Source organism: Niallia sp. CD-39, assembly GCF_059874745.1.
Genome location: NZ_JCBCPS010000003.1, coordinates 272093 through 329763, shown reverse-complemented (window position 1 = coordinate 329763; position 57671 = coordinate 272093). Strand labels below are relative to the sequence as shown.

Annotated in this window: 60 protein-coding genes and 3 pseudogenes; 26 read left to right on the top strand and 37 right to left on the bottom strand. The window is 35.6% G+C overall.

Annotation, left to right across the window (positions count from 1 at the left end):
- Positions 1–25: 25 nt before the first annotated feature.
- On the bottom strand, positions 26–733 hold the full coding sequence (locus AC6F34_RS10030) for a cytochrome c biogenesis CcdA family protein (protein ID WP_500771608.1): 708 nt from the start codon (positions 731–733) through the stop codon (positions 26–28).
- A 265-nt stretch (positions 734–998) separates the two neighbouring features.
- Here AC6F34_RS10030 and AC6F34_RS10025 point away from each other — a divergent pair, with 265 nt between their 5' ends.
- The gene (locus tag AC6F34_RS10025) at positions 999–1232 is read left to right on the top strand and encodes a Spo0E family sporulation regulatory protein-aspartic acid phosphatase (protein WP_500771606.1); all 234 of its coding nucleotides are present in this window, start codon (positions 999–1001) and stop codon (positions 1230–1232) included.
- A 251-nt stretch (positions 1233–1483) separates the two neighbouring features.
- On the opposite strand, the gene AC6F34_RS10020 is transcribed toward AC6F34_RS10025, so the two are convergent.
- Both AC6F34_RS10020 and AC6F34_RS10015 read right to left on the bottom strand, forming a co-directional pair.
- On the bottom strand, positions 1484–3283 hold the full coding sequence (locus tag AC6F34_RS10020) for an ABC transporter ATP-binding protein (RefSeq protein WP_500771604.1): 1800 nt from the start codon (positions 3281–3283) through the stop codon (positions 1484–1486).
- 3 nt (positions 3284–3286) lie between these two features.
- Positions 3287–5035 carry an ABC transporter ATP-binding protein gene (locus tag AC6F34_RS10015; protein ID WP_500771602.1) on the bottom strand — a complete coding sequence of 583 codons (1749 nt, stop codon included), beginning with the start codon at positions 5033–5035 and terminating at the stop codon, positions 3287–3289.
- 165 nt (positions 5036–5200) lie between these two features.
- Here AC6F34_RS10015 and AC6F34_RS10010 point away from each other — a divergent pair, with 165 nt between their 5' ends.
- Complete coding sequence (locus AC6F34_RS10010) at positions 5201–5350, top strand: hypothetical protein (RefSeq protein WP_500771600.1); 150 nt, start codon at positions 5201–5203, stop codon at positions 5348–5350.
- 228 nt (positions 5351–5578) lie between these two features.
- Here the strand turns inward: AC6F34_RS10010 and AC6F34_RS10005 are convergent, their stop codons facing one another.
- The 10 genes and pseudogenes from AC6F34_RS10005 to yneA form a co-directional block, all read right to left on the bottom strand.
- On the bottom strand, positions 5579–6091 hold the full coding sequence (locus AC6F34_RS10005; protein WP_500771598.1) for a YcxB family protein: 513 nt from the start codon (positions 6089–6091) through the stop codon (positions 5579–5581).
- Between the two features lie 164 nt (positions 6092–6255).
- Positions 6256–6474 (bottom strand): YneF family protein, encoded by a 219-nt coding sequence (locus AC6F34_RS10000; protein WP_500771748.1) that lies wholly within the window; start codon positions 6472–6474, stop codon positions 6256–6258.
- An 88-nt stretch (positions 6475–6562) separates the two neighbouring features.
- The gene (gene sirA / locus AC6F34_RS09995) at positions 6563–7000 is read right to left on the bottom strand and encodes a sporulation inhibitor of replication protein SirA (RefSeq protein WP_500771596.1); all 438 of its coding nucleotides are present in this window, start codon (positions 6998–7000) and stop codon (positions 6563–6565) included.
- Between the two features lie 269 nt (positions 7001–7269).
- Entirely contained in the window at positions 7270–7593 is a 324-nt protein-coding gene (locus AC6F34_RS09990; RefSeq protein WP_500771594.1) for a hypothetical protein, read from the bottom strand.
- A 105-nt stretch (positions 7594–7698) separates the two neighbouring features.
- Positions 7699–8703, bottom strand: a pseudogene (locus AC6F34_RS09985) (IS1595 family transposase).
- A gap of 173 nt (positions 8704–8876) precedes the next feature.
- Positions 8877–10883: a transketolase gene (gene tkt, locus AC6F34_RS09980; protein WP_500771592.1), complete on the bottom strand. Its 2007-nt coding sequence runs from the start codon at positions 10881–10883 to the stop codon at positions 8877–8879.
- A gap of 295 nt (positions 10884–11178) precedes the next feature.
- Positions 11179–11315, bottom strand: a pseudogene (locus AC6F34_RS09975) (transposase); the annotation flags it as partial.
- A 304-nt stretch (positions 11316–11619) separates the two neighbouring features.
- On the bottom strand, positions 11620–11853 hold the full coding sequence (locus AC6F34_RS09970) for a DUF896 domain-containing protein (protein WP_500771590.1): 234 nt from the start codon (positions 11851–11853) through the stop codon (positions 11620–11622).
- A gap of 299 nt (positions 11854–12152) precedes the next feature.
- Positions 12153–12806 carry a YneB family resolvase-like protein gene (locus AC6F34_RS09965; protein ID WP_500771588.1) on the bottom strand — a complete coding sequence of 218 codons (654 nt, stop codon included), beginning with the start codon at positions 12804–12806 and terminating at the stop codon, positions 12153–12155.
- Positions 12807–12817: 11 nt separating this feature from the next.
- A complete protein-coding gene (yneA, locus tag AC6F34_RS09960) occupies positions 12818–13147 on the bottom strand; it encodes a cell division suppressor protein YneA (protein WP_500771586.1) in 330 nt (109 codons plus the stop codon).
- Between the two features lie 156 nt (positions 13148–13303).
- Between yneA and lexA the strand changes: the two genes are divergently transcribed.
- Positions 13304–13918, top strand: a complete 615-nt coding sequence (lexA, locus tag AC6F34_RS09955) for a transcriptional repressor LexA (protein WP_500771584.1) — start codon at positions 13304–13306, stop codon at positions 13916–13918.
- A gap of 67 nt (positions 13919–13985) precedes the next feature.
- On the opposite strand, the gene AC6F34_RS09950 is transcribed toward lexA, so the two are convergent.
- On the bottom strand, positions 13986–14426 hold the full coding sequence (locus AC6F34_RS09950) for a hypothetical protein (protein WP_500771582.1): 441 nt from the start codon (positions 14424–14426) through the stop codon (positions 13986–13988).
- Between the two features lie 301 nt (positions 14427–14727).
- Between AC6F34_RS09950 and AC6F34_RS09945 the strand changes: the two genes are divergently transcribed.
- Positions 14728–15021, top strand: a complete 294-nt coding sequence (locus tag AC6F34_RS09945; protein ID WP_500771580.1) for a DUF4257 domain-containing protein — start codon at positions 14728–14730, stop codon at positions 15019–15021.
- A 512-nt stretch (positions 15022–15533) separates the two neighbouring features.
- Here the strand turns inward: AC6F34_RS09945 and AC6F34_RS09940 are convergent.
- On the bottom strand, positions 15534–15884 hold the full coding sequence (locus AC6F34_RS09940; protein WP_500771578.1) for a DUF4183 domain-containing protein: 351 nt from the start codon (positions 15882–15884) through the stop codon (positions 15534–15536).
- Positions 15885–16034: 150 nt separating this feature from the next.
- Here AC6F34_RS09940 and AC6F34_RS09935 point away from each other — a divergent pair, with 150 nt between their 5' ends.
- Together AC6F34_RS09935 and AC6F34_RS09930 are read left to right on the top strand one after the other, a co-directional pair.
- Positions 16035–16418, top strand: a complete 384-nt coding sequence (locus tag AC6F34_RS09935; RefSeq protein WP_500771576.1) for a DUF4183 domain-containing protein — start codon at positions 16035–16037, stop codon at positions 16416–16418.
- 263 nt (positions 16419–16681) lie between these two features.
- A complete protein-coding gene (locus AC6F34_RS09930) occupies positions 16682–17068 on the top strand; it encodes a thiol-disulfide oxidoreductase DCC family protein (RefSeq protein WP_500771574.1) in 387 nt (128 codons plus the stop codon).
- Between the two features lie 35 nt (positions 17069–17103).
- Here AC6F34_RS09930 and AC6F34_RS09925 read toward each other — a convergent pair whose 3' ends face one another.
- Complete coding sequence (locus AC6F34_RS09925; RefSeq protein ID WP_500771572.1) at positions 17104–17400, bottom strand: CotD family spore coat protein; 297 nt, start codon at positions 17398–17400, stop codon at positions 17104–17106.
- 197 nt (positions 17401–17597) lie between these two features.
- On the opposite strand from AC6F34_RS09925, the gene AC6F34_RS09920 reads away from it, so the two are divergent.
- Genes AC6F34_RS09920 through AC6F34_RS09910 form a run of 3 tightly spaced genes read left to right on the top strand, consistent with a single transcriptional unit; the run spans position 17598 to position 20702 of the window.
- Positions 17598–18149 carry a DUF4358 domain-containing protein gene (locus AC6F34_RS09920; protein WP_500771570.1) on the top strand — a complete coding sequence of 184 codons (552 nt, stop codon included), beginning with the start codon at positions 17598–17600 and terminating at the stop codon, positions 18147–18149.
- A gap of 18 nt (positions 18150–18167) precedes the next feature.
- On the top strand, positions 18168–19562 hold the full coding sequence (locus AC6F34_RS09915) for an MBOAT family O-acyltransferase (RefSeq protein WP_500771568.1): 1395 nt from the start codon (positions 18168–18170) through the stop codon (positions 19560–19562).
- 9 nt (positions 19563–19571) lie between these two features.
- Positions 19572–20702 carry a DHHW family protein gene (locus AC6F34_RS09910; protein WP_500771566.1) on the top strand — a complete coding sequence of 377 codons (1131 nt, stop codon included), beginning with the start codon at positions 19572–19574 and terminating at the stop codon, positions 20700–20702.
- A gap of 219 nt (positions 20703–20921) precedes the next feature.
- On the opposite strand, the gene AC6F34_RS09905 is transcribed toward AC6F34_RS09910, so the two are convergent.
- The 3 genes from AC6F34_RS09905 to AC6F34_RS09895 all read right to left on the bottom strand — a co-directional run bounded on the left by AC6F34_RS09905 (position 20922) and on the right by AC6F34_RS09895 (position 22768).
- Positions 20922–21479 carry a CBO0543 family protein gene (locus tag AC6F34_RS09905; RefSeq protein WP_500771564.1) on the bottom strand — a complete coding sequence of 186 codons (558 nt, stop codon included), beginning with the start codon at positions 21477–21479 and terminating at the stop codon, positions 20922–20924.
- A gap of 94 nt (positions 21480–21573) precedes the next feature.
- Positions 21574–22038 (bottom strand): GNAT family N-acetyltransferase, encoded by a 465-nt coding sequence (locus AC6F34_RS09900; protein ID WP_500771562.1) that lies wholly within the window; start codon positions 22036–22038, stop codon positions 21574–21576.
- A 13-nt stretch (positions 22039–22051) separates the two neighbouring features.
- Positions 22052–22768: a metallophosphoesterase family protein gene (locus AC6F34_RS09895; protein ID WP_500771560.1), complete on the bottom strand. Its 717-nt coding sequence runs from the start codon at positions 22766–22768 to the stop codon at positions 22052–22054.
- A 387-nt stretch (positions 22769–23155) separates the two neighbouring features.
- On the opposite strand from AC6F34_RS09895, the gene AC6F34_RS09890 reads away from it, so the two are divergent.
- Both AC6F34_RS09890 and AC6F34_RS09885 read left to right on the top strand, forming a co-directional pair.
- Positions 23156–23419, top strand: a complete 264-nt coding sequence (locus tag AC6F34_RS09890; RefSeq protein WP_500771558.1) for an autorepressor SdpR family transcription factor — start codon at positions 23156–23158, stop codon at positions 23417–23419.
- A 13-nt stretch (positions 23420–23432) separates the two neighbouring features.
- Positions 23433–24071 (top strand): SdpI family protein, encoded by a 639-nt coding sequence (locus tag AC6F34_RS09885; RefSeq protein ID WP_500771556.1) that lies wholly within the window; start codon positions 23433–23435, stop codon positions 24069–24071.
- Positions 24072–24408: 337 nt separating this feature from the next.
- Here the strand turns inward: AC6F34_RS09885 and AC6F34_RS09880 are convergent, their stop codons facing one another.
- Complete coding sequence (locus AC6F34_RS09880; protein ID WP_500771554.1) at positions 24409–25980, bottom strand: esterase/lipase family protein; 1572 nt, start codon at positions 25978–25980, stop codon at positions 24409–24411.
- Positions 25981–26117: 137 nt separating this feature from the next.
- Positions 26118–27095, bottom strand: a complete 978-nt coding sequence (locus AC6F34_RS09875; RefSeq protein ID WP_500771552.1) for a carbohydrate kinase family protein — start codon at positions 27093–27095, stop codon at positions 26118–26120.
- Between the two features lie 142 nt (positions 27096–27237).
- Here AC6F34_RS09875 and AC6F34_RS09870 point away from each other — a divergent pair, with 142 nt between their 5' ends.
- Genes AC6F34_RS09870 through AC6F34_RS09855 form a run of 4 tightly spaced genes read left to right on the top strand, consistent with a single transcriptional unit; the run spans position 27238 to position 29495 of the window.
- The gene (locus tag AC6F34_RS09870) at positions 27238–27699 is read left to right on the top strand and encodes a YrvL family regulatory protein (protein ID WP_500771550.1); all 462 of its coding nucleotides are present in this window, start codon (positions 27238–27240) and stop codon (positions 27697–27699) included.
- Between the two features lie 53 nt (positions 27700–27752).
- Positions 27753–28880 (top strand): stage II sporulation protein P, encoded by a 1128-nt coding sequence (spoIIP, locus tag AC6F34_RS09865; protein ID WP_500771548.1) that lies wholly within the window; start codon positions 27753–27755, stop codon positions 28878–28880.
- Positions 28877–29038 carry a hypothetical protein gene (locus AC6F34_RS09860; RefSeq protein WP_500771546.1) on the top strand — a complete coding sequence of 54 codons (162 nt, stop codon included), beginning with the start codon at positions 28877–28879 and terminating at the stop codon, positions 29036–29038. The genes spoIIP and AC6F34_RS09860 overlap by 4 nt, the downstream gene beginning before the upstream one ends.
- 55 nt (positions 29039–29093) lie before the next feature.
- Positions 29094–29495: a hypothetical protein gene (locus tag AC6F34_RS09855; RefSeq protein WP_500771544.1), complete on the top strand. Its 402-nt coding sequence runs from the start codon at positions 29094–29096 to the stop codon at positions 29493–29495.
- 32 nt (positions 29496–29527) lie between these two features.
- Here AC6F34_RS09855 and AC6F34_RS09850 read toward each other — a convergent pair whose 3' ends face one another.
- The 6 genes from AC6F34_RS09850 to AC6F34_RS09825 form a co-directional block, all read right to left on the bottom strand.
- On the bottom strand, positions 29528–30985 hold the full coding sequence (locus AC6F34_RS09850; protein WP_500771542.1) for a SulP family inorganic anion transporter: 1458 nt from the start codon (positions 30983–30985) through the stop codon (positions 29528–29530).
- A gap of 512 nt (positions 30986–31497) precedes the next feature.
- Positions 31498–32370 carry a proline iminopeptidase-family hydrolase gene (locus tag AC6F34_RS09845; protein WP_500771540.1) on the bottom strand — a complete coding sequence of 291 codons (873 nt, stop codon included), beginning with the start codon at positions 32368–32370 and terminating at the stop codon, positions 31498–31500.
- A gap of 116 nt (positions 32371–32486) precedes the next feature.
- Positions 32487–33752 (bottom strand): nucleotide sugar dehydrogenase, encoded by a 1266-nt coding sequence (locus tag AC6F34_RS09840; protein WP_500771538.1) that lies wholly within the window; start codon positions 33750–33752, stop codon positions 32487–32489.
- Between the two features lie 63 nt (positions 33753–33815).
- Complete coding sequence (locus AC6F34_RS09835; RefSeq protein WP_500771746.1) at positions 33816–34514, bottom strand: N-acetyltransferase; 699 nt, start codon at positions 34512–34514, stop codon at positions 33816–33818.
- Positions 34515–34528: 14 nt separating this feature from the next.
- Positions 34529–35599 carry a Gfo/Idh/MocA family protein gene (locus AC6F34_RS09830; protein WP_500771536.1) on the bottom strand — a complete coding sequence of 357 codons (1071 nt, stop codon included), beginning with the start codon at positions 35597–35599 and terminating at the stop codon, positions 34529–34531.
- Between the two features lie 3 nt (positions 35600–35602).
- Positions 35603–36706 carry a DegT/DnrJ/EryC1/StrS family aminotransferase gene (locus AC6F34_RS09825; protein ID WP_500771534.1) on the bottom strand — a complete coding sequence of 368 codons (1104 nt, stop codon included), beginning with the start codon at positions 36704–36706 and terminating at the stop codon, positions 35603–35605.
- Positions 36707–36873: 167 nt separating this feature from the next.
- Between AC6F34_RS09825 and AC6F34_RS09820 the strand changes: the two genes are divergently transcribed.
- The 3 genes from AC6F34_RS09820 to AC6F34_RS09810 are packed head-to-tail and all read left to right on the top strand — an operon-like array spanning position 36874 to position 39527.
- On the top strand, positions 36874–37452 hold the full coding sequence (locus AC6F34_RS09820; protein WP_500771532.1) for a class I SAM-dependent methyltransferase: 579 nt from the start codon (positions 36874–36876) through the stop codon (positions 37450–37452).
- A 37-nt stretch (positions 37453–37489) separates the two neighbouring features.
- Positions 37490–38581: a tetratricopeptide repeat-containing glycosyltransferase family 2 protein gene (locus AC6F34_RS09815; RefSeq protein ID WP_500771530.1), complete on the top strand. Its 1092-nt coding sequence runs from the start codon at positions 37490–37492 to the stop codon at positions 38579–38581.
- A 10-nt stretch (positions 38582–38591) separates the two neighbouring features.
- Complete coding sequence (locus tag AC6F34_RS09810) at positions 38592–39527, top strand: glycosyltransferase family protein (RefSeq protein ID WP_500771528.1); 936 nt, start codon at positions 38592–38594, stop codon at positions 39525–39527.
- Positions 39528–40321: 794 nt separating this feature from the next.
- On the opposite strand, the gene AC6F34_RS09805 is transcribed toward AC6F34_RS09810, so the two are convergent.
- Entirely contained in the window at positions 40322–40984 is a 663-nt protein-coding gene (locus AC6F34_RS09805) for an O-methyltransferase (RefSeq protein WP_500771744.1), read from the bottom strand.
- 124 nt (positions 40985–41108) lie between these two features.
- Here AC6F34_RS09805 and AC6F34_RS09800 point away from each other — a divergent pair, with 124 nt between their 5' ends.
- Entirely contained in the window at positions 41109–41996 is an 888-nt protein-coding gene (locus AC6F34_RS09800) for a LysR family transcriptional regulator (protein WP_500771526.1), read from the top strand.
- Positions 41997–42415: 419 nt separating this feature from the next.
- Positions 42416–42952: a CBO0543 family protein gene (locus AC6F34_RS09795; protein WP_500771524.1), complete on the top strand. Its 537-nt coding sequence runs from the start codon at positions 42416–42418 to the stop codon at positions 42950–42952.
- 287 nt (positions 42953–43239) lie between these two features.
- Here the strand turns inward: AC6F34_RS09795 and AC6F34_RS09790 are convergent, their stop codons facing one another.
- The 4 genes from AC6F34_RS09790 to AC6F34_RS09775 all read right to left on the bottom strand — a co-directional run bounded on the left by AC6F34_RS09790 (position 43240) and on the right by AC6F34_RS09775 (position 46604).
- Positions 43240–44160, bottom strand: coding sequence for an iron-hydroxamate ABC transporter substrate-binding protein (locus tag AC6F34_RS09790; RefSeq protein ID WP_500771522.1), 921 nt, complete (start codon positions 44158–44160; stop codon positions 43240–43242).
- 179 nt (positions 44161–44339) lie between these two features.
- The gene (locus tag AC6F34_RS09785) at positions 44340–45317 is read right to left on the bottom strand and encodes an AAA family ATPase (protein ID WP_500771520.1); all 978 of its coding nucleotides are present in this window, start codon (positions 45315–45317) and stop codon (positions 44340–44342) included.
- A gap of 8 nt (positions 45318–45325) precedes the next feature.
- Positions 45326–46390 carry an RNA ligase gene (locus AC6F34_RS09780; protein WP_500771518.1) on the bottom strand — a complete coding sequence of 355 codons (1065 nt, stop codon included), beginning with the start codon at positions 46388–46390 and terminating at the stop codon, positions 45326–45328.
- A gap of 34 nt (positions 46391–46424) precedes the next feature.
- Positions 46425–46604 carry a hypothetical protein gene (locus AC6F34_RS09775; protein WP_500771516.1) on the bottom strand — a complete coding sequence of 60 codons (180 nt, stop codon included), beginning with the start codon at positions 46602–46604 and terminating at the stop codon, positions 46425–46427.
- 343 nt (positions 46605–46947) lie between these two features.
- Here AC6F34_RS09775 and AC6F34_RS09770 point away from each other — a divergent pair.
- The 4 genes and pseudogenes from AC6F34_RS09770 (at position 46948) to AC6F34_RS09755 (ending at position 50907) form a co-directional block, all read left to right on the top strand.
- Positions 46948–47312: pseudogene (locus tag AC6F34_RS09770) on the top strand (carboxymuconolactone decarboxylase family protein).
- 991 nt (positions 47313–48303) lie between these two features.
- Positions 48304–48504: a hypothetical protein gene (locus AC6F34_RS09765; protein WP_500771514.1), complete on the top strand. Its 201-nt coding sequence runs from the start codon at positions 48304–48306 to the stop codon at positions 48502–48504.
- Positions 48505–48884: 380 nt separating this feature from the next.
- Entirely contained in the window at positions 48885–49562 is a 678-nt protein-coding gene (locus AC6F34_RS09760; protein WP_500771512.1) for an SOS response-associated peptidase, read from the top strand.
- An 835-nt stretch (positions 49563–50397) separates the two neighbouring features.
- Positions 50398–50907 (top strand): hypothetical protein, encoded by a 510-nt coding sequence (locus tag AC6F34_RS09755; RefSeq protein WP_500771510.1) that lies wholly within the window; start codon positions 50398–50400, stop codon positions 50905–50907.
- 38 nt (positions 50908–50945) lie between these two features.
- Here the strand turns inward: AC6F34_RS09755 and AC6F34_RS09750 are convergent, their stop codons facing one another.
- Positions 50946–51776 (bottom strand): N-acetylmuramoyl-L-alanine amidase family protein, encoded by an 831-nt coding sequence (locus AC6F34_RS09750; protein ID WP_500771508.1) that lies wholly within the window; start codon positions 51774–51776, stop codon positions 50946–50948.
- Between the two features lie 495 nt (positions 51777–52271).
- On the opposite strand from AC6F34_RS09750, the gene AC6F34_RS09745 reads away from it, so the two are divergent.
- Positions 52272–52667, top strand: coding sequence for a VOC family protein (locus AC6F34_RS09745; RefSeq protein WP_500771506.1), 396 nt, complete (start codon positions 52272–52274; stop codon positions 52665–52667).
- 100 nt (positions 52668–52767) lie between these two features.
- Here the strand turns inward: AC6F34_RS09745 and glnA are convergent, their stop codons facing one another.
- The gene (gene glnA / locus AC6F34_RS09740) at positions 52768–54102 is read right to left on the bottom strand and encodes a type I glutamate--ammonia ligase (RefSeq protein WP_500771504.1); all 1335 of its coding nucleotides are present in this window, start codon (positions 54100–54102) and stop codon (positions 52768–52770) included.
- 41 nt (positions 54103–54143) lie between these two features.
- Positions 54144–54551: a MerR family transcriptional regulator gene (locus tag AC6F34_RS09735; protein WP_500771502.1), complete on the bottom strand. Its 408-nt coding sequence runs from the start codon at positions 54549–54551 to the stop codon at positions 54144–54146.
- Positions 54552–54851: 300 nt separating this feature from the next.
- Between AC6F34_RS09735 and AC6F34_RS09730 the strand changes: the two genes are divergently transcribed.
- Positions 54852–55217 (top strand): hypothetical protein, encoded by a 366-nt coding sequence (locus AC6F34_RS09730; RefSeq protein ID WP_500771500.1) that lies wholly within the window; start codon positions 54852–54854, stop codon positions 55215–55217.
- Positions 55218–55406: 189 nt separating this feature from the next.
- Here the strand turns inward: AC6F34_RS09730 and AC6F34_RS09725 are convergent, their stop codons facing one another.
- Positions 55407–56669, bottom strand: a complete 1263-nt coding sequence (locus AC6F34_RS09725) for a methionine gamma-lyase family protein (protein WP_500771498.1) — start codon at positions 56667–56669, stop codon at positions 55407–55409.
- 11 nt (positions 56670–56680) lie between these two features.
- Positions 56681–57671, bottom strand: a 991-nt coding sequence (gene hflX / locus AC6F34_RS09720) for a GTPase HflX (RefSeq protein WP_500771496.1), incomplete at its 5' end; no start/stop codon positions are given.

The following is a 57671-nucleotide window of genomic DNA, read 5'->3' as shown; positions in this document are numbered from 1 at the left end:
ATTGTCATAGTTTTTATTTTTCATTCTAAAATCCAGTAAATCCACCAGTTAATACTGTCAAGTATGAAATAAGCATCGATAATAAATCAAAGAACAGAAGAATTCCCATCACAATCATAATATATCCACCAATTTTCATAATTTTTATATTATGTTTACGAATCCACTGCATTTTGCCGATAAAGAAGGAAAGGATTAAAAACGGTACAGCAAAGCCAATCACATAGGCAATCATATAAAAAATCCCAGAAGATGGATTGTAGGCAGCCAAGCTTAGAACAGCCATAAGTATAGGTCCAGTACACGGTGTCCACCCTGCAGCAAATGCAAAACCAATTAATATGGAACCTAAATAACCAGCAGGACGGTTTTTAAACTCAAAGCGCCTTTCTTTCATTAAGAACTCCGGAGTAAATACACCAACAATCATCAATCCAAAAACAACAATGAATATGGCTCCGATTTGACGTATTAGGTTGGAATAGTCTATAAAGAACTCCCCAATTAAGGAGGTGCTAAACCCTAATGCGATAAAAACGATAGAAAAGCCTAATAAAAAGGCTAAAGTATGGAAAAGGCTACGCTTTTGTAGCAAAGCGTTTTCTTCCTTCAATTCTCCAACTGACATACCTGTTATGTACGATAAAAACGCTGGGTAAAGTGGTAATGTACAAGGAGAAATAAAGCTTAGAAACCCTGCAGATAACGCTAAAAACAGATTGATATCCGTCATGAAAACAACCCCTTTGCTTCAATACAATCTTCATTCTAACAAAAACTATAGGTAAAGCATATTGGATAGTTGTGAAATCTTTGTGTCATAATCAGTAATACTTACTAAAACCGTTGATTTCACAGTATTTGTTCTATAAACGTCAAAAATAGGTTAAAAGGAATATGATTTTTTCTTTTGTATTCCTTACAATAATTAGATATACTAAACAAAAGATAACAATAAATACAAGTAATTATCAGGATTTTACATGGATGTGTTAAATATGCTATCAACAATTTTAATAAGAGAAAACGAACAGAGAGGACTTTACGCTTTGAATAAAAAAGAATTGCTTGATTTAATTGAAAAAAAGCGAAAAGAATTAATTCAAGTAGCTATGACAAGCGGCTTAAGCTCCTCAGCTGCCATTCGTTATAGCCAAGAATTAGACAAGCTCCTTAATGAATACAATCGAAACTTTATAAATAAAAACAATCCTTCTTACATAAAGAACTGAAGTTGATCGTATATATATGTCTACTTCAGTTCTTCTTTTTTGGCAAAAAAAGATCTCTAAGAGTAGAGATCTTAAAATGGAGATAACGTCGAATTTCGACTATTATAACTTGTTAATCGATATTTCCAGATTAGGAAGAATTTCTAGAATGCTTTTAATATACTTATCAGACTAGAAGTGCAGTAAAATGAATGCCCGACTAGAACAAGTGGTTTATAGGGACATATTAACCACATATATGTGTATAATTCTTACGATGTCACAGCATCCTCTAACTTCTCTGTTGATGCGCCATTTTGTAATAAATACATTTTATAATACAAACCTTTCAAAGCAAGGAGCTCTTGATGATTTCCTCTTTCTACTATCTCTCCTTGGTGCAGTACTAGTATTTGCTCAGCATCTTGAATCGTAGATAATCGATGCGCAATTGCAATCGTGGTACGACCTTTTCGCATTCTCTCCAGAGCGACTTGTATCGCTTCTTCAGTTTCCGTGTCTATATTAGCTGTTGCTTCATCTAACACAAGAATCTTAGGATCAGTAGCGATAGTTCTAGCAAAGGCCATTAATTGTCTTTGTCCGCTTGAAAAAGTAGACCCACGTTCTGTCACTTTATGAGCATAGCGATCTGATAGTTTTTCTATAAATGTATTCGCTTGGACAAAACTTGCTGCCTCTTCGATTTTTTCTTCTGTTATCGCATCATTATATAGCTTAATATTATCAGCAATTGTCCCATAGAATAGGAAAGGATCTTGGAGAACTAGGCCTGTTTTTCCTCGTAATTCATTCATTTCATACTCTTTGATTGACTTACCATCTAAGAGTATATCCCCTCGTTCGAATTCATAAAACCGCATCATTAAGTTGATGATGGAGCTCTTACCACTTCCAGTATGCCCAACTAAAGCAACTGTCTCCCCAGGTTTAGCTGTAAAGGAAATATTCTTTAAAACATCTCGTTTTCCATCATAGGAAAAAGAAACATTTTTAAATTCTATTTCTCCATCCTTGATTACATGTTTGCTTTCGTTACTCTGGGCTGGAGCGCTATCCTCTTCATCTAATAAAGTAAATGTTCTTGAAGCAGCAATAATCGCTTGCTGATACATTGACAATCTTTGCATAATTTGATTAATCGGCTCAAAAAAACGATCGATATAATTTACAAATGCATAGAGTACGCCAATCTCCACTGGACTATTCATAGATGAAATACCAAAAAAGTTTAAGACGATTAGAAGTGCCAATAAATAGACGAGGTCTGTAGCTGGTCTCAGCAACAACCCATCAACCTTAATGTTACGCATTCCTGCGTTATAATGCTCATCATTGATTTTTGCAAACTCTTCCTTCATTCTACGCTCTTGACGAAAAACCTGAATGATCGCCATACCTTGAAGTGATTCACTAATTCTAGCATTTAATTGGCTTAGCCTTTCTCTTAAAGCCTGATAAAAAACAGAACTATACTTCCTGTAAAGCATCATAATCATAAAAATGAGTGGAAGTATAACTAAACAAAATAACGCCAATCTTGCATTTAATACAAACATTGTAATAAAAATACCTACTAATAAAAATGCTCCCTGTACAAAAGTTACGAGCACACTTACAAACATTTCCTTAATTGCTTCGGTATCATTTGTCACCCTTGAAACAATGCTCCCAGCTGGGGTTCGGTCAAAATACCTTAGTCCAAGGCTATGCATTTTCGTAAACAAGTCCACACGCAGCTGCTGAATGATCTTTAATGCAATCTCTTGGAATTTAAGCAATTGAAAATAGGAAACAATAAAATTGAGCACGTAGATTCCTAGAAAGCTAGCCCCAAGAATAACTAGTGGCTGTGCATCAAAAATCCTCGGTGTCAAATAATCATCAATAAATATTTTAATAAGAATCGGACCTAAAATGTCTCCAATTGTTGTTAAGGCTAGCAATGCAAATGCGAATAAAATCATTTTTTTATGCGGTTTCGTATATGAAAGCAAACGATAAAATACCTTTCGCTGCTCTTTTCCCTTTAAAGCACGAATTTGCTCCATTTTCTACCCTCCATGCCCTACGAGTTCTTCTAGCTGCTGATGTAAATACATCTTCTTGTACCAACCATCTTCCTTCATTAACTCTTCATGTGATCCTCTTTGAATAATTTTCCCCTCATCCATTACAATGATGATATTCGCATGTTGGATTGCACTTAATCGATGTGCTGTTATAATGGTTGTTTTTCCGTCTCTCTCTTGTTTCAGTGATGTTAAAATGGCTTCCTCTGTTTTCGCATCAACTGCGGACAAGGAATCGTCCAAAATCAAGACTTCTTGATTTTTAAGCAGTGCTCTTGCAATAGAGATTCTTTGCTTCTGCCCACCTGATAAAGATACACCACGTTCACCAACTACTGTTTCATACCCGTCTGTTAATTGCAAAATATCATTATGAATATGCGCAGTTTTTGTAGCATGATAGATGTCTGTCTCACTTGTCTGTGGATCACTAAAAGCAATATTCTCTTTAATAGAGGTAGAGAACAAGAAATGTTCTTGCGGCACATAGCCAATTGCCTTTCTTAACGAATGAAGCTTATATTCTTGTAGTGAATGATCGCCAAAGTAAACCTCCCCTTCAGTTCGGTCAAACTCTCTTATAATCAGCTTTAACAATGTTGTTTTTCCTGAACCAGTCTTTCCAACAATCCCCAAAGTTTCTCCTTGCTTCAACCTGAAATGAATATCTTCTAATACAGGTTTAGTTTCTCCAGGGTATGTAAACCGATCTAGTGAATATTCAATATCTCCACTTGGGATCTTCTCTATTGCTCGCTCATCATCGCGAATATCTACTTTTTCAGCTAAAAGTGAGGACACACGTTCATATGAAGCACGGCCACGTTCGATAATGTTAAAAAACAAGCCAAAAGCAAGCATCGGCCAAATAAGCAAACCTAAATATGTAGTAAATGCTACGAGCTGACCTATAGACATTTCTCCATCGATTACAAATTTAGCACCAAATGCGATCGATAAAAAATATGATAAGCCAATTACAACAGAGATTGTCGGGTCAAATAACGCATCAATCTTTGCCACTCGAACATTTTTCTTTACAACATCATCAGATAATGCTCTAAAATCTTCTGTATCTTCCCTTTCTTGACCGAAAGTCTTAATGACTTTTACACCAGACACACTTTCCTGTGTCTTATCATTCAAATCAGAAAATGCTTCCTGCGCAGTTCTAAACCGTTTGTGAAGCATATTTCCATACCAGCTTGTTAAGATTGCCATTAATGGCATAGGAATTAATGCAATCAGTGTTAACTTCCAACTGATTGTCGTAGCCATTGCGATGATTGTAAATCCTCCTGTTGCAAGTGAATCAATTGCCGTTAGAACTCCTTGACCAGCGGTTTGCTGAATGGCTTGAACATCATTCGTCGCATGTGCCATCATGTCCCCTACTCGCTTCCTCTGATAAAACGCCTGTGACATTTTAGTAAAATGATCGTATAGTCTAGCTCTTAATAACCTTGCGAGCTTAACTGCAGATCCAAAAATCATCACACGCCAAAAATAGCGAAACACGTACATTGATAGTCCTACAACTACTAATAAAAGTGACCATTGTATTGTATTTTCTCTCGACAATGTCCCTTCTGCTATCGCATCAACGAAAAAACCGACTACCCTAGGTGGTACTAATTGAAGTACAGCTACTAAGAGAAGCATGAGTATACCAATGATATATGCACGCTTTTCTTTTTTAAAAAACCACATTAAATCAACAAAAACCTTCATCTTTCTGTCCCCCAATGAAGCAACTTCTTTTTCTATAGCGTTTTAATTTTACCAAAAATTGAAACTTTAAGGAATGAAATTATTTCGTAAACAGTAATTTATTATGTTTAACATAAGTGATTTAGTGTAAAACAAAGGGAAAATAGAATGGGAGGAATTACAGCCATGATTGATTTAAATTATGAAGGCCATTTAACGATTATTGAAAATGGAGAAGGAAAGATATTCATTGAAGTTGGTGGAGATGATCTAACGGAAAAGCTAAAAGCTATCCATGGTGAGAAGGTACGAATTACTATTGAAGAGCTCAAATAAATGAAAACCGAAGTTCTTTGTGATTCTAACATAACTAAAAGAGGCTTTGAGAATGTAGATAAAGTCAACTTACGGCTTTATCTATATTTTTTAAATAAAATAAAAAACTCAGACTGTCTTGAAAATACTTGTCAGACTAGGTGTGTAATCCAGAGAAGACTGGATTAGAACAACCTATGTGCTAACACAATGTATTCCAAAGATTATCAACAGCCTAAAGCATCCTTTTTAGGATGCTCGATTTGTTTCGATATAGTTTTTGAATTGATTGATGTTAGAGATTGAGCGCTTCGGTATTATATAAGCACTTATTGAACTATTGTATATGTAAAAATACTCATTATCTTCTTTTACTTCTTCAATTCCATCCCAATTTGATTTTGTTTCTCCAGCTATTGTCTCATCTATAATACCTAATTGAGACAACTTCATTGTATGTTTACCTAAAATACTCTTATTGTTACCTTCTTTAAGCATTTTCTTCACTTGCTTCAAAATTGATTTTTCATAATGTTTCGGTAAATATACAAACCAAAACACTGCCAATAATCCAAAAATAGTAAAGCTTATAACGTATGAACCGTCTGTAAAATAAGCAAAAAAATAGGCAATGATGAAATAAAAAATTGGAGCCGTATATCGTTGAATCATTAACACCCTTCTTGCAGAAGCTGAGTTTCTTATATGAAACAAATTGAAATGAAGGTAATCTTCTTCAGTAATTGTATAATCTAACTGCATTTTCACTCCCCCTTATCATGATTATACGATATGTAAGTTGGAAATGAATAGGGATATTTTGATAAATAGACTAGATCAACAGGTTAAGGAAAGTATTCATTTCTATCCATATAAAAAACCACTTCATTTGAAGTGGTTTTGAACGTTATTATAGAGCTTCTCTATTATTTACCGTCCATTTTATTCATTGCGTTCATCATTTGATTGATTTTCTTCTGCGATGGCTTCATACCCATTTGCATCATCATCATTTTTAACATTTGTTCGTTAATTGGTGGATTTTTCTTTAAGTAGCTCATCATATATTTACGAGCAATGAAAAATCCTAGCGCTACGCCAGCAAGAAGAGCTATTGTACCGACCAGAATAAATTGCCAGACCATATTCAATACTTCCTCCTTCAAGTTGTCTATCATCAAGTGTACTAGACCAAAGAGTATTATACAATATTTGCTCTCTTTTTTCTTTAGTTTAGATGAATTTTCTTTCTTTAATTGGCTTTAACCAACCATAAAGCTCCTTATCTAGATCAATTGCTAGAAAGGCTGGCTCCATTTTCCTTAATATTTCGAAGAATACTGTTTCCGCATCACACGCCCCAGTAGCTTGTACATGTACTCTACGGTCATCTAATTCAAGAGTTGCATATCCATTGTCCGCAGAATGTATGTAATAGATTTGATGATTTTTTTTGATTCTTTGGTTAAGTTTCATTTCTTGCTTTAGTTGTTTTTGGATTTCCAAAAGTGGAATTGATTTAGTAATAAAATGAATCTGTTTTTCTAAGATGCCCGTTAATTCGCCAAATGATGCCTGATAGTCTTGAAACAATTGATAAATCATTGATTCTTTGCCAACATAGTCTCTTGCAATTTCATTCTCCATTAAGTAAATATCATAGGCTCTCATTCGCTTCCTCCTTCTACCGAATCATCTTGTTTACTCTATTATATAAAATGAAATGAAAGGATAATGTCTGAAATTGCCGAGAAAATGACACTTTTTTTGTCGAATATCTTGACAATAATCATTATTAGAATTAGACAGCAAAAAGAACATTTTAAATAAAGGCTCTGTTTTATTTTAATGTTGATAAAAGTATAAAAAGATGAGGAAACTCTATTTAATAGAATTTCCTCATCTTTAATCAACTAACGCAATTCTTTCACTTACCATAATTAGTGTGGTATTGAATTAGATGTAAGATAAAAAGCCATAAATATACTAATACAACCTAAAAGAATAAGAATTATAAAAACAATCTTTCTCCACATCTGTCCTAAGAAATAGATATTCACTAAAAAGTGATAGATAATAGCACTTCCAACAATAAAAAGGAAAAATTCTCTGGTGTCTTCACTTGAAGGAAGTGGATTTGTGACATTAGATAATGCTATTCCAGCAAAAATGAATATACCTATAATATTTAATAACTTTCTCATACTTACTTCCTTTTTGGTTACAATTTCAACAGCTTGAGACGTTTGAACATAAGTTTCCAAAATCCCCCTTAATTAGACTTTAATAACTATACGGATTTATAGTATAAATGTTTCATAAATTATATATGTTGCATAACATAATCGTACTCCACTAATTGAAAAGGATTAGACATTGAATTTTGATAGTCTCAGACTGTAAAATGTATCAGTATTTCAAATACAAATGATGATAATAGAAACTCTTTGATGCTGTGTTTAGTGCCTTCATTACTACAACTATCCACAAAAAGGAACCAAGCAAGGTAGATATCGAGATACTTTGTAGCGACACCTTTAAAACGGTCTATTCACTGTTTCATACGGGAATGCAGACCATTAACCTTTAATAACGTGTTTCCAGTCATGATTTAATACGATAATGTTCCAATCCTTTTTATTTTGCATAGGTTTTATAGGCTCTCCAAGCATCAGTAACGAGTACATTATGGGACGACAGCTTAGAACCAATCATATTATCAACTTTAGTCTTCACGACTCGCCCCATACAAGCGAATTTAGAGACAATTACTTTTACACGGTCTCTTGCAACAAGAACACAAACCTGTTCGTGACTAATTCCTCTGTGTTTAGACTTTCCTCCACGCTTTCGTGGTTTGCGGTCAGAAATACCATGATTACCCTTTTGAGTGTATAGGAAATACGTCTCGTCAACTTCAACGATACCTTCAAATTGCTCAAAATCCATTTGTTTTAATGCACTTAAAAGTTTGTGTCTCTAATAAAAAAGAGTAACCCAAGTAACCTCTACGATTTTAGCAGATTTTCGCAGAGAATAATCTTTGAACATACAGTCAACAAAAGTAATCCATTCGTCCCCTTACTAGTGCGATATAAGACAGTATTTGTTGTATCTGTAAACGTCTTATTACAACATTTACAGCGATAGCGTTTACGACCATTATACTTTCCAAATCGAACAACGTGTTCCCATGCACAATGAGGGCATTAAAAGCCTTCTTTGAAGCAAGTTTCTCGCATTTCACTGATTAGACGACCATCGACAGTGGAAGAAGGTTCAACATAGCGCTTTACCCATTGAAATACTCGCTCTTTTACTGTGTGAGATAAATTGCCGATATGTCTAAATAAATTATTGAACGCTTTGCTCAACCTTTCCACCTCCCCGAATGTATGTTCTTAGTTTAATAATACAAAGATTTCGTGGAGGTTTCAAATATCAAAATTCACCTTTAACAGAGCCTAAATAAAAAACCTCGTAAATGTTAGTGCTACCTTACCTAACATTTACGAGGCTATTTAAATTCGATCAGTTTTTTTGGATATTAATCTTCGAGTAATTGCTTAACTTTTGCAACAACATTTTCAACAGTAAAGCCATATTCAGCCATTACTTTTGCACCTGGTGCAGAAGCTCCGAACTGATCAATTGCTAGTACCTCACCTTCATCACCAGCGTAACGATGCCATCCAAGTGAAGATCCCATTTCAATAGCTAGACGTTTCTTAACTGTTTTCGGAATAACAGATTGCTTATATTCTTTTGATTGTTGTTCAAAACGATCCCAATCAGGCATGCTAACAACTGCAGCGGAAATGCCTTCTGTCTGTAGCGCTTTCTGAGCTTCGACAGCTAGACTTACTTCTGATCCTGCAGCTAGTAACAATACATCAGCTTGATCCTTAGATGCTTTAGAAATTACATAAGCACCTTTTTTGACACCTTCGCTAGCTAATTCAGAAGTCGTTTCCATTGTAGGAATTCCTTGACGAGTTAACACTAATGCTGTTGGTTTAGAAGTAGATTCAAGTGCTAACTTCCATGCAGCTTTCACTTCATTCGCATCTGCTGGGCGAATGACGGAAAGATTAGGCATTGCACGTAACCCTGCTAATTGCTCAATTGGTTCATGTGTTGGACCATCTTCACCAACCGCAATACTATCATGTGTAAACACATACGTTACTGGTAAGTTCATTAATGCTGATAGACGGATTGCTGGCTTTAAGTAGTCTGAGAATACGAAGAATGTTCCACCGAAAACTTTTAGACCACCGTGTAAAGCCATACCATTCAATGCAGCTCCCATCGCAAACTCACGTACACCGAACCATATATTACGACCATCGTATTGATCGCTTGAGAAATCCGCAGCACCTTTAATCATGGTATTGTTTGAACCAGCTAAGTCTGCTGATCCTCCAAAGAATGATGGAACTGCTTTTGCAATCGCATTGATCATTTGGCCAGAGGACGCACGAGTTGCAATTGCCTTCCCTATTTCGAACTCTGGGAAATCATGATCCCAACTTTCAGGAAGCTCACCTTTAATTGCTTGCTCCAACTGTAAGCCTAATTGTGGATACTCTTTTTTATAAGAAGCAAACAGTTCATTCCATTGCTTTTCTTTTTCAGAACCAGCAACTTGCACATCTGCTTTAAATTGGTCGTATACCTCAGTTGGAACATGGAAGTCTTCTTCAAATGCCCACTCGTAATGACCTTTAGTTAATACTACCTCGTCTGTTCCTAGCGGAGCACCATGAGATGCTGATTTACCAGATTTATTCGGTGATCCATAACCAATTACAGTCTTCACTTCAACTAATGTTGGCTTTGTTTCATCGCTTTTCGCTTCTTCAATAGCTTTTGCGATTTCCGTTAGGTTATTTCCATCATCAACTCGTACATATTGCCAACCGTATGATTCAAATCGTTGCTTTACACTTTCAGAGAATGATTTATCTAAGTCACCGTCTAATGAAATATCATTTGAATCATATAACACGACTAATTTTCCTAATTTCAAATGACCAGCAAGTGAAGCTGCTTCAGCTGATACACCTTCCATTAAGTCGCCATCACCGCAGATGCCGTATGTAAAATGATCAACAACCTTATGGCTATCTTTATTATAAACAGCTGATAAATGACGTTCAGCCATTGCCATTCCTACCGCCATTGCAATTCCCTGTCCAAGTGGACCTGTTGTTGCATCAACACCCGCTGTATGACCGAATTCTGGGTGCCCAGGAGTTTTGCTTCCCCATTGTCTAAAATTTTTAATATCATCCATCGTCACATCATAGCCAGAAAGGTGTAAAAGACTATATAGCAACATGGAACCATGACCTGCAGAGAGTACAAAGCGATCGCGGTTAAACCAATTCGGATTTTGTGGATTGTGGTTCATGAATTTTGACCATAGCGTGTAAGCCATCGGTGCAGCACCCATTGGCATTCCCGGGTGGCCAGAGTTAGCTTTTTCGATCGCATCAATTGATAACGTACGAATGGCATTAATTGATAGTGCATCAGTTTGATTAAACATGAGATACATCCTTTCGAAATAAATAACTACCTATTAAATATAATAGAGATGTGGTTGCTTTTACAACCTAAAGCAGTCTTTATCTAATTATTTTAAAGTTCCCTCACCATTTTGACATACATTCAATGCAAAGTAAAAGGAGTATGTATAAAATTATGAGGTTACATTTGAAACTATTAATAATGTTACGGGAGTTAGTAAGTAGTCTAAGGTCATCTTTGAATTATTCTAAGAGACACAATTCACTTGTCAACTTCAGCATACAAACATAATCACCTTGTACAGTCCCGAAAAGCATACCAAACACATATTGAATAAACGTCCACTTAAATAAATCAACGGGATCGATACTTGGTCTCCCAACATTAGAATAGAGTTGTTCCAATGAAGGATAAATGAAAGGAAATCAATCGCAGCGTCAAGTTTCTTCACCCAAGAGTAAGTACAAATTAGATGAATTAGAGCGAAAGGCGGTGCATCCTTGAAAATGCTCAGCATTTTCTACGTGCGATGCATTGCTACCGACGTATTCCTTGTCCCCCGGAAGAAGCGTGACAAGTGAGACTGAAGCAGTCACGATAACGACGACTCACGCCATGCCCGCTAAAAAGCTTTCGCCTAAAGCGATAATCGACATCTTCCCGTCAATTTCAAACAAAAAAAGACCGTAGACAAACTAATTTCATAGTTTGTCTACAGCCTAAATCGGCCTTTCAAAAAGTCGCTTAACTCAACATTAATGCAAGTACTTATCATCTTTCGCTCCTTTGAGCTTTTCTGGTGTCACGTCGTTTCCTTCTGGATCAATGATCGTAGTATGCTTTAATGTATCAAGCATTGATGCACGAAATGTCTGTAAGTACTCTTTACGAAGTGCTGTTTGTTCTTTCGCTTCGTGTTCAGTTAAACCAGTCTTTTTAGCTTTATTTGCAAGTTCATTGATACGATCTAATTTATCTTTTGGTAGCATATCATTAGCTCCTTTGTTCAAGTCTTAAAAATACTTATGTCATCTTACTAAAAATTAAAGTAAATGACAAGAAAAGAGCTTCAGAATGTTGACAAACGCTCGCATTCGTTCTTGTTTGGCATCAAAGTCCCCTCCAACGGTTTGTTTCTACTCTGGTTTTCATACGACTGCATGTCTAGACTGACAATTGTCTTCAAACATACTTAGGCTATCCTTTATTATTAAAAAATCGACAGAAAAAAATGTAGACAAAGTGAGAAAACAACTTTGTCTACAATCCTAAATAGAGCTTGATTCTACTAATCCTCAACTTGTTCATCAATGAAATTTTGATAACGGCGGTGAACTGTCGCCTTCGAAACATTATATCCGAAACCTCTCAAAGTTGCTGCAATTTCAGCAAATGTGAGTCCGTTTCTCCTTAAGCGGATGATTTCCTGAAGGGGTACTTCTATTTTTTCACGTCCGCCGGCAACTCCCTGATTAGAGAGGTTTTTCTGGGGTTTGTAGCCCTTTTCTACCGCTCTTTTCATCCCTCTTCTTATTTTTACATTATGTAACTTTCTTTGATATTCCTCGACCATTCCAACGATGTTCAATACCATTGAGTCCGATTCAGATAGTTGCAACTCACCATTATGGGAAATACTATATAACTTCACGCCTTCTTTTAATATACAATGAAGAATCGCAATCTTGGCATTCCCTCTTCCTAATCTAGTCTCATCCTGTATTAGAACAAGATCAATCTTTTCCTCTTTAATGATTGCTAGCAATTCAATCATTCCATCTCGATCTAATTCAAACCCACTCGCCTGTTCTGTAATGATCGAGTGCACTTCAAATCGGTTCTGTCTGGCTAATTGAACTAGTTCTTCTTCCTGTCTTTTTAAAGAAGTTTCTTGAGAATCTTTTTTTGTACTGACTCGACAATAGATGACTGCTTTTTTCATAAAAACTCCTTCTATTTCAATGATTCTGAACTTGCAAGCTCAGTTCCATTCACTTCATGCATACGCCCTTGTACAGGAATCATAATCTGTTCACCAGGATAAATTAATCCCCCAATAATTCCATTTCTCTTTTCTACCCACTCTACAAATTCAACCTTTGAAAAGGCATAGCTTTCCTCATAACGCTCAGCAATTTTCCAAAGAGAGTCCTGTTCATTAATTTGAATATAAATATATGATTCTTCATTTTCAGTTGGTTGGTGTAAAAGTATAGTAGCTGTAACAACCGATAAAACGAATAGAATAATAGCATAATTATAAGAGTTCCACAATTTTTTCATCTTCATCACCTCATACAGAATATACGTTCGTTTCCTTGTTTTTATTTTAATACGAACATTTGTTTTGTGTCAACTAAAAATTCGAACTTATGTTTGTATCTATTCTGAAAGAATGCTATAATCAAACAAAAGAACGACAAAAGGTGCGTGAATGATATGAAAATGTCAAAAAGACAAAAAGACATACTTGATTTTATTAAAGAAGAAGTGAAATTAAAGGGTTACCCACCGTCAGTGAGAGAAATCGGTGAAGCTGTTGGGTTAGCATCTAGTTCGACTGTACATGGCCATTTAGCTCGATTAGAAACTAAAGGGCTCATTCGGCGAGATCCTACTAAACCACGCGCAATTGAAATTTTAAGCATAGAAGAATCCATACCTAAAGTTCCGACAAGAAATGTACCTATCGTAGGTAAAGTTACTGCCGGACAACCTATAACTGCTGTTGAAAACGTTGAGGATTACTTCCCGCTTCCTGAATCAATGGCTGCAATGGATGAAAATGTATTTATGTTAGAAATTATGGGTGACAGTATGATTGAAGCTGGTATATTAGATGGAGATTACGTTATCGTAAAACAGCAAAGCACTGCTAATAATGGTGATATCGTTGTAGCAATGACAGATGAAGATGAGGCGACAGTAAAACGCTTTTTTAAAGAGCAAGGATACTTCCGACTTCAACCGGAAAACGCTACATTACAACCTATCATACTTAATCACGTAAGTATTCTAGGAAAAGTCATTGGAGTTTATCGAAATCTTCATTAACCTACTTAATAGATTAAGGCTGTCCAAAAAGTCCGGAAAGATGACTTTTTAGACAGCCTTTTTATTCTTATGAAATTTGATATGCTTGAGCACTAAAGCTCTCTGGACCAACACGGTTTATAACAAGTGATAGCCCTGATGGAACACTAATATATGCTTGGTACTCAACAAAACCTGTAGCAGGAACGTTAAAATCAGCACCTGAAAGCGATATAACGTTTTCAGAAACAACACCTAATCCGGCAATTTGCAGCGTTGGACTAGCTGAAAACACTGGTGTACTAATGCCATTTATAACACGTACAACCGTAATGTTAACAGTGCTCAATAATGTCAATGCCGCCGCAAATGCTGCTGAGAATTGAAACTGTGCAATAATTTGTCCAGTAGCAGCAGAAGTATTTAAACCTACCGTTGCAAATAAAGCAGGTGTCGTTGTCAACGGTATGGAAATTGAGTTTCCATAACTCGCATTCTGAGAAATCTTAGCATCTAACAAAGTCGTCAAATCTTCTCACCTCCATATAGTAAATAATATATTTTATGAGAAGAACGGATAATTGTTTGGACAAGTTCCTTAGCGTTTTAAAATCAAACGCTTACTACATATTTAGTTCGTAATGACGTAGCGTTATAGAAAAAGACATTTCCTTTTACAACCAAAATTAGGATTTAGTCCCTACTTTTAATGCTACAAAATCAATATATTTATCTATAGTAAAGTTTAAAATATTTAATATAATGATAATACACCATGTATCAACCTAGAGTCGCACCAAAAATCTCGGCTTTAGGAGTGTGAGGATGAATTGTATATTCAATTGTCTTTCGCTTTTTTGATTGGTGGTTTTGTAGGCGTTTGTGGACACTTACAAAAAAAGGGGAAATTGATTAAGCCTCGTAAAACGAAAAGATTTATCTACCTTGGATTTATTGAGGATATGATGATGGGAGCGTTAACTGCCATTATTCTAGTCATGTCAATGAACCCCTCAACTATGATGACAACCGTTCTAACTTCTATTATCGCTGGCCTTGGTGGAGAAGCGTTACTTTCTGGCCTTCACCAATTGAAGGTTCGCGGTAAAGATCATACTGAGTAAAAAGGGAGCGAAAGAAAGCGTAGTATACCGCTCACCTCCTCAGGCTGTTCTACATTGCAGCCTGAGGAATACTCTTTCTATTTTCGGGGACCCTCATTTTGTTTTTTTGATTAAATGACCACTCTCTTCGCCAGATATCCACTGTATATCCTCCTTGCATAGCATGATTATTGTCGCTTGCAGGAAGCTGTTTCCTTATATAATCTCTTAATAAGGTTGCCCATACTTCTTCTTGAATCTGTACCCCTTACTTTCATCGGACGTAAATTTAATAACCTCTATATAACTATTCATTACCTTTTTTAACGTAAATTTCTACATATGAAATCGAATATATCGTCTCTGAATGTCTTGTTCGTTCAATTGTTCTAATTGGAGACTGCAATTGTTGTTTTCATCACCATATGATCCTCTTCACATTTAGCTCGACTCTACAGTGTTTTGAATTTACAACATTCTTGCAAAATTGTATTTTGTACACAACAAAAAACTGGTTTTTTTGAAACCAGCTTTTAGAAAAGTACACTTTGCAATATGACCGGGGACCCTTTTAAAGGTGAGTCGCTTGTAAGCAATTGAATAAACCCTTTTCTAACTACATAGTTCTCCTTCGGCTGGAGTACCCCATTAATAAAAAGGTTCATATAGGAAACCGTTTTAGGATCAGGGATTGTATTTCCGACTGAATCCCCAACCGTGTCAATATCAGTGAAACAATATTGATTTCCTTTTGCAATTGCAAAAAACTCAATGACCGTAACTTGCTTCGGAATTCGGTAATATGAAGGTGGGGTTTTTACAGATGGGAGGGCTAAATAAGGTTTTGATCCCCCTGAACTCTTTAATTTTTTTGAGAATTTCAATGAAATCACCTAAACAATCGTATTCAATCTACTCTAACGTATGTTTTATAAGTCAAAATTGTGTTTGTCTATATGGCCCGTATACGATGTGCGTCTATACGGGCTATTTGCATGCTGAATAGGATAATTATAAAGAAAGGAGATAAAAAAATGCCATTACAGATTATGAAACTAGCGATCGTAGGAGCAGCTACATTAGAACTTTCTCCTACCGTTAGCCGCTTCTTTTATGAAGTAGCAACAGATGTCGTTGGTGCAGTGACATTAACAATTCCTGTTGTTGATTTCTGGGATGATACAGGAGCAGCAGCTACCGAGCTTCCGCCATTATCAGTAGAAAATAGTTATTACAATGTATTTATAAACGGAGTTCTGCAAATGGAAGACCTTCCAATTACGTACACGCCTGGAACTGCAGGAACTGGGCAATTAGAAATTAGCGTTCCTGCAGGAGACACTATTCTTGCAAGCTCCCCTCTTGTTTTAGTCGTAACAAACTTTGCTCCATCTGGTGATTTCACTTTAGAAACTTAGTTTAGTGCTGGAGTAAGCATGCTCAATTCTGAGATTGTAGACAAAGTCGATTTCACTTTGTCTACATGTTTTTTAAGAGGACTTATTAATAGTAAGTGAAACCTGCAGACTAACTTGAAAATGCTTGTCACGCTAGGCGTGCAGGAAGACAAATGAGGGGACTTTGATGCAAAACAACGATGTATGCTGGCGTTTGTCAAAAGTCTGCAAGTGAACCTGCTCACTACTTTTTTGTTATACTTAAAAAGAAGGAGTGATTCACGTTGAACATTATCCTATTTGACGGAGAATGCCACATTTGCAATAGCAGTGTACAGTTTATTTTGCAAAGAGATACGAAGGCAGTGTTTAAATTTGCCTCATTGGATAGTGAAATCGGTCAAAAACTCCTTAAAGACTACAACATTCCATCTGAAGTAGATAGTTTGATTGTACTTGAAGAAGATCACTATTACTTAAAATCAACGGCTGCACTTCGAATATGTAAACAGTTGGACGGTAGCTGGAAGCTATTTTATGGACTTGTTTTACTACCTGCAACCATTCGTGACTTTTTCTATGACATCTTTGCAAAAAACAGATATAAACTGTTTAGAAAAAAAGCAGCATGTCGAATTCCAACACCGGAAGAAAGAAAAAGATTCCTTTAGAATCGAAAAAAACTGCCCCTTGGGCAGTTTTTTCATTAGAATAAGCGGAATGGACGGCAGTTAGAGTTATCGTTTACGTTTGATCCACAATTGAAGTTTTCTTCAACTACTTCGTTCACATTGCGAACCTCAACCGGAAAGAAGTGCTCATTTCGAACGATTGTACGGTTTACATTAATGATCTCTTTAGGGTGAATATGGCGAACTGTCTTAACTTTTGTATGTGTTCTCACTTCTGTTTCAGTTGGGCTAACCACTGTTCTTACATCATCACGTTTTCGCTTATGATGACCTCCGCCACAGCCACGGCAGCCTTGACCCATGAATCCCATGAAAATTTCCTCCTTTATAAGTTTCACTACACTACATCCTATGTACAAACAAGTAAACTTGTCCTAGACATAAGAACATTTATATGAGATTAGGCGATTTATAGTCATATATATAAGTTTGTTTAAAAGCTTGTAACATTTATCAATTTGTGCCGTCTTATTATATGCAACGTACATAAAATTTGGAGGCAGAAAAAATGAAAAAATTAAAAGTTGTTCTTATTCTTTCTTTATTCAGCATGCTCTTAGTTGCATGTAGCAATTCTACAAATGATGTAGCAAATGATGTCGCCGTTAGTGACATTGTTGAAAAAATGAAGGAAGAAATCATTGTGCTTTTAAAAGAAGAAGGTATTGAAGAAGCGGAATTCGATGGAATGCCAATGGGTTATTATGAAGCAAACTTATTATCTGAGTCAGAAGAAGAGCAAATGTTTAATGGGCTATTAATTGAAAACATGGAGTTAGACCTTGAATTACTAGAAGAGGGTATGGTCTTAGCAGCTGCGATGAATATTAATTCAGATCAAATCATTGTATTAAAAGCAAAGGATGAAGAAGGGATAGATCCTTTAAAAAAGAGCCTTGAAAAAGCATTAGCAGCTCAAGAACAAATTTGGTCTCAATATTTGCCTGGCCAGTACGATAAAGTTCAAGAAAATAAAATTGTCGTTAAAGGAAACTACTTATTATATGTAACATATGAAGACCCACAAGCAATGGTCGACATATTTGAAGAATCCTTATAATCATTTGGACGTGACAATATGTTATTTAGCTCACTAGTCTTTTTACTTTTGTTTCTCCCCTTTACATTGTTCATCTATTATATAGGTCCAAGAAAATGGAGAAATGGTATACTGCTCGCCGCAAGCCTTGTTTTTTATGCTTGGGGCGAGCCTGTTTATATTCTTTTAATGATCTTCTCAAGCTTAACTGATTATATTCATGGAATCGTAATTGGTAAAAATAAGAAAACGAACCCTTTTAAAGCAAAACTTGCATTGATTTCTTCTGTTATTATTAATCTTTTAATTCTATCTTTTTTTAAATACGCAGATTTTTTAATTGAAACGGTTAATCAACTATTCAATCAAAATGTAGCAACTTTAGAATTACCACTACCAATTGGGATTTCCTTTTATACGTTTCAGACGATGTCCTATATCTTTGACGTATACAGAGGACATGTTGAACCACAAAAAAATCCTGTCGCTTTAGCTACATATGTCTGTCTATTCCCACAGCTAGTAGCTGGACCGATCGTACGATATGAAAAAATAGCGCATCAACTATTGAATCGAAAATGGAATATGGAACAATTCACTGAAGGAATTTCCCTTTTTTGTATCGGACTCGGAAAGAAAGTTCTCCTTGCAAATAATATTGGTTTTGTGGCAGATACTTTTACACAACAATCCGCAAGTGATTCGACAACACTTGGTGCATGGATTGGGATAATCGCCTTCTCTTTTCAGATTTACTTTGACTTTAGTGGCTATAGTGATATGGCAATCGGTCTTGGAAAAATGTTCGGTTTTGATTTCCCTAAAAATTTTCATTATCCTTATATCGCTCGAAGCGCAACAGAGTTTTGGCGCCGCTGGCATATGACGCTTGGGGCTTGGTTCCGTGATTATGTGTACATTCCGCTCGGTGGCAATCAAACTGGCTTCTGGAAATGGATTCGAAATTTAATTATCGTTTGGTTTTTAACTGGACTTTGGCATGGAGCTAGTTGGAATTTTGTCATATGGGGGTTGTATTTTGGTCTATTAGTTGCCGTCGAAAAAAAATTCTTACTAGGACTATTGAACAAACTTCCTTCATTTTTCAGTCATTTGTATTTAATAATCGCAGTCTTGTTTAGCTTTGTAATCTTTTATTTTGAGGATTTACATGAGATGGCTTCATACTTTGCGGTAATGCTCGGGCAAGGTGAATTCTCTAACGATATTGTGCTTTATTTTGCTTATACCAATATAATATTACTGCTCACATGTACTATTTGTTCTCTGCCATTATACGAATGGATTAAGAAAAACATAGATGAAAAACAGTCACAACTAATGATGAAATTTTTTTCCTTGCTGCTTTTACTAATGTCAATCGCATATTTAGTAGATGCATCTTATAACCCATTTCTATATTTTCGATTTTAGGAGGAGCCGATGTTTATGAAGATCATTCAAAAACTTTATATCTTCTGTTTCATCGCAATTCTTCTTACAATAGGAGGATTCACACTGTTAACAGAGGATACTGTTTTTTCTGATAATGAAAACCGTTACTTAGCTCAAGCTCCATCCGTTTCATTTGCGAACATACTAAGCGGAACCTATATGAAAGATTTTGAGACTTATATACAAGATCAGACGTTTGGAAAAGACTATTGGTTGAAGAGTAAAACATTTGCAGAACAACTACGTGGTCAGAGAGAAAACAATGGGGTTTTTTTTGGAAAGGAAGATTTTTTGCTTCAATCCTTTACATTAAATGAAGAACAATTAAGGAAGAACATTACTGCTCTTAACAAGTTTAATCAAAATCATCCTAAAGTTTCTACCTACCTCTTATTAGCACCAACGAGTAGCACAATTTATCAGGATTATTTGCCAAAGTATGCTCCATCCATGTCAGAGGAAGACGTTCATTCTTATATTCAATCAAAAGTAGACTCTAACATCCAGTTGTTCTTCCCTTATGAACCATTAAAAATGAAAAAAGATGAAGCACTTTACTTTCGAACGGATCATCATTGGACGATGCGTGGAGCGTACTATGCATATATAGATTTTGTCGAACAGTTATCTATTGAGCCCTTCCCGATTGAAGCATTTGACATCGAAACAGTATCAACTTCTTTTTTAGGGACACTTCACTCAAAGGCAAATCCTGTTCATTCCATTCCAGATGCTATTGAAGTGTTCCATCCGCATTTTCAAGTCCAATATGAGGTGGAATATCCTGATTTACAACAGCAGAGCAACTCACTTTATGAATGGGGTTTTTTGGAGCATAAAGATCAATATCAGCTATTTCTAAATGGAAATCAGAGAATAGTACGCATAAAGTCTAATGTTCCTAATGAACGAAAGTTGTTAGTGATTAAAGATTCATATGCCCATGCCTTTGTTCCTTTTTTAGCAAATCACTTCTCAGAAATTGATATGATTGACTTGCGTTATTTTAGAGAAAACGTGAATACGTATATTCATGAAAACGAGTTTAGTGAAGTGTTGTTCTTATACAATCTTCCGAACTTTACGGAAGACCGTAGCATTGTAAGCATACAATTTTAGTTTTTCACCGATGTAGCTGCATGAGATAAAATGTATACAAAACCTATATCCGCTTTTGTCTATATTTTTCTTTATCTACCGGGAAAAACTCCTCAAAATCAGAAACCGCTTGTCACGTTTTCTTCGGAAGACTCGAATAGGGCAATGTGAGGGAACGAATTGAGACAATTTACTTCATCTACGAGCATTTCAATAGTCTAGGTGAAATAAACTGCTCGCCTATTCTTTTCGACCCTTTAACCAAATAAAGAAGTTGGTTAAAATGATTGAAAATAAGAAAAAACCAACATGAGATAGAAATAAATGAAAATAATTTGACCCATCATGCAGTTTCAAAAAATCAAAGTAAACTATAATTGGTTTAAAAATAAACCCTAATAACAAAGCCAATAGTATTCCGTATGGCCAAAATCGCTTCTTTCGAAACAATGTCCATTGATACGTTAACATGTACAATACAGGAACTAAAGAAGCATCTAAAGTAACACTAGGTAAATAAGGCGTAAGATCGTGGGGATATTCCCATAACCCATTGCGAAGTCCAATAATATTCACATATGCGAACCATAAATGATAATTAAGCCCAAAGAATAACACTTGAAACATATATTCTTTTTTCAAATATAGGACTAATAAAAGCAAAGGTAAAAAAAAGGCAATAAATTGCACCCAAAACTGCCATGTATGAAAACTAGAATATTCAGTCCAATATTCTAGCTGTAATTTTGTGATTTCTTTGAATAGATCTCGAATTTGTTCAAGCTTCTCTTCATTCATCGTCTAACAACCTTTACAATAGAAAATCTTTGCATAGCTCTCTTACCTTGCCCACAAGCAAAAAAAATATTCATGAGAAAAGCCGTCTTATTATTTAAGACGGCAGTGTCATTTTAAAAACAATCATATCGAGTGCTTGGATATCATTTTCAAAGATTGGATCTGGATATTGCAGGAAGAAGTCGTGAATTATCGTTGAAAAGCGAAAGCCTACCTTCTGATAAAAAGCAATATTTTCTATGCTAGAGTTTGCTGTACCAACAATCATACTTCGATACGCGTTCTTGTAATTATTTATTGCATTTTGAATGATGGCTTTTCCATATCCATTCCCTCTCATTTCTGGGATGAGTGCTATATTCTTTAACTCAATGGTTTGTTGTTCTTTTTCGATGAATAATGCAACACCAATCAATTCTGACCCTTTATATACTATAAAAAGATCCCCTTGATTTATGTAGCTTCTTACGATTTCTTCACTTTCGTCTGCTAACAACAATAGCCGTAAGAAAGGTTTTCTTTCATTTGTAGAAATTTTCTTAAAAGTTAATTTAATCATATTTTTTACCACTCTATACTTTATAGGTTTGGATGATGTCTCCATTCCGGTCAATGACTAAGCCATTTAATTGTCCACCATATACAGATCCACCATCAATATTGACAAAGGTTTTACATGGGCTTACCCAAACATCACACCTCTTGTCCTCATGTAATCCCATTGTTGGAGTATGTCCATATACAATTATCTTACCGGTTTTGTTTGGGTGATTCCAAGTCCCACGAATCCAGACCATATCAAAAAGGTCCGTTTCCTTCCATTGATCCAATTCTGGATTGAAGCCAGCGTGTACAAATACAACTTCCCCAAACTCTTCAAAATAAGGGAGCTCGTTTAAGAAAATGTATTCTGCTTCACTTCTTTTCATTACCTTTTGTGCACGTTTTATGTAATCATCCCCCGACCCATGTTCTCCTCTTAAAAAGGCAAGTGTCGTTTGATCTCCACCATTTTTATAATACCGGTTCCCATAATGATCGTTCGGTTCGCGAAGAAAGTCTAGGAGCATTTGTTCATGGTTCCCGCGAATAATCGTTACTTGTTCACCATATTCCTCTTTTAATGCCATTGCTTTTTGGACAACCTCTAGCGAATGCGGGCCACGATCGATCATATCTCCCAAAAGAATTAACTTCATCGTTTCACGATCCCAGAATTCAAGTAATTGTAGCAATTGTTCGTATTGTCCATGGATATCACTTATGACGAACGCTTTGTTGTATGCCATGTCTCCAACTCCATTAGTTTTAATATTCACTCATTTTATCAAAATTACATAGGTTTTACCATGTATATGTATCCTCTCCATTACTCTTTCAACATACAGAGTTTGCTGTAAGAAAATTCCCATTTTTTTAACTTGTTCATTCTTGATCAGGAGATACTCTTTGGGGAATTGAATAAAGACTTGGGATAGCTAGATTTACTTTACAGCGATAAAACCAAATGTCGATGCAAGTCAACTGCAAGTTGGACAGTATAAGTCCGACTAACCACCTTGAATTTATGAGAAAAATATATTTTTAACTTTACAACTTTACATTTAAACCATATAATGTAATTAAGTAATTACTTAATTAACTAAATAATAAAACAGGGGGTGCCCATCATTTCCATGAACCAAGTATTTAAAGCTCTTTCTGACCCGACTAGACGAGAGATTCTCGAAATTCTAAAAGACAAAGATTTAACTGCTGGTGAAATATCAGATCACTTTCAAATGTCTAAGCCTAGTGTATCGCAACATCTATCTGTCTTAAAAACAGCTGAACTTGTACAATCTGAAAAAAAGGGTCAGTATGTGATCTATTCTCTAAACACTACCGTATTCCAGGAATTTTTAGGATGGACGATGGGCTTTATTAAAAATGAAAAATAGGAGGAAACAGACGATGAAAAAACATATTTTTCCACTAATCATCATTGCACTTTCCATTCTCTTATGGAGTATGACATTTAATCAATTGCCATCTGAAATCCCAATTCATTGGGATATTAATGGAGTACCAGATCGTTATACGAGCAAAGCTGCTGCTGCAATCTTATTAAATGGACTTTTAATAGGGATGTACCTATTCTTTCTTATTCTTCCAAAGATTGATCCTAAAGGGGAGAATTACGAAAAATTCCAACGAACTTATACAATTTTGATTCCTGGTATGCTTTTGCTCTTCCTGTTCATTAGTGGTTTAACAATCGCTTATTCACTTGGATTTGAATTAAATATGACTTTCGTTATATCTATATTAATTGGCTTTTTATTTCTGTTTTTTGGAAATTATATGCCTACAATCAAACATAATTGGTTTATCGGCATAAGAACTCCTTGGACAATAAGCAATGAAACAGTCTGGAAAAAAACACATCGACTTGGTGGCAAGATTTTTATCCTAGCAGGCGTATTGTTTATTCTATCAGCATTCTTGTCTAATACACTGCACCTAGTTCTCTTTATTACCATAATTGTTTTGTTAGTTTTAGTTCCATCCGTTTATTCATTTATACTATTTAAAAAATTAGGTGGTAACTAAAAGCAACAAATACCTTGTCTACGTAATTCTTACTCAACATCCTACTTTGTTAGCGCAACTTAAAGTATTAGTAAAAAGGTGTGGTTGCCCACACCTTTGAGGTTGTAGACAAAGTCGATTCCCGACTTTGTCTACATATTTTATAAGAGGACTTATTAATAATAGATGAACCGTCAGACTGTCTTGAAAACGCTTGTCAGACTAGGAATGCAGTCAAGTGAAGACCCGAATAGAACACACGGTTCATGAGGGGACGAACTTGACAAACAACGACGTATGCATGCGTTTGTCAACAGTCTGAAAGGTGTGGTTGCCCACACCTTTTTGTATTTAAAATTTAATCAATATAAACCGAACGGATAATCGTCCTCTTAACTACTTCACCTACCTGTGTCTTCCCTTCAATCTGAATCGAGATGTTATAGACTCCTGAAGTTGACACCTTTGGAAGCTTTGCAATAACTTGATCGTTCGATAGCTTTTGTATAGAAACTGGAGTGGTCAAGGATTGACCCTTCTGATTGATCATATCAATCTTATAGGTAATTCCTTGAACATGTGAAGGCTCCTTAATTGAAAACATTCCAGCCCCTTGCTGCACTACACCTTTCATTGCAAACACAAACGGTCGTGTATCTTCATATTGAACCGTGAATAAATAAGCATCCTTGCTGTTCGCTGTAAATGCGATTGTCCATTCTCCTTCTTCATAAGGAAGATTTGTAAACGAAGTACCAATCGCTCCACCAAAGAAAGAATCTTGTTCATTTAACAATTGACCTTTCGATGTAAAAACAGCTCCACTTGGAGATATCAGTTCTACTTTTGTTTCACTTGAAGCTGTATAAACAGTTAATGCATTTACCGCTTCATCACTAACTGTAAATGTTTGTTTAACTGCTTTTTGTGGGGCCAGCTCCCCACCATGTATATAAAACGAATCATTCGTTACAATCTCACTATTTCTACTAATTGAATCTGATGACGCTGCTGTCGAGCCAACTGATGCTGTTCGTAAATGCGGTTCAATGCGAGAAAAAACAGCTGATCCTACACGAATACGGTCATGATCCAATGCAGAATCAGTAAATAGATGCGTTCCATTCGGCAGCCTTGTGCTCCAATCATTGACTAAACCATCATTGGCTCCATGAGTACCTAAGTATTGACCACCTAGCCATAGCGCTGAAAATGTTGGTCCGCGGTTCGTCCCAGAAACAGTATAATATTTATTCCGACTTGCATTGCTATGAACATCAGTCACTTGCCTGAAACGAGCCATTTCACCCACTTGTAAGGAATAAGTGCCATCATCCTTTTGACCAAGAAGTGAGCCTAGCCAGCCTGCCCATGAGCTATAAGCTAAATCGGCTAGATGTGAGCCATGATGCGGAGAACCAAGTGTAATTACCCTGCCAACATATTGATGGGCACCATAATGAATCAATGCTGCTTGTGTATCTGGCCCCCCTTTACTATGCGCAACTATATTCAGTTTCTGTCCTCCAAAATGAAGACTAATATCACGAAGCAAAGATGCAAGCATTTCACCATTGGCGTATTGGTGTGCAGATCCATTCCCTGCAGCATCATGTAACTGGACAAAAACAGTCTGATATCCAGCTTCATATGCTTTCGTGTACATATCATTTACACCGTGATACTCTGTTTCACCATACCAGCTTGTTGAGCTACCATTTTTCCCTTGAACAAATACAATCGGCGGCCTTGACGACTGATAGTTTGGTGGACGCTCGCCAAGAAACCAAACTCCTGGGGTGAAGCGCTCACCTGGTGGTTTAAGCTTACCTTGTGTTTCAGATTGAGCAAGGGACGTACTTGGAATCAATAAAGATAAAATGAATAAGACAGCTAAACTAATCATCGATACCTTCTTCAACGCTATCATCTCCTCCTTAATGGAACCGTTTTCACTACCCCTATATGTTTTATGCTCATGAAACGCACTTTTTCACCAGTAAATAAAAACACGTAAAAACAACTACGGTTCGTTGGCTTTACGTGAGTCTTATGGTTTGATTAACACTAATTTCTATGCGGATTTTCCCACATATTTACTTGTGCTCTCGTTGGCAATGAATCAATCGCCCCTTGTCCTGTCGTTGTTATTGCCCCACATTCATTGGCAAACTTGATCATCTCTTCTCCATACACATCGATAATTTCAGTTAGCGTTTCAACCGTAGTCTTCTTTTCCATTAATGCAAAGAGCAAGCCTCCTATAAAAGCATCTCCTGCCCCAGTGGTGTCAACAACATCCACTTCATGTCCTTGAAGAGAGACTTTTTTGCCATTCCAATAAAGTGTTGCTCCTCTATCTCCTCTTGTTAAAGCAATTGCCTGAACGTTACCTTTGAATAGAGATTGAATCGCCTCCTCTTCTTCCATCGAAGGACAAATCAGTGGAAGTTCATCATCTGCCACTTTTAATAGATTCGCTTTAGGAATAAACGTCCTAATGGTCTCAACGCATTGTTTGGGGTCATTCCATAACGGCAAACGAATATTTGGATCAAAGCTAATCATGACACCTTGTTCCTTGGCATATTGAATCGCTCTTTCATGAGCATCTTTCATTGGACTTTCAACTAAATCCACTGAGCAAAAGTGAAGGATGTCTCCTGATTGAAACCATTCTTTTTCTATATGTTTTGCCTCATATAATAAATCCGCAGATGGTTTTCGATAAAAAGAGAAATCACGTTCACCTGTCTTTGTTAATGACACAAAAGCTAAACTCGTATTTGCATGTGTTGTTCTACGAATTTTATCCGTATGTACTCCTACTTTTACTAGTTCATCGATTATGTAATCTCCAAAAGCATCCATACCAAGCTGAGTGATCAATGATGCCACGCCACCAAGCTTTGCAACAGCAGCTGCTACATTGGCCGGGGCTCCACCTGCCACTCTTTTAAATTGCTCCACTTCCTTTAATGCACATCCCTTATTAAGCGGAACGAAATCAATTAAAGCTTCTCCGATTGAAAAAACAGTTCCCATATTCTATGCATCTCCCCATCTCCCTTTTGTGCTCTCATTATATAACCTCACGAATGATAAGTCATCGCAATAAAAAATTCTATATTTTTCTAATCAATTCCTTTACTATTAAACTATACATAATTAGATGAGGTGAGCATTGTTGGACAACAACAAGAACTTCAAAGAAGAATCAACAAGTACAAAAATCGTTGTCATTGTATCAATGACATTGCTGATGATTTTTGCAATAGGCTTTACATTTGGCTTATTTTATTTTGGTTTTGCCGGCATATTTAAACTTTTAGGAGTCCAATATGATTCATTCTGGTCCCTTTTTATGTTTGTCATCGGCTATTTCATTTTGGGTTTAGTCGGTGATTTATTAATAAAGGCATTTCGCATGATTATGAAACTTCGTGCTGTCTATTCCATTCGTAAACAGCAACTCTATTTTTTCCTTTTTTCTTTCCTCGTAAACTGGGGAATATTATCACTTCTAAATGCAAATATGAACTCTGTTTCACTCCACTTATATACGATGGTGATTATAGCCTTAATTCTAGCCACTTTGGATCTCGTATTTGATGATAAGAAGGACAAATCTGACGAGAAAGAAGAATAATCAGGTCTATCAAATCTCTTCCTTTCATAGCTTTTAATAGGAGGAGATTTTTCATGGAAAAATCATTAAGACAATCGATCATTGTATATATCAATTCAACGATCTTAAGTGTGTTCTTTATCATTATTCTTGCAGCTGTGATTACGTCTACCTTCACTACGAACTTTAACTCAAACACGATTTCCTCTGTCACTAGGGATACAAAAACAAATGAACTTTTTCTCATGCTACTAAAGAGTGGAAATCAAGCGTTTATCCCTGAAGATGCTGTCCAAGATTTTACAACAAGCGGATTTTTATTTAAGGTTGCAGCTAGTATTCAACCTGAAGACCCACGGACCTTTTTAGGTCGAGAAATGCCAGGTTTTTCATTTTTCGATAGCAAACTTCATATCGCTGGTGAAGGAACAGATTATACGAATATGCCAATTGAAACGATACCTGATTTAGAAGATCTCATGAAGGAAGAAGAGCCCGCTGAGCCATTACCGCCAATTGTGGATGAAGTACCAATAGATGAAAGCACACCATCTTCGGTTTATATTTATCATACACATTCGTGGGAGTCTTACTTACCATTATTGCCTGGTGTAGAGGAACCAGATGCCGCGACAAGCAATAACAATCAATTGAACATCGTATCTGTAGGTGCAAAGCTAAAGCAAGAGCTAGCAACAAAAGGAGTTCGAGCTGAGCATAACGATATGAATATGACAGAAAGCCTTCATCAGAACGGCTTAAATGCAAACCATGCATACCAGCATGTACGGCAATTCGTACAAGAGACCATTGCCAATTTAAATGAGCTAAATTATGTGATAGATATTCATCGAGATAGTTTCCGCAAAGAGGAAACAACCACAACAATTAATGGTCAAAACTATGCTAGATTCTTTTTCGTTGTTGGAAAAGAAAATGGGAATTATGGTGAAAACTTAATTCTTGCTGAGCAACTGCACCATGCACTGGAGGCGAACTACCCTGGCATTAGCCGTGGAATCTCGATTAAAGACAAAAGTATGGGCAATGGGGTTTATAACCAAGATTTACATGAGCGCTCCATTTTACTAGAGGTTGGTGGAGTAGATAATAATCGTGATGAAATCAATAGGGCAATACAAGCGTTTAGTGAGGTGTTCAGTGAGTATTATTGGAAACAGAAAGATGCAGAAGAACAATGATCTCAAAAAAATTAGAACCGATCATTTGGTTGATGGTTACTACAATTACAACAGCCCTCTCCTTCTATATTTTCCACTGGGCAATGACATGCTCATTCTTTATTGCTGGGCTTATAATCGCGACTTATACATTTATACAAGAAGAGATTCGTTCATAACGGGTTTCTTTTTTTTTACTTTTCAGTATAATAGAATAAGTGTAGGAGGAGAATTATGGGACGACAAGAAAAAAGACATACTCCAGCCATTTTTGCAAAACTAACTGTTTTCGTAACAGTTGTCTCGACATTGTATGCAATTGGTACACTAATGACATTTAGCAATCCCCATATAATGATCGAAGAAATCTATTATGAAGATAGAGCATTGAATATGATAGGAACTTCATCAAAAAATTACGGAGCATATAGTCATATCAATCAACACTTTGGTGAGGACGATACCTTATATCTTGATTTCAAGTATAGTTACATAGGTAGGAATGATGCGAATATTGATTTTGAATCAACCATTCACTTTGGTTATCATAAAGTTGACAAAGTCTTTATTAAAGGAAAAGGAAAATCTTCAGACCGACTTATATGGGAAGCATCTTCAGTTGTAAAAAAAGAGTAAGTCGAGATTACCTCAACTTACTCTTTATCGTATTATTGACTAGATCCGCTATTCATCTCGTTCATCGATTCTAGTAATTTAGAACTCTCCTTGTTTAAACCGATAAATGACACAGAAATACCTTTTAATGCAAATTTTGATTCTAGCTTTTCAATCGCTCCTAAAGCTGAATCATCCCAAATTTGACTTTGAGTAAGATCAATCACTACCTGTTCGATCACTTCTTCAGTGTTAATTCGTGCCAAGAATTCAGATGTTGAAGCAAAAAACAATGGGCCACGTACTTGATACATTCTTACTTCTTCATCTTCACTTCTAGTTGAAGATACTTGTACCTTCGAAAGCTTTGCTGCAAAAAAGATCATACTTAGCAATACTCCAGCAAGCACACCGTATGCTAGATTATGAGTAATGACAACTGTTCCAACCGTTACAATCATGACAAATGCATCTGTTCTTGGCAGTCGATGAATGTAACGAACTGAGCGCCAATCAAGCGTACTAAACGCAATCATGATCATGACTCCAGCTAACGCTGCCATTGGAATTTGCACGACAATGTTTCCTAAGACAAGAATTAAAAACATAAGGAAAATTCCAGCAACGAGCGAAGATAGGCGTCCTCTTCCACCTGACTTCACATTCACAACAGATTGTCCAATTAACGCACAGCCTGCCATCCCACCAAAGCAACCAGCAACAATGTTCGCGATTCCTTGTCCACGGCTCTCCTTGTTCTTGTTACTCTCAGTATTTGTCATATCATCAAGAATACTAGCCGTTAACAATGATTCTAATAGCCCAACAATCGCTAGCGCTAAAGAATATGGTAGGATAATCATGAATGTTTCAAATGTGAGTGGAATATTCGGTAATGCAAACATTGGTAGCGTTTGAGTAAACTGGCCCATATCCCCGACAGTCCGTACACCAACATTAAAAATCATAACAATTCCAGTAACAACTACAATCGCTACTAAAGCTGATGGAACTGCCTTCGTAATTTTTGGAAACACATAAATAATCAATAAAGTTAAAGCAACAAGTCCGTACATCACTGATGCTTCACCTACAAAATGTTGAAGCTGTGAAGTGAAAATCAAAATTGCTAACGCATTCACAAATCCTGCCATGACAGACCTCGGAATAAAATTCATATAACGCGCAAGCTTAAACACTCCAAATAATATTTGAAGTACCCCTGTTAAAATTGTTGCAGATAATAAGTACTCTAGACCATGCTGTGAAACTAAAGTAATCATAAGTAGCGCCATCGCCCCAGTTGCACCAGATATCATTCCTGATCTACCTCCGACAAACGCTGTGACAATCGCAATACAAAACGAAGCATACAATCCAACCATAGGATCTACGCCAGCAATTACCGAGAAAGCAATAGCCTCTGGAATCATGGCCAAAGCAACTACTATTCCTGAAAGGATATCTCCCCTAACATTTCCAAACCACTGACCTTTTACACTTTCTATCATTCTTCCAAACCTTCCTTTAAGTATATTTCTTGATGACCTTCGACTCTCACAAAAGTCACTATTGGAAGGAAAAACAAACGAATTACATCTGGCATTTATAGGAGATACTTAAATTTATTATAATAATTAAGATTACCCACAAGTTGATCAGATGCTTTCGTTTAATCTATGTAATCAATAATATATAAATTTCAAGAAACTACTATAATAATTTATAACAAATGAACATTTGATACAAGATAAAAAAGAAGCACTCATGAAGAGTGCGACGCGTTGATGTAATATTCTTCGTCTGCTTTGGTTGTATTTCAATCCACGCACTCATGAAGAGTGCGACAGCACTTAATTTAAAGCCTTTCATATCAATGCTTTAAATAGCCTAAAGTGCGAATATATTTCAATAGTACTAATAAATTGATAATTTTTCCACCCGAAACCGTATAACCACTCTAATATTAAAAGGTGCGAACCCTCTAGTCATTTTATGTGAGCTTAGGGTTCGCACCTTTTAATTAATGATCATTATTAATTAAGAAGTCACGCATTGTTTTTTCATATTCTGCTGGTTCTTCAATGTAAGGCATATGAGCACTGTTTTCGAATACATGATACTCAGCATTTGGTGTGAGAGAAGCAAAATATTTTGTAGATTTTGGTGTTGCTTCATCGTAGTGACCACAAGTATACAATGAAGGAATGTGAATTCTATGTAAGTCTTTCGTGCAATCAAACTCTTTCAAGTTCCCCGTTACATGAAATTCAGAGGGCCCCCACATTGTGTTGTACACTTCTGTTCCTCGATATTTTCTCCCCTCTTTTAAATAGGCAGGCATTGGATCTAATCTACAAACAAATCGCTTATTAAATTCAGCTGTAGCGGCCGCATATTGTTCAGAATCCGTTTGACCGTTTTCTTCACATTCTTTTAATACTCTTTGAACTTCAATTGGAAGGAGCTTTCTATTTTCCTCTTGATCATCTGCCCACAGTGGAGCACTTAAGCAAGGGCTCGAAAAAATCACGCTTTTAACTCCTGTTTGATTGTTTAATAAATAGGCAGCTGCCAAAGTCGTTCCCCAAGAATGTCCGAGAATATGTACTTCATCTAGTCCAAGACCGTCCCTTACCTGTTGAAGCTCCTCAACAAATCGATCCAGCTTCCATAAAGATGTGTCAGATGGTCGATCTGACTTCCCACACCCTAATTGATCATAAAATATAACCGGGCGATCTTTTGCCAGTACATCTAGTACTTGCATTGACCAATGGGAAGAACCTGGTCCACCATGTAATACAAGGACAGGAACCCCTTCTTTTCCCTCATCTACTTTCTTATACCATACCTTTCCACCTGTTACTTCAATATATCCTTCTTTTACTGTCATCATGATTACCTCCAGTTCAACTTCCAGTTTATCATGAGAAGATTTGATTATCGACTGCTTCATTCATTGATTACACAAAAAAAGAAGGTTGAATTCTCCTTCATCAGTTAATCACCTTATAATCGATAAACATGTGGATAGGTCTCTTTGAAACAATTTCTCGTATCAAAGATAACAGAAGCATTCTCTAGTAGAAGTTGATAGTTCAAACGATCATGATTCGTTCCAATAACAGCGCAATCATATTGCGATAAATTCATTTCATTTATTTCTCTACTTATATATATAACACCATCTATGCATATCTCATTAATCAACGGGTCATGGAAATCCACCTGATAACCGATTTCAACTAGATGTTTGATCAATGAGATCGATTTAGATTCCCTGACATCATTCACATTCTTTTTATAAGCAACTCCTATAATTAGGATGTGTGGTTGAAATATATTCATATTTTTCATTAACTCTTGTATTCTAGTGGAAATGTACATCGGTTGTTCATCATCAATTTTTTTTGCAAGATTGATAAAAGATAAGACGATACCTTCTTTTTCCGCCTTCCACTTCAGATAGATCGGATCTACGGGTATACAATGACCACCAATACCTGGACCCGGTGAATAGGGTGTGAATCCAAATGGTTTTGTACTAGCAGCTTCAATTACTTCCCATACATCTATTCCAATGCTGTGACAGAGACGTGCAATTTCATTCATAAAAGAAATATTGATAAATCGTTGAGTATTTTCGAGTAACTTTGCCATCTCTGCAATATTTGGAGCTTTCACAGGAACTAAAGTATCAAATACTTTACTATAGACATTCTTCACCTTTTCTAGACATTCTTCAGTGATCCCACTAATGATTTTAGGAATTGATTGTATTGTATAGGAATTTCCTGGATCAATCCTTTCTGGTGAAAAACCTAAATATATGTCTTTCCCAACCACTAATCCGCTACTTTCTACGTAAGGCTGTAGCAATTCCTCCGTTGTCCCAGGGTACGTTGAACTCTCTAAAATAATCACTTGCCCATTGGTCAAAATAGGTAGAATTGAATCCATTGCATTCTGAATAAATTCGAGATTTGGTTCACTATCTTGTTTTAAAGGTGTTGGTACACAGATAATTATGACCTCAACATTTTTTAAAGACCAATGAACATTTGTTGCGCAAAAACGTTGTGATTTCTTCATTTCGAGGATCTCAACATCTTTTATCATAGGTAAATAAGAACGATTCTCCTCTAAATCATGAAGTTTATTTTTATCAACATCAACTCCTATTACACGAAAGTGATGCTGAACAAACAATTGAGCTAAGGGTAGTCCAACATAACCTAAACCGATAATCCCGATTGTACCATTCAAAGTGTCCACCTCTGTTTCTCTTGTTGCTCTTTTAACATATGAAGGTTGAAACAGCTAAGTGATAATAGCCAATTATTTAATTAATTTTTTTGCAGGGTTTCCAATATGCGTTTCGTTAGCAGGAATATCTTTTGTTACGACGGATCCAGCGCCAATAACTGCATAAGCTCCAATGATGAGATTAGGTAATAGAGTAGCATTATTGCCAATTTTCGCACCTCTTCTAATGGTTGGACCAGTATAGCGCCCATTCCCACTCCCCATAAATTTGTCATTGGACATAGAGCAACATGGACCAATAAACACTTCATTCTCAATTACCGTATCTGCCGTAATGTATGAAGCAGTTTGGATTGTAACATACTCACCGATTGTTGTATTCGGTTCAATCATAACCTGTCTACCAATAATCGAATACTGACCAATTTCTACCTGCTCACGAATACTTGCGTGATCTGCAATAAATACACCTTTATGAAGTAGGGAACCTCGGTAAAGGGTTACTTGATTACCGATTATTGACTCTTCATTAATGATTAAACTGTCTAACTTCTTTCTCGGTTTTCTTGCCATCTTTTTATTAGAGGAAGGCACTTTTCCTAAAGTGACAAAATCCCCGATTGAGACATGATGATGAATAACTGTACCCTCTTTAATTACACAATGATGACCAATGTCTACTTCATTCCCGATAACTACATTTTCTTCAATCACCACATACTCACCAATGGATGATCCTTCCCCGATCTTCACACTCTCATGTATACTCACTCTATTCACCCCCTCTACCTCCTATCTAACCCTTCCATTTCAGTTGTGGTAAAAGAAGGAAGCGGGAGAGTTATTTCTTTATTATTTTGAGAAGAAGAATAAAATGCAAAGATTGTCTCCAGCGACTTTAATGCTTCTTTTCCATCTACAATCAGTTCCGGTATCTGCCCAGTTATCGTTTGATGAATATTCTTAAACATCGTGCTATGCTCATCTCGCTCTGATACTTTTTCTAAGAACTCTCTCCGTATTTCATCATTCATTTCAGCTATTTCAAAGCGCACGACTTTATCTAATTGAACTCCTTCCAAAATAATTGTACCTTTTTCAGCGAATAATCTTAGTGCGTAACTTTGATTGTTAGGGTATGTGATGATGTTTGCATCAATCAATCCTTTTGAACCATTTCTAAAGGTCACTATTCCTAAAGCAATATCTTCAGTTTGCTTATGAGTTCGGACATTTACAAAATCACCATACACTTTTGCTACATCCCCCATAAACCAAAGCAATAAATCTATAACATGAATTCCTTGATTTATTAACATTCCTCCATCTTCTTTCCAAGTACCTCTCCAAGGCGCCTCAGCAAAGTACTTCTCTGATCTTTGAATGTACATAGAAACTGCTCCATAATAGATGTTCCCTAGCATACCAGTCTCAATTAACTTCTTAATTTCCATCATAATTAAGCGATAACGAATTTGATGTCCAACAAAAAGATAGCAGTTTTGATTCGTTGCAAGATTGATTAATTCGTGAGATTCGTGGAGTGATAGGCTGAGAGGTTTTTCGACAAGAACATGCTTCTTCCTCTTAAGCGCATGTTTCGCGATCGGTGCATGAAGATGAGAGGATGTAACAATGACCACAAGATCAATATCATCAATCCAGAGAAGCTTTTCATAGTCAGTATGCATTGAAACAGGATAGTTATTTCCTTCTCTAATTAATGACTGAAGCAAACTCATCCTTGTAAATGACAGATCACTAATTGCCACAATCAAAAATTGCTCTAACATTTGAATCGTTTTTACATGCTTCTCTGCCATTCTTCCGCAGCCTATGATACCAATCCGAATCATGGTTTATCGCCCCTTTTTAAAAACACTTAATACACGAATGATTTCCTGCTGTTCAGGTTCAGTTAAGTTCGGATGCATTGGTAGTGCTAGCAAACGTTTCGCCTTTTCTTCTGCAATTGGAAAATCACCCTTTTTATACCCTAAATGGCCGTAGACAGGTTGTAAATGTAGAGGAAGTGGATAATATGATCCAACAGAAACACCATTTTCCTCCATGTGTAGCGTTAAGGTTTTCTTTTCCTCATGCTCAATGGAATAAATGTGAAAAACATGTGATCGTTTTTCACCCCTATAAGGGATAGATACTCCTTCGATTTTTGATAGATCGTCGTAATTTTCGGCAATTTGTATCCTCTTCTCATTCCACAGATCAATGTACTTTAAAGAAATACGCAAGATTGCGGCATGGATTTCATCAAGACGACTGTTGTATCCTATTTCATCATGATGATACTTCTTATAAGAACCATGATGCCTTAACTTTTTCATCCGCTCTGCAAGTTTAGGATTGTGAGTAACCATTAACCCACCGTCTCCGATAGTGGATAGATTCTTAGTCGGGAAAAAAGAAAAGCATCCAATGTCACCAAATGTTCCTAATTTCTTTCCGTTATTTTCAGCACCAAATGATTGACAGGCGTCTTCTATAATAAAAAGATTGTGTTTACGTGCTAATCGTAAGACTTGTTCGATCGAGCAAGTTTGCCCAAACAAATGAACAGGTATAATCGCTTTCGTTTTTGAGGTGATCCGCTCTTCTATTTTTGTAACATCAATTGTGTAGGTAGCTGGATCAATATCAACAAAAACAGGCACTGCACGCACTCGTGAAATGGCTTCTGCAGTCGCAAAAAAAGTAAATGGCGTTGTAATCACTTCATCTCCATCCCTAATATCAAGTGCTTGTAATGCGATGACTAGGGCATCCGTGCCATTTCCAACTGAAACGGAGTAAGAAGTATTCAAATACGTACAAACCTCCCTTTCAAAGAGGTGTACCTCTTCTCCTAAAATATAATTCCCAGATGTAATCACTCGTTCAATAGCACGGATCAGTTCATCTTGTAATCCATAAAACTGCCTTTGTATGTGGACTAAAGGTATCATCAAAGACCCTCTTTTCTGATTGCAGGTTTAATTAACATATATGTAGGAAGCGCCAATATATACATCCAATTAGATACTAGTGATTTTTTAACAAAGTATCACGTTTTTTATTTAGAAAGCATAAATTACTGATAGCCCATAGTTTCTATTTTAAAGGAGGATTCATAGTGGAAAAAGATGACATATATTATGATATTGTGTACAAACAAGGTGGATTCAACAAGATGTATCATAAACACTATGAACATAGCATTTATTATTCCATTTGGTTGAAAGCTGTTAGCTTATTACGGAAAGAAAACAATCCTAAAATCATTGATATTGGATGTGGTGTTGGTCAATTTGCGAACTTGCTGTTTGATGAAGGTTTCTTACAATACAAAGGTCTTGATTTTAGCTCAGAGGCGATCGCCATTGCTAAAAGTGTAAATCCAACTTATGAAGATTGCTTCTTGATTGATAACGTATATACTACAGATTTATTTAAAGAAGACTATAATGTAGTCATTTTGTTTGAAGTGCTTGAACATTTAACAAATGATCTAGAGGTGCTTAAAAAGGTAAGAAAAGGCTCAACTGTCCTACTAAGTGTACCGAACTTCGATGATGCAAGTCATGTTCGCTATTTTAATACTGATCGTGAGGTAGCCAAAAGATATGAAGAGCTTCTCACCATTAATCAATTGCTTACCTTTCCTTTAAATGGTGGTAACAAGATCTTCTTGTGTGAATCAATACGAAAGTAACTATTCTTTCATAAAAATGAGGCAAGGTGATTCTTAAATGATTGATATTAGTCTTTGTATGATCGTAAAAAATGAAGAAGAAGTCCTACATCGATGTTTAAGCAGCGTAGCTCATCTATGTGATGAAATAGTTATTGTTGATACAGGTTCAACAGATCGTACTATAGAGATTGCACAAGAATTCACTGATAAGATATACCAATTCGAGTGGGTCGATGACTTTTCTGCAGCGAGAAACCATGCATTCCAAAAGGCAGAAAAAAGTTATATTTTTTGGATCGATGCAGATGATATCCTCACTGACAACGACCAAATTCAGTTCAAAAAATTAAAGGATACTTTAAGTACTGATATTGATTATGTATCATTTCTATACAATATTGCATTCGATGAATTTGGCAAACCAACTTTTAGCTATCGACGTAACCGACTGGTTAAACGAGAAAAACAGTTTATATGGATTGGAGCAGTTCATGAATATTTAGAGGTATATGGAAACGGAATTGAAGCAGATATCTCTATCACTCATAGAAAAATTGATAAGACCATTGATCCTTCAGCAAAGAATCGCAATCTTAATATATATGAACGAAGGTTAAAAAACGGGGATACGTTTAGCCCTCGTGACCTATATTATTATGCAAATGAACTAAAAGATCATGGGAAGTACCGTAAAGCAGCTATCTATTATCAAGAATTTTTAATTACTGAAAAAGGGTGGATTGAGGACAATATAAGAGCTTGCCTCAATTTAGCTAACTGTTATAAGCTGCTTGGTCAAAACAACAAACAGATGGAAGCTCTCATATTGTCTTTAAAATATGATGTTCCTCGACCTGAAATTTCTTGTCAAATTGGGGACATTTATAAAATTAGAAATGAATACAAAAAAGCGATTGTATGGTATCGCCTTGCCTTAGAAGTAGAAGTAGATTCCACCCATGGATTTACAGAACAAAGCTATTCTACTTGGTATCCGCATCTCCAGCTATGTGTATGCTATTGGGCAGTAGGAAACAAAGACTCATCCTTTAAACACCATATCCAAGCAAAACATTATCGACCAAACGATACAAAAATCTTATATAATGAAAAGTTTTTTAATGATTATTACAAAGAGGAAAAGTGAGATGGTATAGATGAGGAAGTTAAACCTTTTATTTATAGCAAGAGATGACAGTCAATATACTGTACGCGCAACTCACTACTTTCTTAATGAATTAAAAGCTAGTGTAAACTTGATGGTCTATCATAAATCAGGAAAAATTGATGACATTATTGAACAATGTGAAGTAACACCTGATTTCATTTATATTCACGATTTTTTAGAAAATGGAGCACCTATTATTACAGGTGTGAAAGATTTACAACTTCCTTTTGCTATTGGCCTTCAAGATTTGCATTTCCGTTTTCCCAAACGGAAAGAATTCATTAAGCAATTGGGTGTTAAGCATATTTTTACGTATTGTCGCGATAAGTTCATACAATGGTTTCCTGAATTTATGAAAGGAATGCACTGGCTTCCTCATCATGTAAATACAGAAGTTTTTAAAGATTACCATTTACCGAAAGACATAGACCTACTTATGACAGGAGCTGCTTATGATGAAGTCTACCCATTACGTGTACACATTATTAAGCGCTTTGAGAATAGAAAGGAATTTTTAAGAATTGAGCATCCGGGTTATCGAAACGTAAAAGAATCAGATTCTAGTACAGTGATTGGTGATTCCTATGCACGAGAGCTAAATCGAGCAAAAATTAGCTTTACTTGTGATTCTATATTTAAATATCCCGTTAAGAAGTACTTTGAAATTCCTGCAAGCAATACTTTATTAATGGCGCCTTATTCATCTGAATTAAGAGATTTAGGCTTTATTCCCGGTGTAAACTTCGTATCGATTAACGAACATAACTTTGAAGAAAAAGCATACTATTATCTAAATCATAATGAAGAGCGAAAATTAATTGCGCGAAATGGAATGAAGCTTGTGCAACAGAGACATTCTACAAAAATAAGAGCCTCGGAGTTCCTCGAGAGTATTAGACGCATCCTAGAAGAGGAAAGAGGTTGATAAAGGTGTTCCATTCACCCAAAAAGTACATTCATAGGGTGTCGCATCGATCTGTTTAATTTACTTCATTACCTTCAAACATGCTTGATTCTATTATTCCGTAAGAAAACTCCGTTCACCTTACTAAACTCTATTTTACTCTCCAATTAATACTCTAGTTTAAAATAATGAGTAGCATCTTGAAGCATTTCTTTCTCCATTGGGTATGGTTGTCTAAGAAAAAACACTTAAACATCGTTTTAATAAAGTGCAACATCATTGTTTATACTTAACCATGTACCTTCGATCCAGTTCGTTTCTAGTAAAAAAGCATACATCAATACATTCAATTAAGCTGGCTGTTTATTGAATAAGATAGGAGGAAACTAATAGATTGATTGAGCAATCTAAACAATTTTTCATAGTCTTTGATGCAGTAATACTGGACTGTCAAAATGATAAATAGGCATAAGACTACGTGCCTCAATAACGGATACCAATGAAGACAATTATAGGTATAGTGCAAACTAGTACAAGCATATGAACTTACAAGTTGATTATCAATGTCAAGGTGAAGACTTATCAGAGATTTTTTCTTTAAAGGTTGTTCAAATCGTTTTATAGTAAATTGAATTCTTCATTATGTAAGAAGCTTATCTAAAAGATTAAAATTACCGTACCGTTTAACAATATCTTCCTATTTTATTTGTAGGATACCTTGTGACAATACGATTGTTCTCCTAGTGTTATGAATCCTCTCATTAATTCTGGAAGAAGAAGGCTGTGTCGCATTCAATTGACACAGCCTTCTGAATTTATTTTACGAGGCTTATTACAAAGCCATCATACCCTTTATTTCCAACAGTTTGAATTGCAGTAGATTCAATACGAGGTTCATTTTCTAGAATATCCATAAATTCACGTACACCTTGTACGCGCTCATCTTCACTATTTTCGTCAATAACTTCACCATTTCGGACGACATTATCACTAATGATCAGTGCTCCACTATTCGCTAATTCTAATGCCCATTTCAGGTAGTGAGGATTATTAGGTTTATCTGCATCTATAAAAATCAAGTCAAAGGAAAGACCCTTTTCTTTAAGGGTAGGCAAGGTTTCTAATGCTTTTCCTACTATTACTTCAACTTTATTCGTACAACCTGCAGTCTTAATGTTTTGCCTAGCTACTTTTGCATACTCTGGTTCAATTTCAAGCGTATATACTTTCCCAATTTCAGGGAGTGCACGCGCAAGCCATATACTACTATATCCACCTAGAGTACCAATTTCTAATATGTTTTTGGCTCCTTTAATTTTAGCTAATAGGTATAGAAGTTTACCTTGTGGTGGTGAGACATCAATTTCTGGAATACCAGCCTTTTTGTTAGCTTGCAATGCCCCTTCAAGTGTTAAATCAAAAGGTAATAGTTTATCAATAAAATATTCATCTACATCTTTCCAAACGTTATTCACGATAATGGCAACCTCTTTTCCATTTCATTTTTATATTTCCAATAAAAGTGTATAATAAATTTAATCATAAATAAAATATATTATTATTATCAATCCATAACCTTTAGTTATGTTTAGGAGTGAAATTATGAATATACATGGCTTAAAATTGTTTTATCAAGTAGCAAGTACAGGTAGTTTCACAAAAGCAGCCAAGTTGATGTGTATTAGTCAACCTGCAGTTTCTAGCCAGATAAAAAAGTTTGAACAAGAAATTGGTGTTCCGTTATTTAAACAACAAGGACGAGGGGTTGTATTAACTGAATTCGGGAAAGAATTAGCAAAAAAGGCTGAAAATCTTGTTGCTCTTGAAGAACATATTGAGTCTTTTATTGAGGATTATCGACTTGCCAAAGCAGGATCAATTCATATTGTTGCAACGTATCTACCTGCCAACTTTTTACTACCTAAATGGGCAGCTACATTTAAGAGTGAGAATGAAGAAGTTAATTTAGTCATTACGACTGCCAATACGAAAGATGCTTTTGAGCAGCTCATACATTATAAAGCCGATATTGCAATATATGGAGGTGGAGTATCGGAAAGACCAGATGAAATAATGTGGGACGAGCTTTTCGAAGATGAGCTTTGGTTTATTGTATCAACCTCTCATCCGTATGCTAATAAAACTATTTCGTTAGAGGAGATGGTTAAAGAATCATTTATTATGCGTGAAGAAGGAAGTTCAATGAGAGAGCATCTATTTTCTTTATGCCAAACTCACCAAGTAAGAGCACCAAAAATTTCGCTTCAATTTAGTGGAATTAATGAAACAATTCGTTCTGTAATGGCAGGATATGGTGCTAGCTTTATTTCATCGCTCGCTGTTCAAGAGCATGTAGAGACTGGTCAATTGGCAAGAGTGTACGTCCAGGATATACATTACAAACATAAAATTGCTATTTGTACAAGAAAAGCTGAGAAGCAGAGTTTACTTGTACAAAAGTTTATAGATACTGTTAAAAATAGCTTGTGAGTATACTTCTGTCGATAAAGATAGCGCTGTTTTTAGAATCAGGCATATTGTGGCTTTCAATTTCCTTAACGATAACAGATCTCTCGTCGTTATTGAACAAACGGATGCATTGTTATTTAAAATTGACAGCTACGCCTAATTGATTTGCCGCTTTATATAATTGCTAATAATAAGGTTACTAGAGAGTTAAACTTACTCTTAATGAGCAGGAATCAGATTATATTTTTAAATAAATTTCGAGAAAAGTTATAGCTTTGTTTTGAAAGATAAATAAATCAAAAGCTTTCGTCCATTGGATTAAGTCCGTGACTTATTATCAATGGTTGAATAATTAAGTATGAGATTCCACATCCTAATTAGACAGCTAAAACGAAAAATCATGTATTGGGAAATTTAATGCTTAGAGGGGTGTGCTTCTTTTGTACGAAAGTATTATTAAGATAGAATCCTATACACATGCTGAAGAATTAAAATACTGGATACATCAAGATGTATTTAGTACTCAATGGTGGGTTATTTGTCTACTTAACTTTACCTTCTTTTTATTACTCTTAAAATTGATTGATCGTTCCAAACTCCTCTTAATATTACTCACTTTCTTTATTAGTTTTACGTTTATTGGTTTTATTAATGAAATAGGAGAATATTTTAATTTATGGAACTATCCACACCAGTTCATCCCTTTTTTTAATAGCGTAAATGCTGTTGACTTTTTTGTCATTCCAGTAATTATGACCTTACAATATCAACATTTCATAAAATGGAAATATTTTCTGTTTTCTAATCTAATTTCAGCAGCAGGAATTGGCTTTATCGGTGTACCTATTTTTGTACACTTTCAATTTTATACATTAATGAACTGGAATGTCTTTTACTCATTTGCAACTTTATTCTTATTAGGCATAATAATTAAACTGCTTATGGATTTTATATATAAAAAATCATTACAGACATAGAGCAACTAAAGAAAAAAACTGATCAAATTGATCAGTCCAGACTGTTGACAAACGCTCGCATTCGTCGTTGTTAGTCTCGTTCGTCCCCTCATGAACCGTGTGTTCTATTTGGGTCTTCACTATGGCGGCACCCCTAGTCTGACAAGCGTTTTCAAGATGGTCTGGGGGCACCGATTATTAAAAAGTCCTCTAAAAAAAATGTAGACAAAGTCAGAAATCGACTTTGTCTACAATCCAACTGATCAAATTGATCAGTCTCTTTCATTCAACTCTATATACTTTTCATTCTATTGTAAAAAATGATCTCTAAAAAATTCAAGTTGGTAATCCAATGTAATTGGATCATTGAACATAAACGCATAACCATCAGCTTCAAACACTTGATTATTTTTTACTGCTGGTATTTCTTTATAAGATGTTGTTTCTTGGAATGAATTGTCTTGATCACTAAACTTACTAATTACTAAGTAATCTCCGACATACTCATGCAAAACTTCTTGTGAGAGCATATAATAACCATCTGCTTTTGCCATTTCTTCTACTTTTGGATGCATCTTCATTTTCATCTGTTGGTATAGAACCTCAGTTCCTCTCCCCCAGTTATCACCAAACACACTCATTTGTTTACTATAGCTTTCTAAAACAGTAACAGTGGCATCCTCACCAATTTTTGCTTTTACTTCTTCTCCGTATTTACTTGCTTTTTCTTTAAAATTTTCAACCCATTCTGTTGCTTCTTTTTCTTGATTTACAAGCTTGCCAATTTCAATATGTTGTGTTAAATAATCAACATTTCCATACGTGTATGTAACAGTTGGGGCAATTTCACTTAATTTATCAAGGTTTTTGCTCGTATTAGCCGCGACAATCAAGTCAGGATCTAACTCTATTATTTTTTCTAATTCTTCATCAGATATGACTTCTACATCTTTCAAATACTCTTCATAAAGAGGACTAACTTTTGACCATTCATCTACGCCAATAACATTCACACCTAGTGCTAAGAAATTCCCTACATTACCGCCTACAATAGCAACTCTTTGAGGATCAGCAGGAACTTCAACTGGTCCAGTTTCCGATTCATATGTAATTGTTTCTTTTTGAGCATCTTGATCACCGTTTGTATCTGATGAAGCATCATCATTCCCTTGCGCTCCACATGCTGTTAAAATAAAAAGCAAACTAAAAATAGAAATTAATTTCTTCACTTCTATACTTCCTCTCGCATTAGTTGATATTGAAAATCAATATCATTTAATTTGATAGTATGCTTTAGCATCTATTTTGTCAATATAATTTAATAGAATTAAGAATATTGTCAAATCATGTCGTACTTTCCGATCATATAATTCAAAAAAAAAGAAAACATCCGCTCTGTATGTTTTCTTTACTTTGCTTGACGATCTGCCTCGTGCAATTGCATGAGCAAATCAAATGATCGTTCACCTAATAAGTTTTGCAACTCTAAAGTCTTTTTTTCAGAAGCGTTCAATGGCACCATGTGAAATTGAACAAGCTCAGTTACTCCTTTTACAAATTTATCTTCATAGCCTAATAAAGTAAGCCAATAACTAGCTAATTGAGATGAAACAAATTCGTGACCGAAGAAGTGTGCATACTTCGTTTCTTCTCCCTTAATATTTTCAAACGTCTTACAAAACGCCTTCCCTACATCATGAAACAAAATTGCCCACAGTAGCTGCAGACGATTTGATTCGGATGAATGCTTTAATAAATGGTCGTATGCGTTGTATGTATGTCTGCTAACTGAAAAGTGATGATAGGAAGAATCATGAGGCAGATCGGTGATCGCTTTAAAATCATCAATAATCGCAAGTTTGGAAAAAAGTTCATCATGGCCTTGACCAGAAAGAATCGCCTTTTCTAAAAATCGCCTTTTTTCTGCTAATTCATTTCGCATATCAGACACAAAGACAACTTGGTCGAAGCCTTCATTGACAATTGGAATATGCAAGCTTTTGTACATTCGATCAATTGAGGAATCCTTAACTACTCTATTCCTCTTCTTGTTTCGACTCCGAATTGTATCGATATGTTCATTAAAATAATAGCAAATTTTAGTTTCTGCCTTTACAATATGCTGAATTAAATGCACTCTTCGCTTCCTATTCGTATTTGTTGCATCATATATGACACTCTTTCCTTCGATTAAAAGCTGCCGCATCCTTCCGTTCATTACTTCAAAAACGTGATCATTATGGGCTTGAACAGATTCATCGCCATATAATTCTTCTCGAATATCATCTGACGAGAGAATATGCGCATTTTGTGTAATTGCAAGCTTCTTAGCAAACGTTGATTTCCCACTGGCTGGTAGACCTACCATTAAATGAAAAGTTGACACTTTCTCTTTCATCCCTTTCCTTTATACTCACTGTAATTCCGATAAATATGTTCTTTTAGTTGTTCGTTTGTTAACTTTTCATCTACTTTTTTAAAAACCAAATATTGTTCTGCTTTTGGAATATTTTTCGCAACAGTTACTGCGAATTCTTTACGTGTTGAAGATTTGCTGATCGTTTGCTCGTAATGAGAATTTACACGATGCTCAAGTTGCTGAAGTGCTTTATTTAACCGAATTTCTAAAGCTTCAAGTTCTTCTCTGAACTCTTCAGGTACTGAACGGATGAGCTCATCAATCTTATCCATTTTCCAATATTCAGTTTTTAGTTTATCTGATAAACCGTACGCAATCCGATGAATATCGTTATACCGTGTACCTTTTACTTTTAACCTCATCCCATTCGACCATCTCAATACCCAGCCTTCTTGTTGATAATCAATTGTTTCCTTTAACTGTATTGCTTCATTCATAGTTAAAAATTGCTGTTCAGTCACGATCAATCCTAATTGCTTTCCCAACATTTCTAATTCTGAATAAGAATAATCATAACCAGTAAATCGGTTTACTGCTCCAATTAAGATAATATCAGACTGTCCACCATAATTAATGACAACCTTTGTAACTGGGTCAATGATTTCGACAAGTAATGTCAATTCATCTGGGATGTGTACATCATGATACTTTTCTTCCCAAATTTTTTGCGCAGCCATTGCTTGCACTGAGTCAAACGAACCTCTCGTTGCCCAATATGTTTTCCCATTAAGCTTATAGCTGATCCCTAATGAGCCATCTTGCTTTACTGTAAACTCGGGTGGCTCATTAAATGGAATATTCTCTTCCATCTCAGGCATTTCACCATAGTTGAAGAACTTCGAAAATGGTCGAGCCAATACCTCGCCTGTACTTTCATTCATAATTAAACCTCGGCAACTCATCGTAATCTCATTCCATCGTTTATCATATGTAGCATGCTCGCTATAATTTAAAATGACAATGTCTTGATTTGTAGGATGAGCTCTTCTCGTCACATACTTTTGATCTACCTCATGCATATATTGAGCTTTCGAGAACATCTTCTCACTTCTTTCTAAAAGTTAATTCTATTCATTATTTCCATGGAATAAATTTCGTCCTTAATTCCTTTTCACTCACTACAATTCTAACTGATAAATCATGAGTACGTAACACATATTCCTTCACACCAATGAACTCGGATTCCACAATCATATAAAACAAAGTACCTTTGGAATATCCAGAAATGGTTTCCTTAAGCATATACTTCTTCATTAAACATCCGTTCTTTCTAATTATAGTAATAAAGCTAATATTAAATGAACAAAAGCATTTGTTCAATTCATGAAGACTAAAGAATTCTTCTAAAAAAACAAGGAAGTGTCGATATATGATATGGATGTATTGAAGCTCTCAAAGATTTACTTACATATAGAACAGATCCTTATCTAAAGTTATAAGTCGGTACAAATATATACTTTAATTAAACAAAACTGATGCTTACATTTATGTTCGAATGAATTCCTCTTTATATTGTGAATTAAAATGAGTAATTTCAACTAGACTTGTTCATAATAAACATTTGAAGTTATCAAATTTACTGAATGGAGCTGGAAAAATGGATGATGTTACAACAAACACAATAGAATCTGCTTTAATTCATTACAAGAAAGGGCTTGGTGTTTTCAGTAAAAAAATGCCCGAATTCGTTGAAAGTTATAATACCTTCACAGAAGAATGCTTCAAAGAAGGTACTCTATCACAAAAACAAAACAATTAATTGCCTTAGGAATCAGTCTACATGCTCAAGATGAGTACTGTATTATCTACCATACGAAGGGTTGTCTTGATCATGGATGCTCCGAGGAAGAGATATTTGAAGCAATTGGTGTGACTGCAGCTTTTGGTGGTGGTGCGTCTATGAGTCAGGGTGTAACTCTTGTTCAAGATTGCCTTCTTCATATGAACCAGTTCAAGAATTAATTAAATTCTATTGATGAAAAGGCTAGGAAGGATGTGCTCATATTCATTCTTCCTTTTATATTTTATATAGTTTAACAACCCCGCTTTCGAAGTTATTCTAAAGTATAGAACCATAAGTTTTTTTCAATAAGCGCGGAAAATTCCGCTATTAAGATTGATACATCATAACATTGTGTACCTAGTGCAATTATGTATGAAACACATGCATTAGTATGGCTTTGGCTCGTTAAGATTTATAAAATATTCTATTTTATTTAGATTATAGATTTTTCTTAAACTGATCATTTTTTAAAATTGTCAGTTAATTCGAAACTTTATCTATCCTTAATTCGTAAATAAGTTTGAGGTGATTCAATGGATATCATAACTATTGTTGCTTTTGTCACAGCTGTAGATCTTCTATTGCATTAACATACGCAAGAACACTCGAAACGAGAATGAAAGAATTAGAGAATCATATTCAACTTCAAGAATAAAAATAAACCTTGGTATAAAAAGGTTTTAGTTCTTTTGAAGAAGAAAACGAATGGAGGAATTGTTCATGGTAAAAGGAATGTTTTTACTTATTATTGTGCTAACAACATTAATCATAATCCGTAAATCAAAAAACTCGAAAAAAATGTAATTCGTCATACTTTATTTTGAAATGGAGCTATAAAAAATCACATTATCTCTAATTTCCACATTACATTAACTAACTTCATAAGTTTTAGCTCCTTCCAATGACTTTTTCTGAAAAAAGTTCGTCTATAGGATTGACTCCACTTCATTGAATTTCCTTCCTTACCGAAAGGTGCTGACTATTTTTTCGCTATCTGTATGATTATTCGGATGACATTCTTAAATCAAGAATCTCCTTGTCAATAAAACAGCACTCATTAAATTTTCTTCTTTTAATAAACGTAAAGCATTGTTTGAGGTCATTATTTTGTTTTTTTATAAATATGCCAAGCCTATACAATCATAGTTTAACAACAAAGGTGGGATTATAATGACAACAAGCAATCATGAATTTATATTTTATACAATCGAAGGCTCTAAGCTTAAATCAATTTTCAAATATGATTTTGCTTTAGGAACGACACTTTATTATGTTTTTAAGACCCTCTTTTCAAGTGAAGTTATTTCATTAGTAGGTTGTATCTTAGGAACAGAAATAGTCAAACGAATTGTGAAAGTCTCCGTCACATAGACAACTCAACTATCAACCGGGGTAAGGAATCTATAGCTTTGAGTAGGGGATCATTACTTTTGATAAGGAATCAGCATCTTTCGATATAAAATCAGCATCTTTGTTAAATAAAGATAGAATAGACTATAGGTATAACTACTAAAGAAGGTAGAAACTATGAAAAAAGTGATAACCACACTAATAATTATCCTCGCTATATTAAACGTGATGTACTTCTTTACAACAGGTTCACCATCTTAACTATTACCGGATTTATTTTACCCCTCTTGTTAAAGCTATTTTAATTACATGACTCCACCTATTACTCTTTTCACTCTTTAGAATTTTTTTGAGTTAATACCTCTGACTTTGGATAGAATGGATAAAAAAGAGGTGATTACATGTGCGGACGTTTCACACTTACAGCAACATTTACAGAAATAATTGATCGCTTTGATATTGAGGCAGCAATTCAAGAAGAACTTTATAATCCAAATTTCAATGCAGCCCCATCTCAATCGGTTTTAGCAGTTATTAATGATGGATCAAAAAATCGATTAGGCTACCTTCGGTGGGGGTTAATTCCACCATGGTCCAAAGACTTGAAGATTGGTTACAAAATGATTAATGCAAGAGCTGAAACTGTAAATGAAAAAGCAAGTTATCGAAATCCATTTAAAAAGAAGCGTTGCTTAGTAGTTGCTGACTCGTTTTATGAGTGGAAAAGACATGATGATAAAACGAAAACTCCAATGAGAATTAAACTTAAATCTTCTAATTTGTTTGCTATGGCTGGATTGTGGGAAGCTTGGAAATCTCCAGATGGTGAAACGATTTTTTCTTGCACTGTTATTACTACTACGCCTAACGAGCTTGTAAAAGACATTCATGACCGTATGCCAGTAATTTTGAAGCCCGAAGATGAAAAGATTTGGCTAGATACTTCAATTGAGGAATTAGATAAATTAAATAAACTTTTAAACCCTCTTCCAGAAGACCTAATGGAAGCCTACGAAGTATCTCCACTGGTTAATTCTCCTAAGAATAATTCAATAGAACTGATACAGAAAATTTGCTAAGGTTATGTTTTGTCTACTTAAAACAAGTTTATGTCCATAATAAAATAGGTCAGCTGGTTTTAAGGGTGGAGGCATTCTTGCTACTAATCATTTCAAAATACCTTGAGCCTGTTTACATCTCTCAAGTATACTTATTTATGTTTCATTCAAATAAAAAATGATTTGTTATAATTTAGACAAAAACAATAGAAAGAGGCTAGCAAATGGCTAAGCTACTCTCCCCTGCTCTAACTGTTACCTTTCTCTGTATTCTAGTAGTTTCTATAATGACTTCAGTTGGTAATTTTGATTCTAATTTATTTTTGAACTACGTCATTATTTTTCTACTAACCTTAATATTTACTTTATTGCTAAGTATCTTAAATTCATTAAGGAAATAACATATGGTATTTTCTTGGGGGTTACTAAACAGAATACACATGACAAACAAAATGCACACATAAGAAAAATTTAGTTAATCTATCAAATTTCTAGCGATGAACTAGGACATTAGGTCACAACGAGATTTCTAATTAAACAATCGCTTTAAGTAACCCTCCCCATTCAGTAAAACATACGAATGCTGTACTAGAACTAGAAGCAGGTGCATACATAAAAAGAGTATATTAAAATAATGCACCTATATTAAACTTCGCTCAATAAACAGACCGCCTCTAAACATTGGTTTAAAGTGGTTCTAACTTATAAATACTTTAGCAGGTATTGCTCGCCCTCCCAAGGACAATATAGTGGTATCATATACAGAATTGGTGTTGATTTTAAGACAGGTCGCGTAACTCAGCTTTATCCAACGAGCACTTATTTTCCACAACTTTTGTTACCTTAAGGAGAAATTATGAAAGTTACTACCTATATATACACTTCTGAAGCATGGTCAGATAACTCGAATAAAAATTTTGTAAATATTAAAGATTTCACTGACATAACTAGAAATTCTTTAAAAGGAAATATGAATATCGAGGATATTAATTATAATGGGTTTATAGAGATAATTTATGATAACAATATAATTATAGGTGAGGATGCACATGGAACTATCTCAAACCTTTGGGCTATCTATTTCCAATTAGTTGCAGAATTTATTGAGAAAAATAAATCGGTTGAATATTTCCATCCTGAAGGAGATGTACTTATTAAGGTTGACTTTGTAGATAATAAAAGTATCCTATTTTCATTTGCTAATAAAAATTATATATTACCCAAGAAAGAATTCTTGGAAAACGTTATAAACGCTGCGGAAATTTACTACAATAAAGAAAACATTCTTTATATAGAATGCTATAACTACCCCTTAATCCAAAATAGAATAATAAAATTAAAGGCTCTTTTATCTAATATGGATTAATAAGTGAAAGCCCCTCCAAATGGAAGGGCTTCTCTAGTTTAATTAAGTAATCCTAATCGTTCTAATACCACTGCGAACTGTTCTCTTGTCAATGGTGCCTTTGGGTTTGTTCCATCTAAGATTGCCGTCCCATCTTTCCCTTTTTTTACTTTTGCCTTATCCCATGCAGTCTTCGCCCAATCCCCTACTTCACCTACTGTTACAACTTTATCAGCTTTTTGATTGACTAAATTCTTCAATTCATTTATTTGTCTTTGCAAATTTTGAGCTTGTGACACAGTTAGTCCCCCTTCATTTATAGGTTTAGGAATCGATGCTTTCTTCTTTAGGTTGAAAGCATTAACCATTCCATTCACATGTCCAATTGCAAGTGCTTGTAAAAACTCTTCACTCTTTAGTAAAGCAGCATCCTGTTGGTTATCTATAAACAGATTCTCAGTTAAAACTGCTGGCATATTAGACTCACGTAGCATATGGAAATTCGCCTGCTTCATTCCACGATCCCGAACATTATACGATCTTAATTGTGAGATGACGGCTGAATGTATTGCTGCTTGAATACTTCCTGTGTTTGATGATGCTGAGAGTGTTGTGTATCGGAAATCTTCATATCCGGTACCGCCACCTGCATTAATGTGAACAGATAATAAAAAGTCTGCACCCCAGCTATTTGCTAGGTCAGTACGTTGTTTTAAAGTCAGGCTACTATCGTTTTCGCGACTTAATCTTACCTGGACATTTTCAAATTGAAGTAGTAATACTTTGATCTTCAATGAAATATTCAGAGTCAGATTTTTCTCCTGCAGACCGTTTCCGACTGCTCCAGGATCAGACCCACCATGACCAGGATCGATAAAAATCTTTACCATTTTGTATCACCCCTTACTTTAAGTTATTCAAAAAATGATCGTCCGTGTGGACGATCTCAATTATGCTACTAATCAATATTTATACCAATCATTCCCTTAATTTCTTTGTTATAAGTTTCTTCTCGTTTTGATTCGATGGCCATTCAATTTTCTCCGTTGATTGGTGGACCTATAGGACCCGATCGAGGTACATTTTCGAGAAATTAAAATCCCTCTTTAGCTATATTCAAATGAATAGTTGTAGATTAAGTCAATATATCAAAAACTGAGTTTGTGACCTTGAAAACACTTATTTGTCTACAGAGGATATGAAGAGCAGCACAATTACTTTAATCCGCGGTTACATATTAAAGTCACAGAGCTAGTTGAACTATAATTGCATAAACGATTTATTCTCTAGTCATTTGCACAAAAATCAGATTTAAAAAAGGATACTATATCCAATTAAGCGAATATAAAAATATACTAGATAATTGAAATGGAGGAAATGTTGAAATGATTACACAAGCAGCCCAAGTTTCTATACTAGTTAAGGATATTGAAGAAGCAAAACAATTTTATACCACAAAATTAGGGTTCATCATTCGAGACGAAATAGAATTTTCGCCAGGGTGGAAGTACGTAACTGTTTCACCGAGTTCTGACAATGAAACGAGATTAGAATTAGTAAAAGCTGAAAACCCTGAACAAGAAGCGATCATTGGCAAGCAAGCTGAAAACCAGGTATTAATCATGTTTTTAAGTGACGACATTGAAAAAGACTATCGTGAAATGAAAGAGCGCGGAGTTACTTTTCATGGAGAACCGAAAAATGTTCCAGGCGGTAAAGGTGTAGGTTTCGAAGATTTGTATGGTAATGCATTTGACTTATTCCAACAAATTTCAGAATAATTAAAAGGTAATTTGTAGTTATTAAGCCCCTCCAAACGGAAGGGCTTATTTACTTAAAGAAAAACCCCTCTAAACATTGGTTTAGAGGGGTTCTAACTTATTAATACATTTGTAGGTATTGCTCGCGCTCCCAAGGATGAACTTGCGTGCGGAACATATCCCACTCAATTTCTTTTGCTTCTACGAAATGTTCAAAGATATGCTCACCTAGAGCACCGACCATAACTTCATTTGATTTTAAGTTATCAAGTGCAGATACAAGTGTTGCTGGTAGATCAACGATTCCTTCTGCTTCACGCTCTTCCTTGCTCATAACGTAGATGTTGCGATCTACTGGAGCTGGAGGTGTTAAACCATTTTTAATTCCATCAAGGCCAGCTTTTAGAAGTAAAGCTAATGCTAGATATGGATTTGCTGAAGGGTCAACACTACGTACCTCAACTCGAGTACTGATACCACGAGAAGCTGGGATACGGATTAAAGGAGAACGGTTTCTTGCAGACCAAGCAACATAGCAAGGTGCTTCGTAACCAGGTACTAAACGCTTGTAAGAGTTTACCGTTGGATTCGTAACCGCTGTAAAGCTTGGTGCATGTTTAATGACTCCAGCGATGAATTGACGAGCTGTTTCGCTTAATTGCAACTCACCTTTATCATCGAAGAATGAGTTTACACCATCTTTAAATAATGAAACGTTACAGTGCATACCTGAACCATTAACACCGAATAATGGTTTTGGCATGAATGTAGCATGTAGACCATGCTTACGTGCAATTGTTTTAACAACTAGCTTGAATGTCTGAATTTGGTCACAAGCTGTTAATACGTCTGCATATTTGAAATCAATTTCGTGTTGCCCTGGAGCAACCTCATGGTGAGATGCTTCAATTTCAAAGCCCATTTCCTCAAGCTCTAACACGATATCACGGCGGCAATTTTCCCCTAAATCTGTTGGAGCTAGGTCAAAGTATCCACCATTATCATTTAATTCTAAAGTTGGTTCGCCAGCTTGATCTAGTTTGAATAAGAAGAACTCGGGCTCAGGTCCAAGGTTGAAATCAGTGAATCCTAACTCTTCCATTTCTGCTAAAATTCTACGTAAGTTGTTACGAGGATCTCCTTCAAATGGAGTTCCATCTGGGCTATAAATATCACAAATTAAACGTGCAACTTTTCCTTTTTCAGCAGTCCAAGGGAATACCACCCAAGTATCTAGATCTGGGTAAAGGTACATGTCTGATTCTTCAATGCGAACGAATCCTTCAATTGAAGAACCGTCGAACATCATTTTATTGTCTAATGCTTTTTCCAATTGGCTAATTGGAATTTCCACATTTTTAATCGTTCCTAGAATGTCCGTGAATTGCAAACGAATAAACTTAACGTTTTCTTCTTGCGCAATGCGTTGAATGTCTTCTCTTGAATACTTTGCCACTTGAAATTCCTCCCTTAATTGTTAACAAGTTAATTTTATTATTAATGGAAAAAGCGAGACATATCCCCTTGTCTTAAAGGGGTACGATTAAAACGACCTGCCTGTGTAAGCTCTTTTCTTAGTAGCTTTCTAAGTTCTTGATCGGTAATATCATGTCGCACTTTTTCATCTTGCTTATTCATTTCAGCAGCAATTATTTGCTGTTCTTTCATATTAAACAGCTGTTTAATTCCAGCCATGTTTACACCTTGATCAATTAAGTCTTTAATCTCTAGCAATCTATCGATGTCATTTAACGAATAAAGACGTCTATTTGTATCGGTTCTAGCCGGAGAGATCAATTGGTGTTCCTCATAATAACGAATTTGCCTTGCTGATAATTCTGTTAACTGCATCACAATCCCAATTGGAAACAGCGGCATGGAGCGACGAATTTCACTACCAGTCAACTATCTCTCCTCCTTTTGTAATCATCTTATGAACTCATTATATGCAATGTTAGATTTCCTGTCAACTAAATGTTATGTTTTATAACATGAAAATACAATTCTTTATTTTCATAAAAAATTTCTATTTGTTTGCCCATATTTTTAAACCACTATCTACATTCCTTCTCACAGAACTTTTAAACATAAATCTATTGATTGAATCCTCAAAAAACTTCTATTAGCCTATACCCCTTTACATTCTGCTAAAATTACAGTAATACATTCATGAAAAAGGTTGATTAAATGGGGGTACAGTAAAAAATGTATTTTATGAAAGAAAAAATTCTCATTTTTCTTTGCCTCATACTTGTCGTTTTATCAGGATGCACAATTAATGGTAATCCTACTCCAAAGGATTTCCTTAATGATGGCAACTCAGACATCTTCATCCTCGATAATATTGTATATTCTAATGTTGAAAACGTAGATTGGGTAAATGAATTAGAATATAAGATTGGTGAAATAATTGGTGAAATAACAAAACAATCAAATAAAGCACGGAATTTTAAAAACGGCACAGCTAACAAACTACCCGTTGGTACCAAAATATACGAAACTGATACACCAATCGCAATTGCTATTGTAGACGGTAATGAAATACCTTATCTTAAGATGATCGAAGGATAATAGATTAATGCCTAACTTTATTAATGGGTTTCTTTTTTGCTCTAGCAATCATCATTACTGAAGTTGTTAATAAATTTAAACATCAATAACATTGATCCGAAAACAGTCATTAAAAAAACGTGCAAAACAAATTGAACTGCTCATTGTCTAGCGACAAAAGAAGTTCAGTATTAGTCTGCACGTTTTACCTTATAATAACCCTTTTTCAATTAATCGGTTTATAGCCGTACATACGGCAATTTTCACATGAGAATAAGTTAGGCCACCTTGTACATATGCAGCATATGGTGGGCGAATTGGACCATCAGCTGTCAACTCAATGCTCGCACCTTGAATAAATGTTCCCGCAGCCATGATTACATCGTCCTCATACCCAGGCATATAGCTTGCGTATGGTGTGACATGTGAGTTTATCGGTGATGCAAATTGAATCGCTTGGCAAAACGCAACCATCTTATCAGCATCATCAAATTGAACAGATTGAATTAAATCTGTACGCTTTTCATCCCACTTAGGGAATGAATTCATGCCAAATTCCTCTAACATTGCTGCAGTAAAAACAGCACCTTTTAAAGCTTGGCCAACAACATGTGGTGCAAGGAAGAATCCTTGGTACATCTCTTGCAAGCTATAAAGCGATGCTCCAGCCTCTCTACCTATCCCCGGTGAAGTCATTCGATATGAGCAAGCCTCAACGTAGTCTTTTTTTCCGACTATGTAGCCACCTGTTTTTGCCAATCCACCGCCAGGGTTTTTAATAAGAGACCCTGCCATTAAATCAGCACCAACATGACATGGTTCCATTTCTTCTACAAACTCGCCATAGCAATTATCTACAAAAACGATGGCATCAGGCTTAATACCTTTTATAAAGTCGATCATCTCTTTAATTTGAGCGATTGTAAATGACGGACGAACAGCATATCCCTTTGAACGCTGAATGCCAATCACTTTCGTTTTTGGTCCAATGACATCACGAACTGCATTTAGATCAACCGAACCATCTGCAAGCAATGGTACACTATTGTAACCAATTCCGAAATCCTGAAGTGAACCGACTCCGTTTCCTCGTATTCCTACAATTTCTTCTAATGTATCATATGGCTTTCCTGTGATATAAAGAAGTTCATCTCCCGGACGGAGTACTCCGAATAATGCGATCGAAATCGCATGCGTTCCTGAAATAATTTGAGGACGTACTAATCCCGCTTCTGCACCAAACACTTCAGCATAAATTTCTTCAAGTGTATCCCTGCCATGATCATCGTATCCATAACCGGTAGATGGTATGAAATGTGAATCACTTACTTTTTTATGTTGAAAGCTTTGCAGAACTCTGAATTGGTTCTCATCAATTCTTTCATCGATGGATTTTAACATTGGTTCGATTTGGTTTTCTACTTTTTTTACTAATGGCGCTAATGTTTCTCCGTATGTTAACTGTTTAAACATGTTCTTCTCCTTTATTTCGCAAACTTCTTTAATACCCCTGTTAGCTGTTGATCCTCACGATAATACCCTACACAGTGATAACAATCTGCTTCTTCTATAAAATACAAATGCTTCAAAACGGTCTCTGTTTTTAACTGCGATAGTAGTTTTCCTTCGTTAGCAGGCAATAAGATTTCATAGCGCTTCATTTTTTTTAGGACTTCTTTTTCAAGCTGCTGTTTCAACTCTTCGATATCCAACTTGTCCAAAGCGCTGATTTGCACATGATGAATATTTGTAGTTGGCACAAAGTCAGGGTGAACCTCGTCCTTCTTGTTATAAATCGTAAGCTGCGGGAGCTCATCTGTTTCTAAATCCTTCATTAATGATTGAACGGTTTCTTCATGTTGAAAATAATCTGGATTAGACATGTCAACTACATGAAGAAGAACATCAGCTTCTTTCACCTCTTCAAGAGTTGAACGAAATGCTGCCACAAGCGATGTTGGCAAGTCTTGAATAAAGCCTACCGTGTCAGTAATAAGTCCTTGGAAGCCACTTGGCAAGGTCATTCTTCTTGTCATAGGGTCTAGTGTGGCAAATAATTGATTTTCTTCATATGATCCAGCATCTGTTAAGCGATTGAATAGCGTTGACTTCCCTGCATTCGTATACCCAACAATAGCAAACTGAAAAGCCTGATTTCGTTTTCTTCGTTCCCGATAACGAACTCGATGCTTCACAACGACTGCTAATTGCCCTTTAATATCATCTAATCTTCTTCGAATATGTCTGCGATCGGATTCAAGTTTTGTCTCACCAGGTCCTCTCGTCCCAATTCCTCCACCTAGCCTTGAAAGCTGTGTCCCTTGACCTGCCAAGCGCGGCAATAAATAGTGAAGCTGGGCATATTCAACCTGGAGCTTTCCTTCTTTTGACCGGGCACGTCCTGCAAAAATATCAAGGATTAATTGGGTTCTATCAATTATACGGGCATTCACATGTCCAGAAATATTACGAACT

Excerpts from the sequence above, each read along its gene's own strand:
- AC6F34_RS10030 (WP_500771608.1), bottom strand. The coding sequence starts at position 733 with ATGACGGATATCAATCTGTTTTTAGCGTTATCTGCAGGGTTTCTAAGC.
- AC6F34_RS10025 (WP_500771606.1), top strand. The coding sequence starts at position 999 with ATGCTATCAACAATTTTAATAAGAGAAAACGAACAGAGAGGACTTTAC.
- AC6F34_RS10020 (WP_500771604.1), bottom strand. The coding sequence starts at position 3,283 with ATGGAGCAAATTCGTGCTTTAAAGGGAAAAGAGCAGCGAAAGGTATTT.
- AC6F34_RS10015 (WP_500771602.1), bottom strand. The coding sequence starts at position 5,035 with ATGAAGGTTTTTGTTGATTTAATGTGGTTTTTTAAAAAAGAAAAGCGT.
- AC6F34_RS10010 (WP_500771600.1), top strand. The coding sequence starts at position 5,201 with ATGATTGATTTAAATTATGAAGGCCATTTAACGATTATTGAAAATGGA.
- AC6F34_RS10005 (WP_500771598.1), bottom strand. The coding sequence starts at position 6,091 with ATGCAGTTAGATTATACAATTACTGAAGAAGATTACCTTCATTTCAAT.
- AC6F34_RS10000 (WP_500771748.1), bottom strand. The coding sequence starts at position 6,474 with ATGGTCTGGCAATTTATTCTGGTCGGTACAATAGCTCTTCTTGCTGGC.
- sirA (WP_500771596.1), bottom strand. The coding sequence starts at position 7,000 with ATGAGAGCCTATGATATTTACTTAATGGAGAATGAAATTGCAAGAGAC.
- tkt (WP_500771592.1), bottom strand. The coding sequence starts at position 10,883 with ATGTTTAATCAAACTGATGCACTATCAATTAATGCCATTCGTACGTTA.
- AC6F34_RS09970 (WP_500771590.1), bottom strand. The coding sequence starts at position 11,853 with ATGCTACCAAAAGATAAATTAGATCGTATCAATGAACTTGCAAATAAA.
- AC6F34_RS09965 (WP_500771588.1), bottom strand. The coding sequence starts at position 12,806 with ATGAAAAAAGCAGTCATCTATTGTCGAGTCAGTACAAAAAAAGATTCT.
- yneA (WP_500771586.1), bottom strand. The coding sequence starts at position 13,147 with ATGAAAAAATTGTGGAACTCTTATAATTATGCTATTATTCTATTCGTT.
- lexA (WP_500771584.1), top strand. The coding sequence starts at position 13,304 with ATGAAAATGTCAAAAAGACAAAAAGACATACTTGATTTTATTAAAGAA.
- AC6F34_RS09935 (WP_500771576.1), top strand. The coding sequence starts at position 16,035 with ATGCCATTACAGATTATGAAACTAGCGATCGTAGGAGCAGCTACATTA.
- AC6F34_RS09925 (WP_500771572.1), bottom strand. The coding sequence starts at position 17,400 with ATGGGATTCATGGGTCAAGGCTGCCGTGGCTGTGGCGGAGGTCATCAT.
- AC6F34_RS09920 (WP_500771570.1), top strand. The coding sequence starts at position 17,598 with ATGAAAAAATTAAAAGTTGTTCTTATTCTTTCTTTATTCAGCATGCTC.
- AC6F34_RS09915 (WP_500771568.1), top strand. The coding sequence starts at position 18,168 with ATGTTATTTAGCTCACTAGTCTTTTTACTTTTGTTTCTCCCCTTTACA.
- AC6F34_RS09910 (WP_500771566.1), top strand. The coding sequence starts at position 19,572 with ATGTTTATGAAGATCATTCAAAAACTTTATATCTTCTGTTTCATCGCA.
- AC6F34_RS09905 (WP_500771564.1), bottom strand. The coding sequence starts at position 21,479 with ATGAATGAAGAGAAGCTTGAACAAATTCGAGATCTATTCAAAGAAATC.
- AC6F34_RS09900 (WP_500771562.1), bottom strand. The coding sequence starts at position 22,038 with ATGATTAAATTAACTTTTAAGAAAATTTCTACAAATGAAAGAAAACCT.
- AC6F34_RS09895 (WP_500771560.1), bottom strand. The coding sequence starts at position 22,768 with ATGGCATACAACAAAGCGTTCGTCATAAGTGATATCCATGGACAATAC.
- AC6F34_RS09890 (WP_500771558.1), top strand. The coding sequence starts at position 23,156 with ATGAACCAAGTATTTAAAGCTCTTTCTGACCCGACTAGACGAGAGATT.
- AC6F34_RS09885 (WP_500771556.1), top strand. The coding sequence starts at position 23,433 with ATGAAAAAACATATTTTTCCACTAATCATCATTGCACTTTCCATTCTC.
- AC6F34_RS09880 (WP_500771554.1), bottom strand. The coding sequence starts at position 25,980 with ATGATAGCGTTGAAGAAGGTATCGATGATTAGTTTAGCTGTCTTATTC.
- AC6F34_RS09875 (WP_500771552.1), bottom strand. The coding sequence starts at position 27,095 with ATGGGAACTGTTTTTTCAATCGGAGAAGCTTTAATTGATTTCGTTCCG.
- spoIIP (WP_500771548.1), top strand. The coding sequence starts at position 27,753 with ATGGAAAAATCATTAAGACAATCGATCATTGTATATATCAATTCAACG.
- AC6F34_RS09860 (WP_500771546.1), top strand. The coding sequence starts at position 28,877 with ATGATCTCAAAAAAATTAGAACCGATCATTTGGTTGATGGTTACTACA.
- AC6F34_RS09855 (WP_500771544.1), top strand. The coding sequence starts at position 29,094 with ATGGGACGACAAGAAAAAAGACATACTCCAGCCATTTTTGCAAAACTA.
- AC6F34_RS09850 (WP_500771542.1), bottom strand. The coding sequence starts at position 30,985 with ATGATAGAAAGTGTAAAAGGTCAGTGGTTTGGAAATGTTAGGGGAGAT.
- AC6F34_RS09845 (WP_500771540.1), bottom strand. The coding sequence starts at position 32,370 with ATGACAGTAAAAGAAGGATATATTGAAGTAACAGGTGGAAAGGTATGG.
- AC6F34_RS09830 (WP_500771536.1), bottom strand. The coding sequence starts at position 35,599 with ATGATTCGGATTGGTATCATAGGCTGCGGAAGAATGGCAGAGAAGCAT.
- AC6F34_RS09825 (WP_500771534.1), bottom strand. The coding sequence starts at position 36,706 with ATGATACCTTTAGTCCACATACAAAGGCAGTTTTATGGATTACAAGAT.
- AC6F34_RS09815 (WP_500771530.1), top strand. The coding sequence starts at position 37,490 with ATGATTGATATTAGTCTTTGTATGATCGTAAAAAATGAAGAAGAAGTC.
- AC6F34_RS09810 (WP_500771528.1), top strand. The coding sequence starts at position 38,592 with ATGAGGAAGTTAAACCTTTTATTTATAGCAAGAGATGACAGTCAATAT.
- AC6F34_RS09800 (WP_500771526.1), top strand. The coding sequence starts at position 41,109 with ATGAATATACATGGCTTAAAATTGTTTTATCAAGTAGCAAGTACAGGT.
- AC6F34_RS09780 (WP_500771518.1), bottom strand. The coding sequence starts at position 46,390 with ATGTTCTCGAAAGCTCAATATATGCATGAGGTAGATCAAAAGTATGTG.
- AC6F34_RS09775 (WP_500771516.1), bottom strand. The coding sequence starts at position 46,604 with ATGAAGAAGTATATGCTTAAGGAAACCATTTCTGGATATTCCAAAGGT.
- AC6F34_RS09765 (WP_500771514.1), top strand. The coding sequence starts at position 48,304 with ATGACAACAAGCAATCATGAATTTATATTTTATACAATCGAAGGCTCT.
- AC6F34_RS09760 (WP_500771512.1), top strand. The coding sequence starts at position 48,885 with ATGTGCGGACGTTTCACACTTACAGCAACATTTACAGAAATAATTGAT.
- AC6F34_RS09755 (WP_500771510.1), top strand. The coding sequence starts at position 50,398 with ATGAAAGTTACTACCTATATATACACTTCTGAAGCATGGTCAGATAAC.
- AC6F34_RS09750 (WP_500771508.1), bottom strand. The coding sequence starts at position 51,776 with ATGGTAAAGATTTTTATCGATCCTGGTCATGGTGGGTCTGATCCTGGA.
- AC6F34_RS09745 (WP_500771506.1), top strand. The coding sequence starts at position 52,272 with ATGATTACACAAGCAGCCCAAGTTTCTATACTAGTTAAGGATATTGAA.
- AC6F34_RS09730 (WP_500771500.1), top strand. The coding sequence starts at position 54,852 with ATGTATTTTATGAAAGAAAAAATTCTCATTTTTCTTTGCCTCATACTT.
- AC6F34_RS09725 (WP_500771498.1), bottom strand. The coding sequence starts at position 56,669 with ATGTTTAAACAGTTAACATACGGAGAAACATTAGCGCCATTAGTAAAA.